55 protein-coding genes and 1 pseudogene (1 of these 56 running past the window's edge) are annotated in these 55,953 nt (G+C 65.3%); 28 read left to right on the top strand and 28 right to left on the bottom strand.

Annotation, left to right across the window (positions count from 1 at the left end):
- Positions 1-428: 428 nt before the first annotated feature.
- The 7 genes from TK49_RS02735 to TK49_RS02705 form a co-directional block, all read right to left on the bottom strand.
- Complete coding sequence (locus TK49_RS02735) at positions 429-1,235, bottom strand: MetQ/NlpA family ABC transporter substrate-binding protein (RefSeq protein ID WP_045785337.1); 807 nt, start codon at positions 1,233-1,235, stop codon at positions 429-431.
- Positions 1,236-1,552: 317 nt separating this feature from the next.
- Positions 1,553-2,725: a chromate transporter gene (locus tag TK49_RS02730; protein ID WP_045785336.1), complete on the bottom strand. Its 1,173-nt coding sequence runs from the start codon at positions 2,723-2,725 to the stop codon at positions 1,553-1,555.
- A gap of 38 nt (positions 2,726-2,763) precedes the next feature.
- Positions 2,764-3,726 carry a chromate resistance protein ChrB domain-containing protein gene (locus tag TK49_RS02725; RefSeq protein ID WP_045787710.1) on the bottom strand — a complete coding sequence of 321 codons (963 nt, stop codon included), beginning with the start codon at positions 3,724-3,726 and terminating at the stop codon, positions 2,764-2,766.
- Positions 3,727-3,780: 54 nt separating this feature from the next.
- Complete coding sequence (locus tag TK49_RS02720) at positions 3,781-4,836, bottom strand: dienelactone hydrolase family protein (RefSeq protein ID WP_045785335.1); 1,056 nt, start codon at positions 4,834-4,836, stop codon at positions 3,781-3,783.
- A gap of 74 nt (positions 4,837-4,910) precedes the next feature.
- On the bottom strand, positions 4,911-6,992 hold the full coding sequence (locus TK49_RS02715) for a TonB-dependent receptor (RefSeq protein WP_240479961.1): 2,082 nt from the start codon (positions 6,990-6,992) through the stop codon (positions 4,911-4,913).
- 712 nt (positions 6,993-7,704) lie between these two features.
- Positions 7,705-9,069 carry an ABC transporter ATP-binding protein gene (locus tag TK49_RS02710; protein WP_045785333.1) on the bottom strand — a complete coding sequence of 455 codons (1,365 nt, stop codon included), beginning with the start codon at positions 9,067-9,069 and terminating at the stop codon, positions 7,705-7,707.
- An 88-nt stretch (positions 9,070-9,157) separates the two neighbouring features.
- A complete protein-coding gene (locus tag TK49_RS02705) occupies positions 9,158-10,927 on the bottom strand; it encodes an ABC transporter permease (protein WP_045785332.1) in 1,770 nt (589 codons plus the stop codon).
- A 283-nt stretch (positions 10,928-11,210) separates the two neighbouring features.
- On the opposite strand from TK49_RS02705, the gene TK49_RS02700 reads away from it, so the two are divergent.
- The gene (locus TK49_RS02700) at positions 11,211-11,498 is read left to right on the top strand and encodes an acylphosphatase (protein WP_045785331.1); all 288 of its coding nucleotides are present in this window, start codon (positions 11,211-11,213) and stop codon (positions 11,496-11,498) included.
- 33 nt (positions 11,499-11,531) lie between these two features.
- Here the strand turns inward: TK49_RS02700 and ppk2 are convergent, their stop codons facing one another.
- The 7 genes from ppk2 to minC form a co-directional block, all read right to left on the bottom strand.
- Positions 11,532-12,434 (bottom strand): polyphosphate kinase 2, encoded by a 903-nt coding sequence (gene ppk2, locus TK49_RS02695; RefSeq protein ID WP_045785330.1) that lies wholly within the window; start codon positions 12,432-12,434, stop codon positions 11,532-11,534.
- Positions 12,435-12,558: 124 nt separating this feature from the next.
- A complete protein-coding gene (locus tag TK49_RS23945; protein ID WP_082076274.1) occupies positions 12,559-13,251 on the bottom strand; it encodes an Imm52 family immunity protein in 693 nt (230 codons plus the stop codon).
- Positions 13,252-13,817: 566 nt separating this feature from the next.
- Entirely contained in the window at positions 13,818-14,675 is an 858-nt protein-coding gene (locus TK49_RS02685) for a 23S rRNA (adenine(2030)-N(6))-methyltransferase RlmJ (protein ID WP_045785328.1), read from the bottom strand.
- 60 nt (positions 14,676-14,735) lie between these two features.
- On the bottom strand, positions 14,736-16,133 hold the full coding sequence (locus TK49_RS02680) for a CoA transferase (protein ID WP_045785327.1): 1,398 nt from the start codon (positions 16,131-16,133) through the stop codon (positions 14,736-14,738).
- Positions 16,134-16,146: 13 nt separating this feature from the next.
- Entirely contained in the window at positions 16,147-16,401 is a 255-nt protein-coding gene (minE, locus tag TK49_RS02675; protein WP_024977189.1) for a cell division topological specificity factor MinE, read from the bottom strand.
- Between the two features lie 14 nt (positions 16,402-16,415).
- Positions 16,416-17,234, bottom strand: a complete 819-nt coding sequence (gene minD / locus TK49_RS02670; protein ID WP_045785326.1) for a septum site-determining protein MinD — start codon at positions 17,232-17,234, stop codon at positions 16,416-16,418.
- A 31-nt stretch (positions 17,235-17,265) separates the two neighbouring features.
- Positions 17,266-18,024 carry a septum site-determining protein MinC gene (gene minC, locus TK49_RS02665; RefSeq protein WP_045785325.1) on the bottom strand — a complete coding sequence of 253 codons (759 nt, stop codon included), beginning with the start codon at positions 18,022-18,024 and terminating at the stop codon, positions 17,266-17,268.
- Positions 18,025-18,333: 309 nt separating this feature from the next.
- Here minC and TK49_RS02660 point away from each other — a divergent pair, with 309 nt between their 5' ends.
- The 6 genes from TK49_RS02660 to TK49_RS02635 all read left to right on the top strand — a co-directional run bounded on the left by TK49_RS02660 (position 18,334) and on the right by TK49_RS02635 (position 25,952).
- Positions 18,334-20,400, top strand: a complete 2,067-nt coding sequence (locus tag TK49_RS02660) for a bifunctional 2',3'-cyclic-nucleotide 2'-phosphodiesterase/3'-nucleotidase (protein ID WP_045787709.1) — start codon at positions 18,334-18,336, stop codon at positions 20,398-20,400.
- Between the two features lie 15 nt (positions 20,401-20,415).
- Positions 20,416-21,219, top strand: a complete 804-nt coding sequence (locus tag TK49_RS02655) for a tetratricopeptide repeat protein (protein ID WP_045785324.1) — start codon at positions 20,416-20,418, stop codon at positions 21,217-21,219.
- A gap of 310 nt (positions 21,220-21,529) precedes the next feature.
- Positions 21,530-22,453, top strand: coding sequence for a fimbrial protein (locus TK49_RS02650; RefSeq protein WP_157773976.1), 924 nt, complete (start codon positions 21,530-21,532; stop codon positions 22,451-22,453).
- 110 nt (positions 22,454-22,563) lie between these two features.
- Positions 22,564-23,577, top strand: a complete 1,014-nt coding sequence (locus TK49_RS02645) for a fimbrial protein (RefSeq protein ID WP_052698584.1) — start codon at positions 22,564-22,566, stop codon at positions 23,575-23,577.
- Between the two features lie 241 nt (positions 23,578-23,818).
- The gene (locus TK49_RS02640; protein WP_082062828.1) at positions 23,819-24,826 is read left to right on the top strand and encodes a fimbrial protein; all 1,008 of its coding nucleotides are present in this window, start codon (positions 23,819-23,821) and stop codon (positions 24,824-24,826) included.
- Positions 24,827-24,935: 109 nt separating this feature from the next.
- Entirely contained in the window at positions 24,936-25,952 is a 1,017-nt protein-coding gene (locus tag TK49_RS02635) for a fimbrial protein (protein WP_052698582.1), read from the top strand.
- Positions 25,953-25,966: 14 nt separating this feature from the next.
- On the opposite strand, the gene TK49_RS02630 is transcribed toward TK49_RS02635, so the two are convergent.
- From TK49_RS02630 to TK49_RS02615, 4 genes are all read right to left on the bottom strand, one after another.
- On the bottom strand, positions 25,967-26,944 hold the full coding sequence (locus tag TK49_RS02630) for a 2-dehydropantoate 2-reductase (RefSeq protein ID WP_045785321.1): 978 nt from the start codon (positions 26,942-26,944) through the stop codon (positions 25,967-25,969).
- Between the two features lie 4 nt (positions 26,945-26,948).
- Positions 26,949-27,773, bottom strand: coding sequence for a class II aldolase/adducin family protein (locus tag TK49_RS02625; protein WP_045785320.1), 825 nt, complete (start codon positions 27,771-27,773; stop codon positions 26,949-26,951).
- A gap of 112 nt (positions 27,774-27,885) precedes the next feature.
- Positions 27,886-28,833 carry a DUF2272 domain-containing protein gene (locus TK49_RS02620; protein ID WP_045785319.1) on the bottom strand — a complete coding sequence of 316 codons (948 nt, stop codon included), beginning with the start codon at positions 28,831-28,833 and terminating at the stop codon, positions 27,886-27,888.
- Between the two features lie 143 nt (positions 28,834-28,976).
- Positions 28,977-29,255 (bottom strand): HU family DNA-binding protein, encoded by a 279-nt coding sequence (locus tag TK49_RS02615; RefSeq protein ID WP_004628548.1) that lies wholly within the window; start codon positions 29,253-29,255, stop codon positions 28,977-28,979.
- A 624-nt stretch (positions 29,256-29,879) separates the two neighbouring features.
- On the opposite strand from TK49_RS02615, the gene TK49_RS02610 reads away from it, so the two are divergent.
- Positions 29,880-30,422, top strand: coding sequence for an SET domain-containing protein (locus TK49_RS02610; protein WP_082062829.1), 543 nt, complete (start codon positions 29,880-29,882; stop codon positions 30,420-30,422).
- A gap of 7 nt (positions 30,423-30,429) precedes the next feature.
- Here the strand turns inward: TK49_RS02610 and TK49_RS02605 are convergent, their stop codons facing one another.
- Both TK49_RS02605 and TK49_RS02600 read right to left on the bottom strand, forming a co-directional pair.
- Complete coding sequence (locus TK49_RS02605) at positions 30,430-32,082, bottom strand: sensor histidine kinase (protein ID WP_045785318.1); 1,653 nt, start codon at positions 32,080-32,082, stop codon at positions 30,430-30,432.
- Between the two features lie 9 nt (positions 32,083-32,091).
- Complete coding sequence (locus TK49_RS02600; RefSeq protein WP_045785317.1) at positions 32,092-32,802, bottom strand: response regulator transcription factor; 711 nt, start codon at positions 32,800-32,802, stop codon at positions 32,092-32,094.
- A gap of 64 nt (positions 32,803-32,866) precedes the next feature.
- Here TK49_RS02600 and TK49_RS02595 point away from each other — a divergent pair, with 64 nt between their 5' ends.
- Positions 32,867-33,094: a DUF3717 domain-containing protein gene (locus TK49_RS02595; protein ID WP_045785316.1), complete on the top strand. Its 228-nt coding sequence runs from the start codon at positions 32,867-32,869 to the stop codon at positions 33,092-33,094.
- An 18-nt stretch (positions 33,095-33,112) separates the two neighbouring features.
- Here TK49_RS02595 and TK49_RS02590 read toward each other — a convergent pair whose 3' ends face one another.
- On the bottom strand, positions 33,113-33,418 hold the full coding sequence (locus tag TK49_RS02590; protein WP_045785315.1) for a 4a-hydroxytetrahydrobiopterin dehydratase: 306 nt from the start codon (positions 33,416-33,418) through the stop codon (positions 33,113-33,115).
- Between the two features lie 107 nt (positions 33,419-33,525).
- Positions 33,526-34,470 (bottom strand): phenylalanine 4-monooxygenase, encoded by a 945-nt coding sequence (gene phhA / locus TK49_RS02585; RefSeq protein WP_045785314.1) that lies wholly within the window; start codon positions 34,468-34,470, stop codon positions 33,526-33,528.
- 139 nt (positions 34,471-34,609) lie between these two features.
- On the opposite strand from phhA, the gene TK49_RS02580 reads away from it, so the two are divergent.
- The 4 genes and pseudogenes from TK49_RS02580 to TK49_RS02565 all read left to right on the top strand — a co-directional run bounded on the left by TK49_RS02580 (position 34,610) and on the right by TK49_RS02565 (position 37,909).
- Positions 34,610-35,086 carry an Lrp/AsnC family transcriptional regulator gene (locus tag TK49_RS02580; protein ID WP_045785313.1) on the top strand — a complete coding sequence of 159 codons (477 nt, stop codon included), beginning with the start codon at positions 34,610-34,612 and terminating at the stop codon, positions 35,084-35,086.
- A 93-nt stretch (positions 35,087-35,179) separates the two neighbouring features.
- Positions 35,180-35,938 (top strand): lysoplasmalogenase, encoded by a 759-nt coding sequence (locus TK49_RS02575; protein ID WP_045785312.1) that lies wholly within the window; start codon positions 35,180-35,182, stop codon positions 35,936-35,938.
- A gap of 35 nt (positions 35,939-35,973) precedes the next feature.
- Positions 35,974-36,975, top strand: a complete 1,002-nt coding sequence (locus TK49_RS02570; RefSeq protein ID WP_045785311.1) for a delta(1)-pyrroline-2-carboxylate reductase family protein — start codon at positions 35,974-35,976, stop codon at positions 36,973-36,975.
- Between the two features lie 206 nt (positions 36,976-37,181).
- Positions 37,182-37,909: pseudogene (locus TK49_RS02565) on the top strand (OmpW/AlkL family protein).
- Positions 37,910-37,975: 66 nt separating this feature from the next.
- Here the strand turns inward: TK49_RS02565 and TK49_RS02560 are convergent.
- The gene (locus tag TK49_RS02560) at positions 37,976-38,176 is read right to left on the bottom strand and encodes a heavy-metal-associated domain-containing protein (RefSeq protein WP_045785310.1); all 201 of its coding nucleotides are present in this window, start codon (positions 38,174-38,176) and stop codon (positions 37,976-37,978) included.
- A gap of 146 nt (positions 38,177-38,322) precedes the next feature.
- Between TK49_RS02560 and TK49_RS02555 the strand changes: the two genes are divergently transcribed.
- The 9 genes from TK49_RS02555 (at position 38,323) to TK49_RS02515 (ending at position 48,722) form a co-directional block, all read left to right on the top strand.
- The gene (locus TK49_RS02555) at positions 38,323-40,533 is read left to right on the top strand and encodes a heavy metal translocating P-type ATPase (RefSeq protein ID WP_045785309.1); all 2,211 of its coding nucleotides are present in this window, start codon (positions 38,323-38,325) and stop codon (positions 40,531-40,533) included.
- On the top strand, positions 40,530-40,991 hold the full coding sequence (gene cueR / locus TK49_RS02550) for a Cu(I)-responsive transcriptional regulator (RefSeq protein WP_045785308.1): 462 nt from the start codon (positions 40,530-40,532) through the stop codon (positions 40,989-40,991). Before TK49_RS02555 ends, cueR begins: the two co-directional genes overlap by 4 nt.
- Positions 40,992-41,056: 65 nt before the next feature.
- Complete coding sequence (locus tag TK49_RS02545; protein ID WP_045785307.1) at positions 41,057-41,926, top strand: alpha/beta hydrolase; 870 nt, start codon at positions 41,057-41,059, stop codon at positions 41,924-41,926.
- A gap of 67 nt (positions 41,927-41,993) precedes the next feature.
- A complete protein-coding gene (locus TK49_RS02540; RefSeq protein ID WP_045785306.1) occupies positions 41,994-43,628 on the top strand; it encodes a GMC family oxidoreductase in 1,635 nt (544 codons plus the stop codon).
- A gap of 237 nt (positions 43,629-43,865) precedes the next feature.
- Positions 43,866-44,636, top strand: a complete 771-nt coding sequence (locus TK49_RS02535; protein WP_045785305.1) for an ABC transporter ATP-binding protein — start codon at positions 43,866-43,868, stop codon at positions 44,634-44,636.
- A 102-nt stretch (positions 44,637-44,738) separates the two neighbouring features.
- Complete coding sequence (locus tag TK49_RS02530; protein WP_045785304.1) at positions 44,739-45,479, top strand: ABC transporter ATP-binding protein; 741 nt, start codon at positions 44,739-44,741, stop codon at positions 45,477-45,479.
- Between the two features lie 74 nt (positions 45,480-45,553).
- Positions 45,554-46,762, top strand: a complete 1,209-nt coding sequence (locus tag TK49_RS02525; protein WP_045785303.1) for an ABC transporter substrate-binding protein — start codon at positions 45,554-45,556, stop codon at positions 46,760-46,762.
- 80 nt (positions 46,763-46,842) lie between these two features.
- Positions 46,843-47,727 carry a branched-chain amino acid ABC transporter permease gene (locus tag TK49_RS02520; protein WP_045785302.1) on the top strand — a complete coding sequence of 295 codons (885 nt, stop codon included), beginning with the start codon at positions 46,843-46,845 and terminating at the stop codon, positions 47,725-47,727.
- An 8-nt stretch (positions 47,728-47,735) separates the two neighbouring features.
- Positions 47,736-48,722, top strand: coding sequence for a branched-chain amino acid ABC transporter permease (locus TK49_RS02515; protein ID WP_045785301.1), 987 nt, complete (start codon positions 47,736-47,738; stop codon positions 48,720-48,722).
- A gap of 235 nt (positions 48,723-48,957) precedes the next feature.
- Here TK49_RS02515 and TK49_RS02510 read toward each other — a convergent pair whose 3' ends face one another.
- The gene (locus TK49_RS02510) at positions 48,958-49,209 is read right to left on the bottom strand and encodes a hypothetical protein (protein WP_045785300.1); all 252 of its coding nucleotides are present in this window, start codon (positions 49,207-49,209) and stop codon (positions 48,958-48,960) included.
- A gap of 119 nt (positions 49,210-49,328) precedes the next feature.
- On the opposite strand from TK49_RS02510, the gene TK49_RS02505 reads away from it, so the two are divergent.
- A complete protein-coding gene (locus tag TK49_RS02505; RefSeq protein ID WP_045785299.1) occupies positions 49,329-49,766 on the top strand; it encodes a hypothetical protein in 438 nt (145 codons plus the stop codon).
- 23 nt (positions 49,767-49,789) lie between these two features.
- Positions 49,790-50,548: a sulfite exporter TauE/SafE family protein gene (locus TK49_RS02500; RefSeq protein ID WP_045785298.1), complete on the top strand. Its 759-nt coding sequence runs from the start codon at positions 49,790-49,792 to the stop codon at positions 50,546-50,548.
- On the opposite strand, the gene TK49_RS02495 is transcribed toward TK49_RS02500, so the two are convergent.
- A complete protein-coding gene (locus TK49_RS02495) occupies positions 50,538-50,915 on the bottom strand; it encodes a cupin domain-containing protein (RefSeq protein WP_045785297.1) in 378 nt (125 codons plus the stop codon). The genes TK49_RS02500 and TK49_RS02495 overlap by 11 nt on opposite strands.
- 169 nt (positions 50,916-51,084) lie before the next feature.
- On the opposite strand from TK49_RS02495, the gene TK49_RS02490 reads away from it, so the two are divergent.
- Complete coding sequence (locus TK49_RS02490; RefSeq protein WP_045785296.1) at positions 51,085-51,636, top strand: phosphonate degradation HD-domain oxygenase; 552 nt, start codon at positions 51,085-51,087, stop codon at positions 51,634-51,636.
- On the opposite strand, the gene TK49_RS02485 is transcribed toward TK49_RS02490, so the two are convergent.
- The gene (locus TK49_RS02485; RefSeq protein WP_045785295.1) at positions 51,622-52,590 is read right to left on the bottom strand and encodes an SDR family oxidoreductase; all 969 of its coding nucleotides are present in this window, start codon (positions 52,588-52,590) and stop codon (positions 51,622-51,624) included. The genes TK49_RS02490 and TK49_RS02485 overlap by 15 nt on opposite strands.
- Before the next feature lie 105 nt (positions 52,591-52,695).
- On the opposite strand from TK49_RS02485, the gene TK49_RS02480 reads away from it, so the two are divergent.
- Entirely contained in the window at positions 52,696-53,592 is an 897-nt protein-coding gene (locus TK49_RS02480) for a LysR family transcriptional regulator (RefSeq protein WP_045785294.1), read from the top strand.
- 12 nt (positions 53,593-53,604) lie between these two features.
- On the opposite strand, the gene TK49_RS02475 is transcribed toward TK49_RS02480, so the two are convergent.
- Both TK49_RS02475 and crgA read right to left on the bottom strand, forming a co-directional pair.
- Entirely contained in the window at positions 53,605-53,820 is a 216-nt protein-coding gene (locus TK49_RS02475; protein ID WP_027678837.1) for a DUF3820 family protein, read from the bottom strand.
- Positions 53,821-53,825: 5 nt separating this feature from the next.
- On the bottom strand, positions 53,826-54,734 hold the full coding sequence (gene crgA / locus TK49_RS02470; protein ID WP_045785293.1) for a LysR family transcriptional regulator CrgA: 909 nt from the start codon (positions 54,732-54,734) through the stop codon (positions 53,826-53,828).
- 108 nt (positions 54,735-54,842) lie between these two features.
- Here crgA and TK49_RS02465 point away from each other — a divergent pair, with 108 nt between their 5' ends.
- Together TK49_RS02465 and TK49_RS02460 are read left to right on the top strand one after the other, a co-directional pair.
- The gene (locus TK49_RS02465) at positions 54,843-55,448 is read left to right on the top strand and encodes a short chain dehydrogenase (protein ID WP_045785292.1); all 606 of its coding nucleotides are present in this window, start codon (positions 54,843-54,845) and stop codon (positions 55,446-55,448) included.
- A gap of 155 nt (positions 55,449-55,603) precedes the next feature.
- On the top strand, positions 55,604-55,953 hold the 5' end (the start) of the coding sequence (locus TK49_RS02460; RefSeq protein WP_045785291.1) for an ABC transporter substrate-binding protein. It continues 799 nt past the right edge of the window; only the first 350 of its 1,149 coding nucleotides appear in the window; the start codon lies at positions 55,604-55,606; its stop codon lies beyond the right edge, outside the window.

Raw genomic sequence — 55,953 nt, 5'->3', positions numbered from 1 at the left:
AGCGCCGACATTGGAAGCGCGGCTCAAAGCACCCGCTTGAACGGTCGTGCGCGTTGCGATCCGGCAACGGTGCGGGCATGGAGTGATGAGAGACAGCGTAGCCGGAACCGGCGAGAAGACAAGGCAGCGGCATCCGCCGCCGCAAAGAAAAAAGCCCGAGCACTAGGTGCTCGGGCCACAATCCACCAAGGAGGGTGGAGGAGACAGTTCCTACTATAGCGAATCGTTTGCTGCGTTGCAATAACGTAGAACTACGTAATGGAGCAAAGCGTTGTCAAGGCGCCACGGAGGGCGGAAACGATCGCAACAGTCACACCATGGCGCAACGCAACAAACAGCGCGGCGGGCCCTGGGAATGCGTTGCCCACCGGCTCGCCACAGCTGAAACAAATCGGGTACGAAGTACTCGCTTACTTTTTCAGCGCCGATCAGAACGCAGGCAGGATCGCGCCCTTGAATTGCGTGTCGATGAACTTGCGCACCTCCTCCGACTGGTACGCATGCACCAGCGTCTTCACCCACGGCTGGTTCTTGTCTTTCTCGCGCACGGCGATCAGGTTGGCGTACGGGCCCTGGCGGTCTTCGAGCGCAATCGCGTCCTTCGCGGGGGTCAGACCGTTCTTGACGGCGTAGTCGGTGTTGATGGAAGCGGCATCGAGGTCATCGAGCGAGCGCGGCAGCTGCGCCGAGTCCAGCTCCACCAGCTTGATCTTCTTCGGGTTCTCGACCACATCGCGCGGCGTGGCGTTGTTGCCGTTGGTGCCGACGCCGGCCTTGAGCTTGATCACGCCGGCCTTCTGCAGCAGGAGCAGCGCCCGATTGCCGTTGGATGGGTCGTTCTGGATGCCGACCTTGGCGCCTTCCCTGAGCTGCGCCAGCGACTTCACCTTCTTCGAGTAGAAGCCCATCGGCGCCACGTAGGTCAGGCCGACGTTGACGATCTTGTAGCCGCGCGCCTTGATCTGGCTGTCGAGGAAGGGCTGGTGCTGGAAGCCGTTGGCGTCAAGGTCGCCGGCGTCGAGGGCAGGGTTGGGCTGGGCGTAGTCGTTGAATTCGATGATCTTGACGTCCAGGCCGTCCTTCTTGGCGACCTTCTGCACGACTTCCCAGATCTGCGCGTCGGGGCCGCTCATGGTGCCGAGCTTGATCTGCTTGGTGTCGGCATGGGCGGCGGCGGCCACGGCGAATGCGACGGCGGGTACGGCCGCGCGGGCGAGACGGGTGAACAGGGACATGGAGAAACCTCGTGGATTTTTCGTGGATGCGGGAATGAAATCCGCCCGCGGGTAGCGGGCGTGTGACGTGATCCTGTCACAGGCGAGGCCGCAATCGAACGATATTTTCGGCATGTGCATATGCCCCGCGATGGTGCAGCGAGCCACCTCGCTGCGGGAGGTGCCGCCACAGGCAGGTCGGCGCGTCGGCGCGCAGACGCGTGGGGCGCCAGCACGGCAACTGGGGACAGGGCATTGTCCGCGCCGGGCACCGGCATTGAGTGCGGGGCGCCGCTCTCTGCCACTCCACGCTTCGCGGGTTACCGCGCGGCCCCGGATCAGCGATGCAGCAGCGGATACAGCGCCAGGCCAAGCAACGCCGCCCCCGCCACGATCACCGGTTCGGGCAGCTTCTTGAACTTCACGAGCAGCAGCACCGTCGCCACGGCCAGCAGCGCCGTCGGGACATCGACGATGGAGCGCTTGGCCAGCACGATGACCGCGCCGGTAATGGCGCCCACGGCGGCCGCCGTCACGCCGTCCACAAACGCGAGGATGGAGGGCAGCTTGCCGTATTTCTTGAAGTACGGCGCCGGGAGGATGGTGAAGAGGTAGCACGGCAGGAACGTGCCGAGCGCGGCCACGCACGCACCGGGCAGGCCCGCCACCAGGTAGCCGATAAAGCCGACGGTGATGACCACCGGGCCGGGCGTGATCATTGCCACGGCCACCGCGTCGACGAACTGCTTTTCATTGAGCCAGTGGTGCTCCGTGACCACGCCGCCGTAGAGGAACGGCACGATGGCCAGCCCCGAGCCGAAGACGAATGCGCCGGCCTTGGCGAAGAACGCGCCCAGCTGCGAGAGCAGCGGCCAGTCCACCGTGCCCAGCAGGCTGCTGGCGGCCGCGACCGGGGCAGCCGCGATGGCGTTCGTGCGGCCCTGGCGCAACCACCGGGGCGGTGTGCGCCAGAACCACACCAGCACACCGGCGGCCAGAAAGAGCCACGCCACTTCGGATTCCGTCACGACCGTCACCGCCGCAAGCAAGAGGTAGATGGCCCACAGCAGCTTGTCTTTGCCGACGCTCTTGGTGGTGAGCTTGTGCGCACTGATGGCGATGATGCCGATCACCGCTGCGCCCACGCCGTAGAACACCGACTGCATCCACGTCAGGCCGCCAAAGCGCGTATAGGCCCACCCCAACGCCACCACCATCAGGAACGACGGCAGCACGAATGCAATGCCGACCAGCGTGGCGCCGACGATGCGGTAGTGCACATAGCCAAGGTAGATGGCCAGTTGCGCGGCCAGCGGCCCCGGTGCGAGCTGGGCCAGCGCGAGGCCTTCCTTGTAGTCCGCTTCGGTAATCCACTGACGGGCATCGACCAGATCGCGGCGCATGTAGCCGGCCAGCGCTACGGGGCCGCCAAAGCCCAATGCGCCAAGCCGGAGGAAATACAGCAGCAGTTGCCGCAGCGTGTAGGTGGGGCGTTCAAGGGCAGTGTTCATGGGTGACCTAAAGGGGTGGCTGCAAGGGGTGACAGCCGTCACGGCTTGCGGCTGCCGGAAAAATGCACATACAACGAATCGAGCACGGTGCCGATCTCTGCAAGCAGGGCATCGTCGTCCGCCACGCGCTTGCGAGCGCCTGCCAGGATGGCTTCGAACCCGCCGGCTTCCGGCGTGGCCGCGCCGCCCACATCGAGCGCATGCACCATGGCGCCCAGGCGCGCGAGGCCGGCATCGTCGTCGAGCCCAAAGCTGGCGACGAGCACCTCGAACGAAACGCGTTCGCCAACATGCGTGAAGGCGGCACCGTCAAAGTCGAAGCCGAGCGCATCGGCGGGGCAATCGGCCGGGCTGTCGAGCCACAGGAAGCGGGCGTGCGGATCGATGAAGCGCTGGATGAGCCAGGCGCTGGCAACGCGGTCCACCCACAGGTGCCGGCGGGTGGCCCACAGGCGGCCCTGATATTGGGTGCGATCGCGGCGGGGGATGCTGCCCGCGGCGGCGCGCGGTTCGCCCGGCGAGTGTGTGGCTTCGACCGCCGCGGCAAAGTCGCGCCATTGCGCATCGGCACGCACGGTCGCTTCATTGGAGAAGAAGTCGATCTTGCGGATGGCCTCGTAGGCGCGGGCATGGCGGCGCAGCAGCCGGTTGCGCTCGGCGGCGGGCAGGTCGGGGAGCGTCTTGCGCGCTTCGGACAGCTCGGCCAGCCACTCGGCGTAGTCGGGTGACCGGTCGAACAGGGCGCGGTAGGCCGCGTCTTCCGCCGCGTCGCCGGCCTGCAGGCGCAGCACCCAGGCCTGGCCGTCTTCCTGCAGCGTCTCGTCTGCCAGGTCGTTGAGCTGGGCGGCATGCTCGGCGCGCGCAGGCAGCAGGTAGACGCCATCGCGCAGCGCCGCACAGCCGATCGCCTTGATGGCGCGCCAGATGCGCATGCGCGCGGTGGCGCGGGCGGTCGGCAGGCTGACGATCAGCAGCAGCCAGGAATCGGGCGAGGCGGTCATGACGGCAGCATAGGCGTACGTCATAACCGCTGCAATCTTGTAGAGGTTCCTACATCAGCGCGGCGGGAGGTTCATGGCGTTGGTCAGGAACGCTCTGACGTCCGCCTCGGCGCGCTCAGCTTGCTGCAGGTTGGCGCCCGTGGAAACGCCCCGCACGGTGCAGCGCTTGTAGTCGGCCTCCATGGCCTGCAGGTTGGGGTATTTCTCGCCGCTCTGCAGCCGGTAGTACGCATCGTGCTGCACGTCGATCAGGGTCTGCGGACAATCGCGCGCCGTGGTGGCACCCGGAAAGTACTTGAAGTACGCACGCGTGCTGTCGAAGTCGTGATACGCGCCGGGGTAGACATGCACATCGACGGTCTGGCCGTCACGCTGCATGACCTCCGCCGCGTTGCGGCAGAGCTGCGCGGGCGTGTAGTCGTCTTTCTCGCCCAGCGCGAGCATCAGCGGGGCGCCGGACAGCGATGGCGGCGGGACCTCCCACCAGAGCGCCGAACACCCGGGGTAGAAGCCGATGAGCGCCGCAAACCGCGTGTCGTCATCGATGACGCCTTTGCGGAACGCGTCGAGTGTCATGTCCAGTGCCACACCGCCGCCGCGCGAAAAACCGATCTGCCCGATGCGCTTCGGGTCGATGCGCGGGTCGGTGCTCAGCAGCTTGAGCGCGAACAGCGCATCGGCGTCATTGGCGGCGGGGTTGAGCTGCGATTGGTTGTCCATCGTGTTGGCAATGCCGCGCGGGCCATACGAATCCACCACGAACGCGGCCATGCCCATCTGGTTGAAGAGCCGCACCCACCGGTCGACATCTTTCTGCTGCGGCCCGGCGGAGCCATGCGAAATCACCATCGCTGGCACCCGGCCCTGGAGGTTCTCGGGCAGATACAGCGTGCCCCAGATGGGCGTGGGCGTCTTGTCGAACTTGCGATGCACCAGCTCCCATTTGCTCTTGGGCGTGGCGCTGTTGAAGTGAATGCGGCCGGTGGGTTGTGCCGAGAGATCGTTGACGATTTGCTGCGCCGATGCGGGCAGTGCCAACGCCACGGCGGCAACGGCGGTAACAACAATGAACAGGTGACGCAACAAGCCGACGGTCGAACGCCTTCTCATGAGAATTCCTGGCGATGAAGTTGAAGCGCTGATTGTGCCGCGGGGAGACGGCAGGCGCAGCCATCTTTGTCGATCTAGAAATTCCACACCACACCGGCGCGCACGGTGCGTGGCTCGGCGGGATGAATGTGGCGGTCATTGATGCCCGTTGCCACGCCATTGGCATCCAGCGGTGACGCCTCGCCCTTGAGCAGGGATGCGTAGTAGTAGTCGATGTCGTTCACTTGCTTGTTGAGCACATTGAGCACCTCGACGAACACGCGCACGTTCTTCTGCAGCCGGTAACCCAGCTTGAGGTTGACCAGGAACGACGATGCCGATCGCACGCTGTTGTCTTCAACGAGCGGGCGCGGGCCGAAGTAGCGCAGCCGTGCGCCAAGCATCCAGCGGTCGTGCACCCACGACACGCCGGCCGAAGCGGTGGTCTGGATGGCCTCGGGGATGGTGTCGCCTGCCGGGTTGCTGTCGCGAAAGCGCGCGCGCGAGAAGGCCGCATCCGCATCCAGAATCAGTTCGGGCAGCGGTGTGTAGTAGGCCGCGAGTTCCACGCCCGTGCGGCGGCTCGGGCGGCTGGGCTCGGTGGTGCCGGTGTCGCCCGAGAAAACAAGTTCAGAGCCGATGTCCAACCGCCACAACGACGCGGAAAGCTGCAGGTTGGGGGCAAGCGCCCGCGTGCGCAGGCCGACCTCGTAGCCGGTGGCGGGGACGAGCACCGACACCTTCTGCACCGGGTCTGCGCTCACCGGATCGACGGTGGTGGTCGCGCCGCGCACGTCATTGCTGTGATAGCCCCGGCCCCAGTTCATGAACACATCGGTACGCGCCGTGGGCGACAGCACGACGCTCAGCTTGGGGCTCACGATGGGGTCCGTTCCATTGCCCGAATTGAGCGGGTTGCTGCTGGCGACGCTGTACCAAAACTGATCGGCCCGCACACCGGCGATGGTGCGCAGCCACGGCAGCCACTGCGTGCTGTTGCGCACGTAGAGCGCGGTGCTGGTTTCGTTCACGGTGTCGCTGCGTACCAGCGCGTACGGTTGCCGCGCCTGCGTGTTGGTCAGGCGGATCGGGTCCAGCCGGTCAAAGCGCGTCTGCGAGCCGACTTCCGTTTCGCTCTCACGCCCGGCAACGCTGCCCAGCCACGTGCGCGATGCATTCACGCCGGTGGTGACGCGGTTCTCGAACTGCTCGAACTGGTCGCCTTGCTCGGGGTTGTTGAGCGCATACGTAAAGTTGGAGAACAGCTGCAGCCGGCTCTTGATGACGTAGGCGTTGGCCTTGAACACCCCATCGGCAAGCGGCCGCAGCCAGTCGGCCGAGAGGCTGTAGCGGGACGCCGCGCCGCCATCGCTCGGGTCGATTGCGCCAAAGCGCGGGATCAGCCCTTCGTTGATGGCGCGCAACGGCACCTGGTCGGTGGATTGCCACGCGTTCTTGTAGGCCATGCCCGTCACGCTGATGCGCTCGCCCCCGCCCAGCGGCACGGTGTAGCGCAGCACGCCATTGAGCTTGTGCACGCCTTCGGGCACGGTCCACGGGCCGTTCTCGCCTAGCCATTCGAAGCCATAGAGCAGCGTGCCGGTGCCGACCGTGCTCGAGTTGGCCAGCAGGCCGCGCCGGTAGTTGTGCTCTCCCAGCTCCAGCTGCGCGATGCCCTGCGGCAGACGGCTCACGTAGTCCATCCGGACTGCACCGGCGGCGGAGAAGTCGCCTTCTTCCGCAAAGCTGGTGCCTTTCTTGTAGGCAATGCCGTCTACCAGTTCAGGGATGACGAAGTTCAGATCGGTGTAGCCCTGGCCGTGCGCGTGCGTACGCATGTTGACCGGCATGCCGGCCACCGTGGTGGCGAGATCCGTTCCGTGATCGAGGTTGAAGCCGCGCAGGAAGTATTGGTTGGCCTTGCCGTCGCCGCTGTGCTGCGTGACGATCAGGCCGGGCACGCTCTCCAGCAATTCCCCCGGCCGCAGCAGGGGGCGATTCTCCAACTGGGCGCGCGGCACATAGCCTTGGTTGGCGGCCTCGCCCGTGGCGGACGCGGCGCCTGCAGAACCACTGACCGTGACGGCCTCAAGCTGAAATTCCGGCTGCTGAAGACCGCCCGCATGAGCGATGCCTGAATGGCCCCATGTCCAGCACAGGCCCCACAGTGCCCCCATCGACCACGCGTAACGCGCCTGCATACCACGGCCCCCTTTTGCCCCGGATGTTGTTTGCGAAGTGTTATGCAAGCCTCATACCACATGTCGGTGGGCGCGGGGCTTAGGGGGCGAGGGCATGGCCGGTAGGGGACAAACGCTGTGCGGTGGCATCGACCTGCGCCTGGTTTCGCCTGCGGATGTCGCTCGGCATGCGCAGCAGCACCATGGCGAAATCCGTTCCGGCCCACGACCGCTCGTAGTGGCCTGATAGCCGGGGAAATCTTGCCCATCAGCGCGTCGGCATCGGCCCAGGTTCGCAGCTGGCTCCGGACGCAGGTCCAATCGCCCTTGTCGGCTGAGGCGTTGAGGTGCGCGATGAAATTGCGCATCGGTTTCACGTCGCGCGCATAGCGGGCCGCGTCGTCATAAAAGCCGGGTGGGTCGATCGTCTGGACAGGTGCGGACTGCATGCACCAGGCCGAAGCCTGCGCCGACGGCCAGCGAAACAGCCAACAACGTTCGAATGTACGCACGACGCATTTCGACCTCCGGGACGGGGCGGCAAAGGACGGCTGGCGAGGGAGGCTGGAGCGATCGGGCTTGCGAGAATGGCCGCCCGCACACGCAAAACGGCGGGGTTCGCGGCAGCGTTGACGGGCGTTGCAAACGGTAGCGACTATGAAAAAGGGCCGCATCGAGCGGCTCTTCTGACGTCAGTGGCAACGTGCTCTTACTGCACGTTATCCCCACCTTCCTGCGCCTCACGCTCTTCGCGTTCCTCGCGCTCTTCACGGGGCAGGGTCAGCATGCCGGTGTTGTAGACGTACTCATACACCTCGCCGTAACGGCCCCATTCGATGCCGATCTTGAGCACGCGCTCGGCTTCTTCGGGCTTGAGGTACGCCTCGAGCTCGCGCAGCACGTGCTCTTCGCGGATCTCGCCGTCTTCGTTGGCTTCCAGTTCGGCGCGGATGTGCGCGGCCAGGGCCACGCGCTCCAGCAGCTTCTGGCCGAACAGCACCTTGCGCTCGGGCGGTTCGGTTTCCATGTAGGTCTTGCCGAACGGCGTGACGATGATGTCGCCGCGCTCGATGGTGGCCAGTTGCAGCAGGGACAGCGCTTCGCACGCGGGCAGCAGGTCGTCGTCGGTCACGCCGGCTTCTTCTGCCAGGTGCGGCAGGTCGGCGCGGCCGTTGAACGGCGCTTCGACCAGCAAGTCCAGAATGGCCTCCATCTGGCCGATCTCGGCGTCGGGCAGGCGGTAGGCAAGCTGCTCGGCGGCGGGCTCGACGCCCAGATGCACGCCCACGCGCTGCGGCGAGGTCATCAGGCCATAGACCTCGTCGATGAGGTTGCGCACGGCGGCGGAATCGCGGTTGCGCGGGCGCGGGAACGGCACGCGCACCTCGGCGCGGATGCGCCCCGGATCGCTCGACAGGATCACGATGCGATCCGCCATCATTACCGCCTCTTCGATGTTGTGCGAAACGATGAGGATGCTCTTGATGTTGGTGCGGCGGTCTTCCCACAGGTCGAGCATTTCGTCGCGCAGGTTCTCGCCGGTCAGCACGTCGAGCGCGGAGAACGCTTCGTCCATGAGCAGGAGGTCAGGCTCGGTGACGAGCGCGCGCGCAATGCCCACCCGCTGGCGCATGCCGCCCGAGAGTTCGCGGGGCAGGGCGCTGTTGAAGCCGGACAGGCCGATCAGGTCGATGGCCTGTTCGGCGCGCTCTTCGCGCTCGGCCTTGGGCACGCCTTGCGCTTCGAGGCCCAGCTCCACGTTCTGCTGCACCGTCAGCCACGGAAACAGCGCGAAGGACTGGAACACCATCGCAATGCCCTGCACGGGGCCGGTGTACTCGCGCCCGCGAAACAGTACCTGGCCGCGATCGGCGCGCACGAGGCCCGCCATGATGCGAAGCAACGTCGATTTGCCCGAGCCCGATTTGCCCAGCATGGCGACGATCTCGCCCTGGCGCAGGTTGAGGTCCACGCCTTCGAGCACGGCGCGGTCGGTGTGGTCTGCGGTGCGGAAAATCTTCGAGACGCCGCGCAGCTCGATGACGCTTTCGCTGTTCGTGCCGGTGGTTGCCATGTTGGTGCTCTCTGCTATCTGTGCTTGGTAAGGTCGCCTGGGAACGTGCTCAAGATCCGTAGCGAGCGCCACGATCCTGAGCGTGTTCTTAGAGGCGGGTGCGCTCTTGAGCGATGTCGTACAGGCGGTTCCACAGCAGCCGGTTGAAACCGACCACGAAGAGGCTCATCACCCCAATGCCCAATGCAATGCGGGGGAAGTCGCCCTTGGCCGTCATCTCGGCGATGTAGCTGCCCAGGCCCGTGGCCGTGAGGGTGCGGTCGCCCCACGAAACGTATTCGGAGACGATGCTGGCGTTCCACGAGCCGCCCGCGGCCGTCACCAGGCCGGTGAGCAGGTTCGGGAACACCGCCGGGATCAGGAACCGCTTCCACATCAGCCAGCCGCGCAGGCCGAAGTTGCGGGCGGCGAGCTTGAGCTCGGTCGGGATGCTCGACGCGCCGGCGATCACGTTGAACAGGATGTACCACTGCGTGCCGAAGATCATCAGCGGGGACAGCCAGATCTCGGGATTCAGCGCAAAGCGCGCGATCAGCATCACCGCCAGCGGGAACATCAGGTTGGCCGGGAAGGCCGCCAGGAACTGCGCGACGGGCTGCGCGATGCGCGCGACGTTCGGGTTCAGGCCGATGCGGATGCCGATCGGCACCCACACCAGCGCCGCCAGGGCGATCAGCACGATCACCCGCACCATCGTCAGGAAGCCCAGCCAGAAGACGTGGCCCACTTCGGCCCAGCCGACTTCGGAGCGCACGAACTGCAGCACGTGCGCCACCGCCGCCAGCGCGGCAATGACGATGATGACGTCGGCCAGCCGGTGCGACCACGGAAAGCGCACGAAGCTGCTGCCGGCGCTGGCGGTCGGGCGCGTGCGGTCGGCGCCCCAGGCGAGCGTACGCTCGGCCAGCGCGGCGCCGCGTTCGAGCATCGCCTTGACCCACTCGGAGCGGCGCAGCAGATCCAGCAGCCACGATTGCGGCTCGCGCTCGGAAGACATCGCATCGAAGCGGAAGCGGTCTGCCCAGGCAATCAGCGGGCGGAACAGCAGCTGGTCATACAGGATGATGCCGATCAGCATGGCGACGATCGCCCAGCCGATGGCCGGCAGGTTCTGCTGCTGGATCGCCAGCGAGATGTACGAGCCGATGCCCGGCAGCTTGATGTCGTGGCCCGACACCGAAATCGCTTCCGACGCCACCACGAAGAACCAGCCGCCCGACATCGACATCATCATGTTCCACAGCAGCCCCGGCATGGCGAACGGTACCTCCAGGCGCCAGAAGCGCTGCCACTTGGACAGGCGGAACACCGTGGCCGCCTCTTCGAGATCGGTGGGGATGGTACGGAACGACTGGTACAGCGAGAACGCCATGTTCCACGCCTGCGACGTGAAGATGGCGAAGATGGCCGCGCATTCCACGCCCACCAGGTTGCCCGGGAACAGCGCAATGAAGCCCGTGACGGTAATCGACAGGAAGCCGAGCACCGGGATCGACTGCAGGATGTCGAGCGCCGGCACCATGACCTTCTCGGCCGTGCGGTTCTTCGACGCGATGGCCGCAAACGCAAACGAGAACGCCAGCGACGCACCCAGCGCCAGCAGCATCCGGATGCTGGTGCGCAGCAGGTAGTAGGGCAGTTGCGCCACGTCCAGGCTCACGTCGAGCGGCTCGCCGGGCGTGTACGGCACGTTCATCTGCCGGGCCGCATAGGCCACGAGCACGATGGCGGCCAGGATGATCGGCAGCAATGCCAGGTCGAACCGGTTGGGCGGCGCGGTCAGCAGGCTGCCGAAATTGACGCCCAGGTTGGTACCGAAGCGGCCCCGGATGGTGGTTTCGTTGTCGTTTTGCTGCATCGTGGATGACCGGGACGAGGATCGCGGGCCAAAAACCCAATAGCGGCGCGCGGGCCGGAAGTTGGCGCAGTACGTGGTGAGCGCGGTAGACCGCAGCGCTTTCACAAGCGTTGCTTGGCACCCGGCGGCAAGCCGCCTAGTTTACCTTGCGTAACGTCGGACCCCGGCGCGCGGTTGTCAGTCTGACGACGTCACATTCCAGAAATGTGACAGAGATGCGACAACCCGGCCTTGTCATGCTCCGCCCAACACATCGCCTGCGTTTTTGCCCCGGAGAGCCTCCATGTCCGCCATTGCGCAAGTGATCGTTACCGTACAGGGCCGCGTCCAGGGCGTCGGCTATCGCGCGGCCTGCGCCGAGCGGGCCCGCGCGCTCGGCCTGCGCGGCTGGGTGCGCAACCGCCGAGACGGGACGGTCGAGGCATTCCTGGCGGGCCCCGCGCCGAACGTGCTCCGCATGCGCGAATGGATGTGGGAAGGGCCCGACGCCGCGCAGGTCACGCAAGTCGAGGTGGCCAGCGCCCATGGCGAAACCCTGCCGCCCGGCTTCGAGGTGCGTCCGACCCTATGAGCGGCGCCGGCCGCGGGGCAGGCCGGCGGCGGGTCAGTAGACGTTCGGAACGATCATCTCTTCCGGCACGGGGTGGCGGATGTATTCCGCGTGATACACCCGCTCGGGCAGCACCACCGCCGGATGCGGCACGGGGTGATACGGCACCTGGCCCAGCAGATGGTGGATGCAGTTCAGGCGCGCGCGCTTCTTGTCGTCGGCCAGCACCACCCACCACGGCGATTCCGGAATGTGCGAGCGCTCGAGCATCGCCTCCTTGGCCTGTGTATAGGCTTCCCAGCGGCGGCGGCTCTCCAGGTCCATCGGGCTCAGCTTCCACTGCTTGAGCGGATCGTCGATGCGGCTCTGGAACCGCACTTCCTGCTCTTCATCCGTAACGGAGAACCAGTACTTGACGATCTGGATGCCGGAGCGCACGAGCATCTTTTCGAACTCCGGCACCGAGCGGAAGAACTCTTCGTATTCCTCGTCGGTGCAGAAGCCCATCACGCGTTCGACGCCGGCGCGGTTGTACCAGCTGCGATCGAACAGGACGATCTCGCCGGCGGCGGGCAGATGCGCTACGTAGCGCTGGAAATACCACTGCGTGCGTTCGCGGTTGGTGGGCGCCGGCAGCGCGGCCACGCGGCACACGCGCGGGTTCAGCCGCTGCGTGATGCGCTTGATGGCGCCGCCCTTGCCGGCGGCGTCGCGGCCCTCGAAGATCACGACGAGCCGGTGGCCGGTCTCGATCACCCAGTCCTGCAGCTTGACGAGTTCGCCCTGCAGGCGGAACAGCTCGCGGAAGTACATGCGCCGCGTTTCGCGCGCTTCCTCGCTGATGCCCTCGCCGCCGCCGAGCAGGTGGTCGTCGATTTCCATCTCCAGCTCCTCGTCCAGCGTGTCGAGGAGGTCTTCCTGCAGGCGCGCCTGCCGCGCTGCGTCGCGTTCGCTCATGGTGTGTTGCTCCTGCCGATCTTGCCGAGAGTGCCGAGAGGGGCGCTGCGCACGGACCGCGCAGTACAAGTCTAAGCCCGACTAGGTAGCACGGGCATGTGGCAGGGGAGTGACATGTGGGCTCTCAGCCAGCTGGAGGTGGCAGCCAGTTCGCATCCCGCAGCCGCTGCTTTACGGCTTCACTTGTGGCTCGATGCGCAGGAATCGTGCGGTCGTACAGTTCGCGCGTCGTAACGATGTATGTGCCCAGCGAATCAATCGCATGAACCTCAACAGGCGCCGGCAACGAGGGCACGCTCTCCTTTGGCTTGTTGCCATAGACGAACCAATATACCGGCGGCACCGAAAAATCGGTGTCGTTAATGTCGGTGTGGTCGATCCAGGCCCAATCCGGCTTCCAGCACTTCACGGAGGCGACGAACAGTCGTTCAAGCGTGGAGGCGTTGAGGATTGTTTCGGCGATTGGGCCTTTGTTGGGGAAATCGACTTCCGCATTGTTAGAAGCATCTTCGCCGGCACGTCCCAGCCCGGCATGAATTGCTGCACAATTATTTTTCGAACTGAATAAAAGTGCGCTGAAACCAACCTCCGGATAAGTTCTATCCAGTGGAACGCCTTTTCTATCTCCATTTACCGTAGAAATTACTTTTTTATTAATCTCAGATATGTCATCTGGAAATTCAAAGAACCTCGATCGATAGTCGTCGTAATACCAGGTAAATTCCGGAAGAATTTCCCGCACAATCCCAACAAAATCTTTTATCTGAGCGGCACACTCTCCAGCGCTTTGCAGGCGCGCCCCCCAGATACAGCTCACTCTGTAATTTTTTGAATTTCATTTCATCGTTCATCGCTCGTTAGAATGATCCATTTGAACCACTGTTCTTATTTAATGCATCTTCCACGTCTTTGTCGGGTGCTACCGGATCCAACGTTAGGTCTTATGCAGCCGGCTTTCCGTCAAACGTTGTCAATTCACGCGGAAATGCGCGCGTCACAGCGCGCCGCCACCGGCAGATGCAAACGCGGCCACACGTGGCGATAGGGCGTTTGGGTTCTCCCGTTCGCCAATGGTGAGGTCGTTCTCTCCACGCGGGTCTTCTCCAGCGAGTTTGCGCGACGTGTCAGTTGAGAGATTCGCGAGGTGGCAGCCAGACGCAGCAGGCGGCAAAACGGAAGGGCGCTGGATGGTGCGGTTGCGTGGGGAGATTCACGCGACGCAAACCACGCGGACGGTGCGCTCCAGTGGTGTGCGGGGTCACGCAGGCGGCCCCGCGCATCGCCCTGGGTGGCGGTGGATTTGGAGAACTGCGCTGGCGTCGTACCAGCGCAGACGGCGCTTGACGATGGCTAGGGACGCGGGGCGTCACACCGCCCAAAGGCTTAACTGGATTCGCCTTCCAGCATGAACTTGGCGCCGTCGTCCTGGCCGAGCAGGCGCACCAGCGTGGGCAGGGCTTCCTGCAGTTGCGCCTTGAGCGTCCACGGCGGGTTGACGATGAACATGCCGCTGCCGTGCAGGCCCAGGCCGCCTTCGACGGGGCGCCTGACGGTGAGCGTGACGTGCAGCCAGTCCGTGAGTCGCAACTGCTTCAGGCGCGCCGGAAACTGCGCCGCTTCACGCCGCTGCACCTGCGGATACCAGATCGCATACATGCCGGTGGCAAAGCGCTGCAGGCTGTCCTGCACGGCCTGCACGGTGCGGGCGTAGTCGTGCTTGTCTTCGAAGGACGGGTCGATCAGCACCAGCGCGCGGCGCGGCGGCGGCGGCAGGATCGCCTTGATGCCGGCAAAGCCGTCGCCGTCGTACAGCATGACCTTGCGGCCTGCACCGCGGAAGTTGTTGGACAGCACCTTGATTTCGGAGCTGTGCAGCTCGAACAGGCGCAGGCGATCGGCGTCGCGCAGCATCTGCCACGCCAGCCACGGCGATCCGGGGTAGTGCCGGAGTTCGCCGTTCGGGTTCAGTTCGCGCACCTGATCGAGGTACGCATCGAGCAACGGCGGCAGCGTTTCACCGCCTTCGGCCGCGCGCCACAAGGGGCCGATGCCGGTATCGAATTCGGCCTTCTTCTGCGCCCATTCGTGATCCAGCGCGTAGAGGCCGGCACCAGCATGCGTGTCGATGTACCAGAACGGCTTGTCCTTCTGCGTGAGGTAATCGAGCATCTGCACAAGCACAGCGTGCTTGAGGACATCGGCGTGATTGCCGGCGTGGAAGGCGTGGCGGTAACTGAGCATCGGCGGGCCATGTGCGCCCGGAGTATCAGGCGCGGGCAGGGAAAACGGTAGGCGCGAATCCTACCACCGCGCCGGGTGCGTCCCCAGCGGGACGCTGGGCAGCGCCCAGTGCGGCGGCGTGTCGGAAAGCTGCCCCGCGTGGCGCAACGCCGTGAGGGCGCCGAAGCCGGACGGCGTCGTCTCGAGGTACGCGCCGATGTCTTCGTAGCGCGGGTCGGCCGCGTCAAAGCCGTTGGAGACGCGGCCGAAGCCGCGCAGCCAGTGCGCCGTCTGCGCGAGCGACACGCGCACGTGCCAGCTCCCCCCTTCGGTCATGCGGCGCGCGAGCGCTGCCATCGCGCCGGCGGCCATCAGATAGCCGGCGCCGTGGTCCAGTGCCTGCGCGGGCAATGCACGCGGCCTGGCGTCGCCCGCCGCCTGGGCTTCCGCCCAGTTGAAACCGCTGGCGGTCTGCACGAGCGAGTCGAAGCCTCGGCGATTGGCCCACGGGCCGTCATAGCCGTATGCACACAGGCTGACGTAGACGATGCCGGGGCGCAGTGCGGCAACCTGCTCGGGACCAAACTGCAGCGCCGCCAGGCCGCCCGGTCGATAGCCCTGCACGAAGATATCGGCGTCGCGCAGCAGCGTGCGGAGTTGCTGGGCAGCGGCTGCATCGCGCAAATCGAGTTGCGCGGAGCGCTTGCCGCGCCCGGTGTCGATCACCAGCGGAGGGATGGCGGGCAGATGCGGCCCCGTGACGAGCAGCACATCGGCCCCATGCGCGGCGAGCGTCCGCCCGCAGACGGGCCCGGCAATCACGCGCGTGAGATCGAGCACGCGCACGCCCGAGAGCGGTCGGCCCTGGGCATGTGCGGGCAATGGCTGCGGTGGCGCATCGCCGATGCGCTCGATTGTCATCAGCGGCTGGCTGGCGACGGCGATGCCTTGCGGGTGCGCGTCCCACTCTTCAAACGTACGCGCCGCGGTGACGACCATGCCCGCCTGCGCCGCCGCGTCTTCAAACGCTTCGGCCTTCCATTGGCTCAATGCAGCGGCCACGGCGTCGCGGTCATACGCGCAGCCGAGCAGCTTGAGCACGCCGTCACGGTGATGTGGGAAGTTGGTATGCAGGCGCACCCAGCGCCCGTCGCCGCAGCGGTAGAGTCCGGCGATCTTGTCCCATGGCTCGGGCGGCAATTGGCCGTCGACGCGGAAGTAGCGCTCGGAGCGGAACTCCAGCGCGGCGTGGTGCATGTCGACCGACACCGTCTGCTCGCGCCCGGTGCGCAGCGTATCGACGTGCGCGGCGGCCAGGGCGGCGGCCGCGATGGTGCTCTGCGCGAGCGTGCCGACCGCAAAGGATGAGGGGAGCGCGGGCTCGGCGCCCGTCAGGCTGACCCGCGACAACGCCTGCGCCGGCTGACCGAGCGCCGCCCACAGCTGGGCAAGCGCATCGGCGGCTGTCACGGGTTGCACGGTGTCCTGAAGATCAGGCCTGCGGAATCTCGATCTTCACCTCGAGCACTTCCAGGTTGTCCTGGCGCTCGAGGTTGACCTTGATGTCGTCGTTGCCGATCTTCACGTACTTCGAGATCACGGCCACCAGCTCGCGTTGCAAGGCGGGCAGGTAGTCGGCGGGCGCACCGCTGGCGGTGCGTTCGTGGGCGAGGATGATCTGCAGGCGTTCCTTGGCGACGGTTGCAGTCTTCTTCTTCTCGCCCAGCAGGAAAGACAGAATCGACATGGATGTGCGTCTCCTTATTTTCCGCCGCCGAACAGGCGCTGCAGGAAGCCCGGCTTGTTGTATTCGACGTAGCGCAGCTCCTTCTCCTTGCCGAGGAAGCGGTCGATCACATCGTGATAGGCGTTGGCGACGTCCGTGCCTTCGAGGTGGATGGCAGGCAGGCCCTGGTTGGACGCCTGCAGCACGGCCTCCGATTCCGGAATCACGCCGATCAGCTTGATGCGCAGGATTTCCTGGATGTCGGTGAGCGACAGCATCTCGCCTTCGGACACGCGCTTCGGGTTGTAGCGCGTGAGCAGCAGGTGTTCCTTGATCGGCTCCTTGCCTTCCACCGCGCGGCGCGACTTGGACGACAGGATGCCCAGGATGCGGTCGGAGTCGCGCACCGAAGAGACTTCCGGGTTCGTCACCACGATGGCCTCGTCGGCAAAGTACATCGCCATCAGCGCGCCCGACTCGATACCGGCCGGCGAATCGCAGACGATGTATTCGAAGCCCATTTCCTTCAGGCCTTCGATCACCTTCTCGACGCCTTCACGCGTGAGCGCATCCTTGTCGCGCGTCTGCGAGGCGGGAAGGATGAAGAGGTTTTCGCACTTCTTGTCCTTGATGAGGGCCTGGTTCAGGTTGGCCTCACCGTGGATCACGTTGATCAGGTCATACACCACGCGGCGCTCGCAGCCCATGATGAGGTCGAGGTTGCGCAGGCCGACGTCGAAGTCGATGACGGCGGTCTTGTGGCCGCGCAGCGCAAGGCCGGCAGAAAATGCCGCACTGGTGGTCGTCTTGCCGACGCCGCCCTTGCCGGAGGTGACTACGATGATCTTGGTCATGGCTCGTATATCTGTAAGTTAAATCGCTCGGTTACTTCATCCGCAACGGTTCGAAAACCAGCGTGTTGTCCGCGAGCCGGACCTGCGCAGGCTTGCTGGCATAGGCGTCGGGCCACGGGGTTTCGCCGGTGCGGTAGATGCCGGCGATGGAAATCAGTTGGGGCTCCAGGCACGTGCAGAAGATGCGCGCGTCCAGATTGCCCTTCACGCCCGCCAGCGCACGGCCGCGCAGCGTGGCATACACGTAGATGTTGCCCTCGGCGATCACCTCGGCGCCGTCGCTCACCAGATCCAGCACGACGAGGTCGCCGCGCGCATAGATGCGCTGGCCGGAGCGCAGCGGGCGGTCGACGATCATGGTGCCGGGCTGCATGGCCACGGCTTCGGCGGGTGGTGCAGAAGGGGCGGGCGCGGCGGTATCGGACGCCTGGGCGTGCTCGGGGTCCTTGGCGTCTTTCTCGCCGCGCGGGCGACGGCCGTGGCTGTCGAGCAGCGGCAGGCCAAAACCCTGTGCCCACTCGGCCTGCTCGGGACTGGCCACCACGCCGATCGCGCGGGCGTGCAACCCTGCCAGGGTCTCGACCAGACGGTCGATGGGCAGGCGCTCGTCTTCGGCAAGGCGGCGCACGTCGATGGCGATCACGTCGTTGGAGAAGAACTCCGGCGTGTCGGCAAAGCGTCGCGTGAGTTCGGCGGCCAGGGCGTCCATGTCGGCGGTGCGCGGCGACAGCAGCAGGGCATCGACGGTGCCGCTGCGGATCTCGAACAGCGGCGCTTTCTTTTGAGACATAGAACGGCTACGCGGAAAAATGGGCTCATTCTAACGTTGTTGACGAAACGTCCAGGATTTTTTGCCCCCGCCGATCCCCCGTCTGGCCGAGAGCGCCGGCCGGTGCCCTTTTCGGCCAGGCCGCCCCGCGCGCAAATGTCATCCGATGGTCACGGCACCGTCATGCGCGCTTCCGATACTCCCCGCTTCTGAGCCCCGGCCCAGCCCGCAGTTCTTTCGTGCTGCGCAAACGATCGCGCACACGCTCGGCAGTTCGTAGTCCGCAGTTTGCCGTTCGCAGACCACAAGAAGATCTTCAGGGAGAAGTTCATGCGAGTCCGACCGTTGTGTTCGGCGGCGTTGCCGCTTGCCGCGTTTTTGTCGCTGTCACTGGCTGCCTGCGGCGGCAGTGACGATAGCCCGTCCAGCGGGGCTAGCACGCCGGCCGCGACGGCCGCACCCGCCGGCACCAAGGCCACGCTGGCCGTGCTGGAGACCACCGACTTGCACACCAACGTGCTGTCGTACGACTACTTCAAGCTGGCCGCCGACAATTCGTTCGGCTTCGAACGTGTTTCCACCCTCATCAACCAGGCGCGTGCTCAATTCCCCAACACGCTGCTGCTGGACAACGGCGACACCATCCAGGGCACCGCGCTGTCGGACTACCAGGCCATGGTCAGCCCCGTCACGTGCGACCAGACGCTGGCGATCTACAAGGTGATGAACGCGGCCAAGTACGACGGCGGCGGCATCGGCAACCACGAGTTCAACTACGGCCTGCCGTATCTGTCGCAGGTCACGGGCAACACGTTCAACGTGGACGGCCTGCCCGATCCGGCATTGCAGAAGAAATGCGCGGGCCCGGCCTTCCCGCAGGTGCTGGCCAACGTGATGAGCGCGAAGACCAACGCGCCGCTGTTCCAGCCGTACACGATCATCACCAAGACAGTCACGGCCACGGCGCCGGACGGCAGCACGGTCAGCGCGCCGGTCAAGGTCGGCATCATCAGCTTTACGCCGCCCACCATCACGAGCTGGGACAAGCGCTGGCTCGACGGCAAGGTCTACACCGTCGGCATCAAGGAAACGGCGGCCAAGTACATCCCGGAAATGCGTGCGAAGGGCGCTGACCTCGTGGTGGCGATTTCGCACGGCGGGCTCGACAACTCGACGTATTCGCCGACGATGGAAAACGGCAGCTGGTGGCTCTCCACCGTGCCGGGCATCGATGCCATGCTGATCGGCCACTCGCACCAGCTCTTCCCCGATGCCAACAGCACGGTGAGCCAGTTCAACCTGCCCGGCGTGGACAAGGTCAAGGGCACGGTCAACGGCGTGCCGACCGTGATGGCGAACTACTGGGGCAAGCACCTGGGCGTCATCAAGCTCGGCCTGACGTTTGACGGCAAGACCTGGAACGTGGACAAGACGCAGACCACGGTCGAAGCGCGCTCGATCCAGAACGCCGACAAGACGTATGTGGCCGCCGACCCCACGGTCTCCGCCGCCATCGCCGCCGAGCACCAGGCGACGATCAACTACGTGAAGACGCCGGTGGGCAGCACGGACTTCCACATGAGCACGTTCTTTGCCGACGTGGGCGACCCGGGCGCGATCGAGATCGTCAACCAGGCGCAGGCCGATTACGTGTCGAACTACATCCAGGCGAACCTGCCGCAGTATGCGTCGCTGCCGGTGCTGTCGGTGAGCGCGCCGTTCAAGAGCGGCTTTGGTGGCGCGACCGATTTCACCGATGTGGCGGCCGGCCCGCTGGCGATCAACAACGCGGCCGACCTGTACCTGTATCCGAACACGGTCTACGCCGTGAAGGTGAGCGGTGCCGACATCAAGAACTGGCTCGAAACCGCCGCAAAACGCTTCAACACCATCGACCCCAACAGCGCGACGGTGCAGAAGCTGGTGAGCACGTTCCCGGGTTACAACTTCGACATGTTCACCACGCCGGACCTGACGTATGAAATCGACGTGACGCAGCCCGTGGGCAGCCGCATCAAGAACCTGCAGTACAAGGGCGCGGCCATCGACCCGGCCGGCCAGTTCATCGTCGCCACCAACAACTACCGCGCCAGCGGCGGCGGCAACTTCCCGGGCCTGGACGGCAGCAAGACAATCTATGCGTCGCCGGATGCCAACCGCGATGTGCTGATCAGCTACATCAAGAAGATCGGCAGCGTGAAGCGCGCCACCAATGGCTCGCAGCGCAGCTGGCGCTTCACGAAGCTGGCGAGCTCGGTGGCGCAGGTGCAGTTCACGTCGGCACCCAACCGGATTGCCGATGCCACGGCTGCGGGCATCACGAACGTCACGCAGGTGGCGGCCGATGACGGCTCGGGCAAGGGCCTGGCGGTGTACCAGATCGACCTGACGCAGTAAGCAGGAGCCCCGGCCATGCCTTCTCTTCGTTCTGCGTGGGCCGGTGCGCCGGCCATCGGGTCGCCGAGGCAATCGGTGCCGATGCTGACGGTGGCTGCCGCGCTGGCGGTGATCGTGGCCGCGGGCGGCTGGCTGTCGCACACGCGCCGCCCGCCCGACGTCGATGCTGCGCAGCTCGAAGCGTGGCGCGCGATGGTCGTGCAGGCAATGGCGCCCGAGGCGCTGCAGCGGTTGCGTCAACAGGCACGCAGCGGCTCGGTGCCGGCGCAATCGGCGTTGGGCGAAGCACTCCTCAACGCGCACGACGGCACCCTGCGCAACGAAGGCATGCGCTGGCTCGAGGCTGCCGCGCCGAGCGACATGCGCGCGCAACTGTCGCTCGGCAAGGCGCTGTTGCTCGGCACGGGCGGCGTGGCGCGCGACTATCCGCGTGCGCTGCAGTTACTGCGCCAGTCCGCGGACAAAGGCGATGCGGCGGCCGCGTATTACCTGGGCCTGATGCACCGCAGTGGTTACGGCACGCCCGTCGACCCCGCACAGGCCGCGCGCTGGTTCGATCGCGCGGCGCACCAGGGCGTTCCATCGGCCATGTTCATGCTGGCCAATGCGTATCGCGAAGGCGAGGGCGTGCCGCGTGACGAAGCGCGCGCCCTGGCGCTGTACCAGGAGGCGGCCGAACACGAATTGCCCGAAGCGGTGCAGGCGCTGGCAATGGCCTACCAGAACGGCGAGCTCGGCCTCAAACGGGACGACGCTGCTTACCACCAGCAGTGGATCGAAACGGCGCATGCGCTGAAGCATCCGGCGCTCGCGCCGTAAGCGCTACCGTCCTCCGCCTTCCTGTTCCTCCCGGCTCGACACGATCCTCGCTGGCATGGCGATGGATCGTGTTCGTCCTATTACGACGTGTTTGCACGACGCTGGACAGCCGGTGGTAACGCAGCGCCACGTCTGCATCTCAGGAGGCTGCAGAATGAGACGATTCCTAATCACAGAGTTTGACGCATGTGTTTTTATGTTGCCCCGATGATAACCAGGGAGCAAAAACATGCGCGTATGGTGCGCAAGACTCGCAGCGGGTCTGCTGTGCATTGGGGCAAAGAGTGCCTTTGCCTACAGCTGCGAAACGGTGACCAGCGACACACTGCTTCAACCCAAGGCCATGGCAGTCCAGCGCGATTTGCCTGTGGGTTCCGTCATTGCTGAAGTTGTGTCGGACGTCAAAAGCACCTTCAGATGCACGAATAGCGAGCCCCGATTGAGCTTTCAGGAGACCGGCGTCAAAGCCTTTGGCACCTACGTGGGCGACTTCGATGGTAAGCGCGTCTACAGCACCAATATTGAAGGCATTGGCTACGCCGTTGCCGGAACGCCAACCAGTCAGTGTGTCGGTAAGACTTACTGGGTCGACGGAATTGAAACAACCAACGTCGACCACAACGTCTATTGCAAAGTGAACGGCATGTTCGGCGTTCAGCCGATGACAGCCAAAGCGACCATCCGCTTTTACAAGACGGCCGCGACAACGGGTACGGGCACCATTACAGCCAGGCAGGTGGGTTCTTTCATTTTGAAGAACAATCTAAGTACGTGGTTCCAACCTGAAGCGAAGATTAGCATCAGCGCGTTTGACGTCAGCTCGGTGTCTTGCACGCTGGGCAGCACCGCGATCAACGTGAAGATGGGCGACGTGCCGGTTGGCGCATTCAAGGGTGTGGGTACCTGGCCCGACAGCGCCCGGACGAAGGCGTTCGACATTCCGCTCACGTGTTCCCAGGGTGCCAGCATCAACCTGAAGCTCGATGGCACGGTGTATGACGCGACGAAGGGCATGTTGAAACTGGACGAAGCTACGAACCCAGCAAAGGGCGTCGCCATTCAATTGCTGTATGACGACCAGCCCGTCGAGCTGGCGAAAAGCTTCAAATGGCAGACCGCCAGTGAAGACGGCACGTACGCCATTCCGCTCAAGGCCCGCTACGTACAGACGGACAGCAGCATCACGCCCGGCGCTGCCAACGGCAGTGCGACTTTTACGCTCACGTATCAGTAAAGCCGCTTCGCCGCGTACGTGAAAGCGCGCGGTATCAGATTAGTCCTAGCAAAAACCGACAGTGGGTGTGTTCAGATGACGCTTTTCAAAAAAACTGGAGGTATCTGGACATGCGTGCGATGTACGTCGGGTTTGCGACGGGGCTCATGTTGATCGCGACACAGGAGGCATTTGCTTACATCTGCTATACAGAGAATAACGGCATCACGGTTCAACCGAACGACTTGACCATTCCGCGTGATCTGCCCGTGGGCTCGGTCATTGCCGAGGTGGCAACGGGGGTGGTGTCGACCTTCAGGTGCAAGAACACGGAGCCCCGGATCCTTACGCAGCAGGTCGGCATCAGGGCGGTTGGGACACACGTTGCAGACTTCGATGGCAAGCGCATCTACAAGACGAACGTTGAGGGAATCGGTTATGCGGTTGGCATAAAGTCAGCACCGGATAGCGGATGGGGACCATGCGCCAACATAACGCACTGGATTGACGGATCCAACCCGGAGACCCCGAACCAGTACATTTACTGCACAGCGAACGGAGGACCGTTCAGCGCGCTTCCAAGACAAGGCCAAGCGCTGATCCGCTTCTACAAGACAGCCGAAAGCACCGGCGCTGGGTCGGTGCCGATAATGCAGGCGGGTGGTTTCATCCTGCGAAACCAAGACTTCTGGCCATATGAGTTCCCCATCTATATCGGCACATTCAAGGTCGGTGCCATGTCATGCACGGTGAAGAACACGTTGATTCCGGTGAAACTCGGCGATGTGCCCGTCAGTGAGTTCAAAGGGCCGGGGACTTCGCCGCCCTCGAGGACGCAGGCCTTCAGCATTCCGCTGAACTGCGCAAAAGGTACAAGCATCAACGTGCAACTGGACGGGGCGGCACATGACGCCACGCAGGGCATGCTGAAGGTCAACGAGGGTTCAACGGCAGCCACCGGCGTGGCCATCCAGTTGCTCTACGACGACAAGCCGGTCCAGCTCGCCAAGCGGTTCCTGTGGCAGGTCACCGATGCAGAGGGCAACTACTCGATTCCCCTGAAGGCGCGCTACGTGCAGATCGCTGGCAGCGTTAGGGCGGGCGTCGCCAACGGCAGTGCGACGTTCACGCTGACATACCGGTAGTTCGCACTTGCGGTCTCGATAAAGCCTGCCACCCCCTGCTCGCGCCGCCGTTCCAGGCGGCGGCGCGTCCCTTCGCAACGCTCTCCCGCTCACAGCCGGTCACCCCGATGTACCGGAGGTGACACTTCACGTGAAGCGGAGTGCTCCGCTTCCTTTGCGTCGGCCAGAATGAGACGATTCCTAATCACGGCGTTTGACGCATGTGTTTTTATGTTGCCCGACGATAACAACGGAGCACGACATGCGCGTATGGACTGCGAGCCTCGCGGCAGGCCTGACGTTGATAGCCGCAAAAGGGGCGTGCGCTTACACCTGCCAGACGGTGACGAGCGACATCATCATTCAACCCAAGGCCCTGGCTGTCCAGCGCGACTTGCCGGTGGGGTCGCTGATTAGCGAGGTGGTGTCTGATGTGGTGACCACCTTCCATTGTTCCAATGAGGCGCCAGCTTTGAAGTTTCAGCAAGCAGGCATCAAGGGATACGGTGAGTACGCAGGCAACTTCAATGGGAAACGCGTGTGGAAGACCAACATCGAAGGCATTGGCTATGCCGTTGGAATCACGCCGATGAACGGGTGCGCTACAGGTGCAACGTTCTATGTAACGGGGGGTAATCCAGACAACATCGACCAGAACCTGTACTGCTCAAACAACGGCATTCTCCCATCGCAGCCTATGAAGGCCAAAGCCGTGATCAAGTTCTTCAAGACAGCACGCAACACCGGTGTGGGCTCGGTTGATGCGAAGCAGGTGGGTTCCTTCATCCTGGAAAACAACCGCAGTACGTGGGTCTCCCCGGAACCCAAGATCAGTATTGCTTCGTTTAGCGTGAGCACGCTGTCTTGCACGCTGGGTAGCACCGCGATCAATGTGAAGATGGGCGACGTGCCGGTTGGCGCATTCAAGGGTGTGGGTACCTGGCCCGACAGCGCCCGGACGAAGGCGTTCGACATTCCGCTCACCTGTTCCAAGGGTGCCAGCATCAACCTGAAGCTCGACGGCACAGCGTATGACGCGAAGAACGGCATGTTGAAGCTGGAAGAAGGTAGCGACACAGCGAAGGGCGTCGCCATTCAATTGCTGTATGACGACCAGCCCGTCGAGCTGGCGAAAAGCTTCAAGTGGCAGACGGCCAGCGAAGACGGCACGTACGCCATTCCGCTCAAGGCCCGCTACGTACAGACGGACAGCAGCATCACGCCCGGCGCTGCGAATGGCAGTGCGACCTTTACGCTCACGTATCAGTAAAGCCCCTTCGCGTGGTGCATTGGAACGCGCGCTATCAGATTCGTCCTAGCTAAAAGCTACAGTCGGTGTGTTCAGATGCCTCTTTTCAGAAAAGAGGAGGTATCTGGACATGCGTGCGACGTACGTCGGGTTTGCGACGGGGCTCATGTTGATCCCGGCACAGGGAGCATTTGCTTACACCTGCGAGACCGTGACGAGCAGCACCACGGTTCAACCGAAAGACTTGACCATTCAGCGTGATCTGCCCGTGGGCTCGGTCATTGCCGAGGTGGCATCGGATCTGGTGAGCACCTTCAAGTGCTCCAATACGGAGCCCAGGCTGCCTTGGCAGGAGGTCGGCATCAAGGCGTACGGGACATACGTTGCAGACTTCGATGGCAAGCGCATCTACAAGACGAACGTTGAAGGCATCGGTTATGCGGTTGGCATAACGGCAGGGTCGGATGACAAATGGGAGAAATGCGCTAACTTGACGCGCTGGGTTAACGGATCCGAGACAGATAATCCGAACCACTACATGTACTGCTCAGTGAACGGAATGTTCAGCGCGCTCCCACGACAAGGCAAAGCGCTGATCCGCTTCTACAAGACGGCCCAAAGCATCAGCGCTGGGTGGGTTTCGGGAAGACAGGTGGGTTCTTTCATCCTGCGAAACAACAAGACCTTGTGGCACACACCTGAGTCCACCATCAATATCGGCTCATTCAAGGTCGATGTCATGTCATGCACGGTGAGCAACACGTTGATTCCGGTGAAACTCGGCGACGTGCCCATCAGTGCGTTCAAAGGCCCGGGCACTTCGCCGCCTTCGAGGACGAAGGCCTTCAGCATTCCGCTGAACTGCGCAAAAGGCACAAGCATCAACCTGCAACTGGACGGGGCGGCACATGACGCCGCGCAGGGCATGCTGAAACTGGACGCTGGCTCGACCAGTGCCACGGGGGTGGCCATCCAGCTGCTCTACGACGACAAACCGATCGAACTGGCCAAACGCTTCAAATGGCAGGTGGCTGATGCGGATGGGGATTATGCGATTCCGCTGAAGGCGCGCTACGTGCAAACCGCCAACAGCGTTACGACGGGCATCGCCAACGGCAGCGCGACCTTCACGCTCACGTATCAGTAACGCGGCCTGGCCGCTCAATAGAGCCCACGGGTCTGGGCATGCAGTCGCACCAGGCCCAGCAACGCATCAATCTGCGGCGTCGGCACGCCGACGTGCTGACCGATCTCCCGCACCGATGCCACCAGTGCATCGATCTCCAGCGGGCCGCGCCCGGCTTCCGCATCCTGCAGCATCGACGTCTTGAACGCGCCAAGCTGCCGCGTGACGGCGCTGCGTTCTTCACCGCTCTGTTCGATCGGGCAGCCGATGCGCGCGCCGATCGCTTTCGCTTCTTCCATGATGGCGAGGCAAAACGCGCTGACCTGCGGGTCGTCGAGAATGCGGTCACACGTCGCGCCGGTCAGCACCGACACCGGGTTCATCGTCATGTTGCCCCACAGCTTGAACCAGATGTCGCGCTGGATGGCTTCGCTGCGTTCGATCTGCAAACCGGCGCGTTCAAGCAGCGCCCCGATTGCATCGAGGCGCGGTGAGGTGCCGCCCGCAGGTTCGCCGATGATCAATCGCTTGCCGAACCCGTGGCGCACGTGGCCAGGCGCAGCGGTCGAGCAGGTCAGATGCACCACGCAGCCGAGCACGCTCTTCGTTGGAATGGCCTGCGCGATGCGGCCGTGCGGATCCACCGATTGCAGGCGCAGACCTTCCAGCGGGCCAGGTCGATCAAAGAACCACCACGGCACGCCGTTCATCGCCACCACCACGGAAGTCTCCGGGCCGATGAGCGGGCCGATGGTTTGCGCCACGCTTTCCATGGCCGGCGCCTTCACGGCCACGACCACGACATCCTGCACACCGAGCGCATGCGCATCGTCACTCGCGTGCACCGGCACAGATCGCGTGTTGCCGTCTTCGGTCAGTCGCAGCCCTTCGGCCTGCAGTGCTTGAAGCGTCGCGCCCCGTGCCAACACGTTGACGGGTTGATCAGCCAGCGCGAGCTTCGCGCCAAGATAGCCGCCGACCGCGCCGGCGCCCACGATGCAAATGCGTGTCATGTGATCAGGTTCGGTAGGAAGGGTCGATGCGGTCGATGGTGCGGGTGAGCGCGGCAAACACATCTTCGCCAGCGCCAAAATTCGGGTTGAACTGCAACGAATCGCGCGTGCAGTTGCGCGCAATCGCTTCGGGAATCTCCAGCACTGGGCCCATCGACGTGGAAGCCAGCTGGATCTCGCACGCGCGGTTGAGCAGCCACAACACCGCAAAGGCCCGCGCAATCGAATCGCCCCAGGCCAGCAACCCGTGGTTGCGCAGAATGACGGCAGGCTTGTCGCCGATGTTCTTGACCAGGCGCGGCCCTTCATCGGCATGCACGGTAATGCCTTCAAAGTCGTGATACGCGACCTTGCCGTGCAGCTGCGCCGCATAGAAATTGCTGATCGACAGACCATCGCGCGCGCAGGCCACGGCCATGCCGGCGGTCGTGTGGGTGTGCATCACGCAATGCGCGCCCGGAATACCGGCGTGAATGGCGGCATGCACGGTAAAACCGGCGGGGTTGACGGGCCAGTCCGGCTGACCCGGCGCGCGCTGCGCATTGCCCTGCAGGTCGATCTTCACGAGGTTCGACGCGCAAACCTCAGCATAGGTCAGGCCGAACGGGTTGATGAGGAAATGCGGGCCGCCATCGTCGGCGCGGCCATCTTCGGGTGACAGGCGCAGCGTGATGTGGTTGTAGATCAGCTCGGTCCAGCCGAGCTGCGCAAAGATGCGGTAGCACGCCGCCAGCTTCACGCGCGCGGCCCATTCATGTGGGCTGCACCAGTCCGGACGATGGGCCTGGATGCTCGATCCGGCGTCGGGTGAAAGCGAAAGCACCGTCATGACCTGTCTCCTGATCGCAGGGGCCATGCGCCGGTCGGGTTGCCGGCGCTTAAGTGATTCACATGTTAATGAATTTGCGCCGGGCGTCAAACAACGTTACATCTGCCGTCTGCTAGGGCAACTGGTTGCGCAGGATCACCAACCACTGCATGACCGAATTCGTGTACGGATCGAGCTGGTTGGCGTCATTCAACTCGGTGATGCTCATCGACGCGGATTGCTGCACGTTGCCGCCAATCGATTTCACTTCATGGCGCACCGGGTCCACCTCAACGACGAGGTCGCAGTGCATGGGCGTTCTGCCGGCCTGGATCTCGGCCGGGTCCGTCATGAAGCGATCGGCGCCGCGTGCGGTGCAGATGAGGTCGCCCGGGCGCGGCACGGCCGGCGTGCGTTCGAGCACGAAGGCGGGATGCTTGAGCAGGTGGTCGCGCGCATCGGTCACGTATTCCGCATGCGTGGCGCCCGTCAGGAATTGGTCGTTCTGCAGGCCGGCCTTGCGCATGATCCACGAGATGAACACCGCAGACCACGCCCAGCCGCCTGTCGTGAGCTGCTGGCACGTCGGCGTCTTGCCGACGATGGCCCAGTAGCGCTTGGCCAGCACGCAGCCGCGCGCGGTGGCTTCACCGCCCGTGCCGTCGGGATAGCGCAGGCAAGGGGCAGGAGCAGGAGCAGCGGGCGTCGCAACCGCTTTGGGCAGCGGCATGTCGGCACCACCTTCTTCGTCCACCGGGGCAGGGGTGGGGTCGTCAGCCGTCAGCCAGCGGCCCTGGGGCTGATCGGGAAAGCCGCCGCCGGTCACGCAATACGTATCGTCACGACCCACCCGCACGACCTGACGGCCCCACCGGTCCCATTCGGTGAGGGCGATCTCGATCATCTTCTCGCGCGGCGTGGCGCCCGGCCGCGTCTGCACGACTTCGTTGTCGGGCAGCGGTTCGGCCTGCGGACGCGCGGGCGGCGTGGTGCAGCCGGCGAACCAAAGGACCGGTGCGATCAGGACGATCGGCAGGGCAATACGCAAAACGAGCGAATTGCGCAGAAGAGGGCGGGGCATGAAAGAGGAGGGAAGGGATGGCCTGACGGGGAGGCAGGCCTTCCGACGTGGTACGCCAATGCTGCGGTCGATTCACGCATGCAATGGCATGCCACGTCGTGGGCGCAGCAGACAGGGCTGGCTACGCCAGGATCGTCATTGCGTCAGGCGTTGACGGCGTCCTTGAACTTCTGGCCAGCCTTGAACTTGACGGTCTTGGCAGCTTCGACCTTGATTTCTTCGCCGGTGCGCGGATTGCGGGCCATGCGCTCGGCACGTTCACCTTGGCTGAAGGTACCAAAGCCGATGAGGCTGACCGCATCGCCCTTGCCAACGGATTCCATGATGGCCTGCAGGGTCACGTTCAGTGCCTGCTCGGCCTTGGCCTTGGTCAGACCGTCTACGCCGCTGGCGATGGCGTCGATCAGTTCGGTTTTCGTCATTGCTTGACTCCCTTCAAGAGTAGATAACACACACATCAGAGCCTCCGGGGGGCGGCTCCAAGGGCGACATGATACCGGCATGCGATTGGCGCCGGCACGTGAGCTTTGTAACGACGTATCGCGAGCGGGTTCCGTAAACCCGCATCGGGCTTGCATTGCGAGGCGGTCCCATCACATCGGCAGGCTGTTGAAGGCATCGGCTTGTGCCTGATGTGTTCGCTCGTCGATAGGATCGACGCAAGTCGATCGATGGGTTTACCTTTTTCTTTATGTATACAGATAGTAGTAGTAAATAAAGCCGCGCCCTTTCTGTGGATAACTCGGAAAATCGCTTCCGGTTCAAGCACTTGTTGAAAGCAAAACCGCTGGTACAGCGTGTGCCCCGGCGTGGATGGATCGCTGGTTTGCATCCACGCTCCATCGGCAGCTGCGTCACTTGTGCCCACACCATCGACAGGGCAGCCACAGACAGCCAACAGGCTTTGCCGGTAGTTATCCACAGCCGCAGGCCCGGTTATCCACATCGAGCGGCGACACAGGGCGGCGGCACGTGTCGGGTTGCCATGCTTTTGGTGTAGGCTCTCGGCTTCGTTGATCGACGTTTCCGTTCTTCCCCGCACCTCCATGACACGCACGTCTGCTGATGCCATGCCGGCTCCGGCTGAGTCTCCGTCCGCGCCGCAAGCCCCGGCCAAACTGCGCCGCCGCGACCGCATCGAGGTGCGCCAATCGGGCGTGCACGGGCGCGGCGTCTATGCCGTGGCGCCCATCGCCAAGGGCAAGAAGATCATCGAATACAAGGGCGAGCACATCTCGTGGAAAGAGGCGCTGCGCCGCCATCCGCATGACCCGTCCGACCCGAACCACACGTTCTACTTCAGCCTCGAAGACGGCAGCGTGATCGACGCCAAGTACGGCGGCAACCGCGCACGCTGGATCAACCACGCGTGCAAGCCGAACTGCGAGGCGCGCGAGAAGGACGGCCGCGTGTTCATTCATGCGCTGCGCGACATCGAACCCGGCGAGGAGCTGTTCTACGACTACGGCCTCGTCATCGAAGGCCGCCAGACCAAGGCGCTGAAGGAACAGTTCGCCTGCCGCTGCGGCGCCAAGAACTGCCGCGGCACGATGCTGGCGCCGCCCGAGAAGAAGAAAAAGAAGAAGTGAGCCGCGCCTAGCCCGGTTCGCCGGCCAGCGGCACGCGCAGCACGATGCGCATCACGCGGGAGCCGTCGCGGGCTGCGGCGTCTTCAATGGCAACATGGCCGCCGTGCAGGCGCACGATGTCGTGCACGATGGCCAGGCCCAGGCCGCTGCCGTGTGGCTGCCCGGGGCGGTGATCCGCGTCGCCACGGAAGAAGCGCTGGAACACCTCGCCGCGCCGCTCCGGCGGAATGCCCGGCCCGTTGTCTTCCACGCTGACCACACCCCACCAGCGCGAGGACGCATCCGCTTCCATGCCCGCGCGCAAGGTGATGCGCCCGCCGGTCGGCACGTACTTGATAGCGTTGTCGATGAGGTTGTTGATCGCTTCGCGCAGCAGCACCGCGTTGGCCAGCACGGGGGCCTGCAATGAACCTGGCGACGTGGCTTCCTCTGGCCAGGCCTCGAAGCCCAGGTCGAGCCCGCGCGCAAGCGCGCGCGGCACCCACTCGGCACCGGCATCGAACGCAAGCGATACGAGATCCACGCGCACCGGCGGCCCCAGTTGCTCGAGCGTCATGCCGGGCTCGGCCCGTGCCAGCGTCAGCAGCTGGTTCGACAGCCGGATGGCCCGGTTGGCACCCGATTGCAGTTCGAGCAGGGCAGGGCGCGCGTCTTCCAGCGTCGTGGCCTGCACGGCGTGATCGGCGTGCAGCTTCAACGCGGTGAGCGGCGTGCGCAACTGATGGGCCGCATCGGCGATGAAGGTGCGCTGCGCTTCGAGTGCATCGCGCAGGCGCGCCAGCAAGGCATTCATGGCGTTGATGAGCGGCTGCAGCTCGGCCGGCACGCGCTCCGCCGATTCGGCGGGAAGGGGCCTGACGGACTGCGCGCTTTGCCGGTTGAGCGTATCGGCCAGCGTCTGCAGCGGCTGCAGTTCTTCCTTGAGCACGAGCGAGAGGATCAGCCCGCCCACGGCCAGCAGCACGATCAGCGGAATCGATACCGATAGCAGCACTTCCTTGGCCGCCGCATCACGGTGGTCCAGCAGTTCGGCCACTTCCACGACGATGCTGTTGTCGGGCTGCATCGCATCGGGCGGCTTGGACGGATTGAACGCGGGCGCCGTCTGGGCCTGCGTGGGCGCCAGCGCGGGCCGCGTGACGTCGTCTTCCGGATCGGGCGGCGCCGGCTGGCGCGGCGAAACCGGCTTTGGCACATCGGCGGTCACACCCGGCACGGGCAGGCGCACGGCGCGCACTTGCTTGCCGTCGATCCAGCTGTAGAACACGCGCGCCTCGCCAATGCGCACCTGTCCCGAGCCGTAGCCGAGCGCCGTGTCGCGCCCGATCAGCGTGCCGGCGGGGCCGGCAATGCGCCAGAAGATGCGGTCTTCTCCGCTGTTCTGCACCAGCGTCTGCGCGGTAAGGGCGATGTCGTACAGCCTGGCCGGCGGCACGTGCGGCCCGGCCAGGCGCATTTGCTCGGCCAGCGTATTGGCCACGCCCACCAGCGCCCGATCGAATACCTGCGCGGTGTAATGCGCCGCCAGCCAGTACGAGAGCGCACCCGTGCCGACCACGAGGCCGAACAGCGGCGTCGCCAGCGCCCGCAGCAGATGCAGCCGGAGGCTGAGTGCGCCGTGGGCGGGCGCAGGCGCGGCAGGCCGGTGGCGTTTGAACATGATGCGGCGCTACGCCGGAGCGCGTGCCTGCAGCAGATAGCCAAAACCGCGCACGGTGACGATCTCGGCTTCGGAGTGTTCGATCTTGCGGCGCACGCGATGCACATAGACTTCGATGGCCGTATCGCCCACTACATCGTGGCTCGCCTCGCCGATGGCGTGACCAAAGCTGGCCAGATGCTCCTGCAGCTGCACCTTGCTGACCACGCGGCCCTGACGCAGCATCAGCAGTTCCAGCACGGCAAACTCTCGCGGCGACAGCTCCAGCGGCGCCGCATCGACAAAGATGCGCCGCTCCACGCCGCTCAGGCGCAGTCGCCCGACCAGGATGTCCGGCCGCGCCGCGGGCTCGGAAGGATCGCCGCGGCGGCGCAGCAGCGCACCGACACGCGCCACGAGCTCGGGCATTTCGAAGGGCTTGAGGAGGTAATCGTCGGCGCCGGCATTCAGGCCGTTGACCTTATCGGAAAGGCCGTCGCGGGCGGTGAGGATCAGCACCGGCGTGGCGCGGTCGCGCGCGCGGAACTGCGACAACAGCGTCATGCCGTCGATGCCCGGCAAGCCGAGATCCAGGATCACCAGGTCGTGCGTCTGCCGGGCCAGCTGCTCGGCGGCGAAGACACCGTCATGCACGGCATGCACGCGGTGTCCGGCCTGCGTCAGTCCGGCATGGATGCCGCTGGCAATGGCGCGGTCGTCTTCAATCAGCAGGATGCGCATGGGGCGGTCCGCAAAGCGCGGCGGAAAAGGAATCGGTGCGGTTTGGCAGCGCTACAATGCGCGGATGACCGAAGCCCTGCTCACCATCACCGACCTGGAGGCCGCCATCAATTACTGGCGTGCCCGTTCGCCCGCCCAGGGCGAGGAACTGCGGCTGTGTGCCGAGGCGTCGGCGTTGGCCAAGCCGTATGCGCTGATGATTGTACAAGGCGCCACCCGCATCGCCCCGGAGCAATTGGGCGACAAGGCGCGGGCGGCGTATGAAGCGTGGCGCGCGGCCACGCAGGGCTGAGCGCCAGCAGCAGCGGCGTTACTTCGCGCCGGTTGTCCTGGCGGCCTGCTCGATGAAGCGGGCGAGATCGGCGTCACGGTGCGTGAGGCCGTTTGCGTCGTGCGTCGACAGGGTGATGTCGACTCGATTCCACACGTTGAACCACTCCGGGTGGTGATTCATCTGCTCGGCCTTGATCGCCACGCGCGTCATGAAGCCGAACGCGGCGTTGAAGTCGGCAAAGGTGAAGGTTTTCTGGATGGCGTCGCGGTCCTTCTGCAGCTGCCATCCGGGCAGCTCGGCAAACAGGGCCTTGCGTTGGTCGTCGTTGAGCGTGGGCATCATGATGGGTCACGGAAATCGGTCGAGAATGCGCGCAGTATAGTCAGCGCCCAGAACGTGTTGTGCCCGGAAGCATGCATGCGAAGTCCAGCTTCCGGGCACCACGCGCTCTAAATGTCTGCCGTATCGGCCCAGCCTTCACGGTTGCCTACGTTCAGCACGAGATCGCCGTCGACCACATCGCCGGCGCCGAAAGTCGGCAGCGCGGCGAGTTCTTCATACAGCGGCGTGAAATCGGGGCGCGTGGCGTCAAACAGCTGCTCGAAACTGTCGATCACGAAGTACGTTTTCTGGAACGTGTCGATGCGATAGCGCGTGCGCATGATGCGGCGCACGTCGAAGCCGATGCGGTTCGGGCTGGCTGAATCGAGCGCATACACCGATTCGCTCTTGCTCGACACGATGCCCGCACCGTAGATGCGCAGGCCGGCCGGCGTGCGGATCAGCCCGAATTCCACCGTGTACCAGTACAGGCGCGCCAGCATGTCGAGCTGGCCGAGGCGCGCCGCCTTCAGGCCGCCCTTGCCGTAGGCCTCCATGTAGTCGGCGAAGATCGGGTTGATCAGCAGCGGCACGTGGCCAAAGATGTCGTGGAAGCAGTCGGGCTCTTGCAGGTAATCGAGCTGGTCGGGCCGGCGCATCCACCAGCTGGCCGGGAAGCGCCGGTTGGCGAGGTGATCGAAAAAGACTTCGTCCGGCACCAGGCCCGGCACCGCGACGATCCGCCAGCCGGTCGCGCGCAGGAGCGTTTCGTTGAGTTCGTCGAACGACGGCACGCGGTCGCGGCTCATGCCCAGCGTCGACAGGCCCTGCAGGAATTCATCGCACACGCGGCCCGGCAGCAGCGCCTCCTGGCGGTCGTACAGCGTGCGCCATGTCGCATGGTCGGCGGCGGTGTAGCGGTGTACCGGCTGATCGATCGTGAAGTCGGCGCGCAGCGTCTGGCCGTCGAGGCCTTGCGCAAACTGTTCGCGCAGCTTGTCGGTCAGGGTGCCGTTGAAGCCGGCGGGGGCCGCGGTCTGGGTCGAGTCGGGGGCGGTGGTGGCGGGGGCCATTCGGGTGTCTCGCTCTCGTGTTATTCAAGTCCGGCCAGTGTAGGGGTGCGGCCCTGCGGATTGTCCGCAAAACTCGCGCCTCTGAGCCGCGGCATGCGGAAATCGTGCAGAATGGCGTGCATCTACGCAGGAGATATGCATGATTTCGCTCGATACCTTCGATCTAGCCCTGCTGGCGGCGCTGCAGCGCGATGGCCGTGCGACGCATCAGCAGCTTTCGGAGCAGGTGCACCTCTCGGCCAGCCAGGTGGGGCGGCGTCTGGCGCGGCTGGAGTCCGAAGGCGTGATCGAAGGCTACCGGGTGGTGCTGTCGCCGACCGGCCTGGGGCTCGGCGTGACGGTATTCGCCAGCATCAAGCTCGCGCATCATGGCGACGCGATCGTCGAGCGTTTCCGCGAAGAGATCATGCTGCTCGACGCGGTGCAGGAGTGCTATTCCGTGGCCGGCGATGCCGACTACATGCTGCGCGTGGTGGTGCCCGACCTGCCGGCGCTATCGGAGTTCGTCATGCGCAAGCTGATGCGGGTGCCGGGCGTGGACAATGTGCGTTCCAATATCGTACTGACAGCTTTGAAGCGGGACGGCGCGCTGCCGCTATCCCACCTCGGTGGGTAACCGTGCGCCTTGCGCCAGGGTGCGCGGCGTGTCACGCTGCAAGCCGATCACACCCAGTTTCAATGAATCGCCTTTCCCGGGCGGGAGACCATGATGGTTGAAGGACACACCACGCATCCGGCGCATCTGCCGGCACGTCGTGCGGGCGGCTACGGCATGCCGGCACGCGTTCGTGCGTGGTGGGTGGCGGCCGCCGTGGCGGGGGTCACCTATGGCGGCATGTTGACCATGGTGGCCGTCGACGTGCCGCCGGGTACGCCGCTGGTCGGCCGCATCGTCGCGCAGCCGCTGTGGAAGATGCTCATGGCGATGCTGCTGGCGCGTGCGGCGTCGCTGCATGAGATTCCGCGCGAGCGCCGCTGGCTCGTCGGCGCGATGCTGTTTTCGGCGCTGGGCGACCTGTGCCTGGCATTGCCGGACTGGAAGCCGTCGTTCATTGCCGGCCTCGGCTGCTTCCTCGTCGCCCATCTGTGCTATCTGCGCGTGCTGTGGCAGTTGCGAGGCGCGTCGTCGCCGGTGCGCCTGCTGGCGGTGGGCGCGATGATCGGCGTGGCCATCGGCATGCTGCTGTGGTACTGGCCGGGCCTGGGCGGTTTGAAAGGCCCCGTCATCGTTTACATGGTCGTGCTCTCGTCAATGGTGTGTGCCGCGCTGCTGGCGCGCCTGCCCGGGCCGCTGACCGCCTGGGGCGCCATCGCCTTTGCCGCCTCCGACGCCATGATCGGGATCAGCGTGTTCGTGTTTCCCTTTACGGACCATGAGCTGGCGATCTGGTGGAGCTATGCCGCCGCGCAGCTGCTGATCAGCGGCGGCCTGCTCACGCGCCGCACACCGCCCGCGCGCCGGGCATAAGCTCGATCGCCGTGTCCTTCGCTGTGGGAGCCCCGATGCTGCAGACCCTCGACGCCAGCGCGACGGCAGCGTGCCTGCCGTACGCCGCGCTTGCCGACGCCATCGCCCAGGTATTGCGCGACGCGCGCGCCGGCCGGGCCCAGGCGCCCGCCCGACTGGTGATGCCCTTGCCCGGGCCCGGCAGCTTGCTGCTGATGCCCGCGTCCAATGCCGACATGGCCATCACCAAGATGATCACGGTGCACCCGCATAACCCGTCGCGCGGTTTGCCGGCCATCCACGGCGAGGTCGTCGTCATGGACGCGCAGACCGGCGTGCGGCGCCTGCTGCTCGATGGGCCGACCGTCACGGCGCACCGCACGGCAGCGGTCTCGCTGCTGGCCGCGCGCCTGCTGGCCCCGGAGCCAGCGGGCGACCTGCTGCTGGTAGGCGCCGGGGCCCAGGCGCGTGCACATCTGCAAGCCTTCCACCTGGGCCTTGGCACGCGGCGCGTGACCATCATTGCCCGCAATGCCGCCAGCGCCGAGGGCTTGGCCGCGCATGCACGTGCCCTCGGGATGGACGCCACCGCGCTGGCCGGCGGGGATGCGGCCGGGGTGGCGCAGGCCGCGCGCGCCGTGTTGCCGCATGTGTCGCTCGTGGTCACGGCCACGCCGTCGTCGCAACCCGTGCTGCCGGACTGGGCGGAGCCCGGCGACGGGCACGGCCGGACGTGGCGGCCGCAACACTTCATCGCGGCAGTCGGTGCGTTCCGGCCCGACATGGCCGAACTGCCGCCGCGGCTGTGCGTGCATGCCGCCGCGGTCGACCGGCTGTACGCCGACACGCTTGTCGACCTGGAAGTCGAGGCGGGCGACCTGCTGCAGGCAGGTGTGCCGTGGTCGCGTGTACGTCCGTTACAACAGTGCGTCGACGTGACACCCGACACGCTCGCGCAGGCCGCGCCGGTGTCGCCCGTGGTGTTTAAGAGCGTCGGCAGCGCCTTGTGGGATCTAGCGGCGTGCGTGCTCGCGCTGTCGCAGTCCAGGCCTGTTTAAAAAGCGCGTTCGGGCCGAGGAGGCCCGCCATCAGCAGGTCTCGACCCGCGCTTGTAACAGGAAACCTCTAGAAAAAGCATTCTAGCCACGGCAATCAAACGAGATAATGACCATCCCTTCCGCCTGGGAGGAGACTGAGAACGCACCGGCACACGCCGCTGTACGGCACGTTTGCCCGGATGCGTCTGACACTGGAGCACATACAGATGGCCTATAAAAAAGCACTGGCGGCCGCCGCCGGATGATCCTCGCCACCGCCGCGCACGCACAGGCTGCCGGCAGCAACATCGTCAGCCTGGGCTGGTTCCGCGTGATGCCGAACAGCTCGAGCGACCCGCTGTTCGTCAACAGCGTGGGCGGCGTTCCCGTCAACCAATCGCAGCCCAACACCGGCGCCAAGATCAAGGACGCCGATACCGTTGGCCTCGCGTTCACGCACTTCTTTACCGACAACTTCGCCATGGAACTGGTGGGCGGCATCCCGCCGCGCCACAAGATCGAAGGCACGGGTTCCTTCTCGCGCTACGGCGAAATCGGTTCGGCCAAGCAATGGAGCCCGGCCGTGCTGGCCAAGTGGTACTTCTTCGGCGCCGACAGCAAGTTCCGCCCGTACGTCGGTGCCGGCCTGAACTACACGTGGTTCTCCGACGAGAAGATCACCAACAGCGCCTTCCAGAACCAGGTGCTGGGCCGCGGCACGCCGGGCAGCACGAGCAGCGTGTCGACCGACAGCTCGCTGAACCCGGTGCTGAACGTGGGCGCCACGTACGCCATCACCAAGGACTGGTTCGTGGGCCTGTCGGTGTCGTACCTGCCGCTGAAGACGACGGCCAAGATCGATACGAAGCTGATCAACGGCACGCATATCCAGAGCGAAGCCAAGATCAAGATCAACCCGGTCGTGACCTTCCTGAACGTGGGCTACCGCTTCTGAGCGGCGGCCGCGTTCAACAAAGAAGGCGTGCCATGGCGGCACGCCTTTTTTTGTGCGCTGCGCTGCTCAGGCAACGGCTTTGACCGGGTAGCCGGCCTGCTCGATGGCGGCCTTGAGCGCGTCGACGCTCGCGCCGCTCGTGACGGCCACGCTCTGGCGGGACAGATCGACCTGCACATTGGCGCCGGCATCCACCTGCTGTACCGCACGCGTGACGGCCGATACGCAATGGCCGCAGCTCATACCTTCAACGGAAAACGTCGTCATGGTTCGCTCCTGGAAAGGAAGGAAGAAATCCTGCAGCGGAGTATGAACCTTCCTACCGTGGGAACCGCAAGCGTAGAATGACCGCTTGACCTTGCCAAGATGGGAAGGTCTAGGCTGATGCCATCTTCCTTCGACAGCACGTTTCCATGACCACCAGCCTTGCCCATCCGGCTTCACTCGATCTCGAAATCGGCGGGATGACCTGCGCCGCCTGTGCCGGCCGTGTCGAACGCGCCTTGCGCGCCGTGCCCGGCGTGACGGAGGCCAGCGTCAACCTCGCAACCGAACGCGCGCGCGTGCACGGCGCCGCGGCGAGCGATGCACTTGTGGCGGCCGTTTCGGCTGCTGGCTATGAAGCGCGCGTCGCATCCGACGAAGCGGCAGCGCGTGCCGCCGCCGAGCCGGATTTCTGGGACGGTGCCGGCCCCGTGTGGATTGCCGCTGCGTTGTCGCTGCCGCTGGTGCTGCCGATGATCGCCGGCTGGTTCGGCAGCGAGTGGATGCTGCCCCCCTGGGGGCAGTGGCTGCTGGCGACGCCGGTGCAGTTCGTGATCGGCGCGCGCTTTTACAAGGCCGGCTGGAAGGCCGTGCGCGCGGGTGCGGGCAACATGGATGTGCTCGTCGCGCTCGGGACGTCGGCTGCATACGGCCTGTCGCTGTGGCTGTGGTGGCGTGCGGGCGAAGACCACCTGCCGCATCTGTACTTTGAAAGCGGGGCCGTCGTCATCACGCTGGTGCGCCTGGGCAAGTGGCTCGAGGTGCGGGCCAAGCGGCAGACGGCGCAGGCGATTCGCGCGCTGCAGGCGCTGCGCCCCGATACCGCTCGCGTGCGCACTGCCGACGGCACGCTGCGCGACACGCCCGTCGCCCAGGTGCGAGTGGGCGATGTGGTGTCCGTGCGTGCCGGCGAGCGCATCCCCGTGGATGCGGTGGTGCTGGAAGGCGACAGCCACGTCGATGAATCCATGCTGACCGGCGAAAGCCTGCCCGTGCCCAAGCGCGAAGGCGACCGCGTGACCGCCGGTGCCATCGCCACCGACGGCGTGCTGCTCGTGCGCACCACGGCCATCGGCGCAGACACGATGCTCTCGCGCATCATCCGCCTCGTAGAAGATGCGCAGGCCGCCAAGCCGCCGATCCAGCAACTGGTCGACCGCGTGAGCGCCATCTTTGTGCCGGCGGTGCTGGTGGCGGCGTTGCTGACGCTGGCGGGTTGGTTCATCGCTGGGGCGGGGTGGGAGACGGCCATCGTCAACGCCGTGGCGGTTCTGGTGATCGCTTGCCCGTGCGCGCTCGGCCTTGCTACGCCGTCCGCCATCATGGCCGGCACGGGTGCGGGCGCGCGGCGCGGCATTCTCATTGCGGACGCGCAGGCGCTGGAGCGCGCGCAACAAGTCGATTTCGTCGTCTTCGACAAGACGGGCACGCTTACCGTGGGCCGGCCGCGCGTCACGGCGGTGGAAGCCGCGCCGGGCGTCGATGCCGCGACGCTGCTGGACGAGCTCGCCGCGCTGCAGGCCGAAAACACGCATCCGCTGGCCCACGCCACGCGCGAATACGCCGAGCAACAAGGCCGCGCCATCACGCCGGCGCAATCGCCCGAAGTGCTGGCCGGACGCGGCACGCGCGGCATCGTGAATGGCGCGTCGCTGCAACTCGGCAACGCGCGGTGGATGGATGAACTGGGGCTCGATCGCCGCGCATTGCAAGCGCGCGCCGATGCGCTGGAGGCGCAAGGCAACACCGTCTCGTGGCTTGCGCAGCGTGATGAAGGCGGCCTGCAGTTGCGCGGCCTGATTGGTTTTGGCGATGCGCTCAAGCCCGGCGCGAAGGAGGCTGTGTCCGCGCTGCAGGCGCGTGGCGTGCGCACCGCGCTCGTGACCGGCGACAACGCCGGCGCGGCACGCAGCGTGGCACACGCGCTCGGCATCGACGAAGTGGCCGCGCAGGTGTTGCCGCAAGACAAGGCCGCGCGTGTCACGGCATGGCAGAAGGCCGGCCACGTGGTCGCGATGGTCGGCGACGGCATCAACGATGCGCCCGCGCTGGCCGCGGCCGATGTCGGCATCGCCATGGCCACCGGCACCGATGTGGCGATGCAGGCCGCCGGCATCACGCTCATGCGCGGCGAGCCGCGTCTGGTGAGCGACGCGCTGGACCTCTCGCGCCGCACGGTCGCCAAGATCCGCCAGAACCTGTTCTGGGCGTTCGTCTACAACGTGGTCGGCATTCCGCTGGCCGCGTTCGGCCTGCTCAGCCCAACATTTGCCGGGGCGGCCATGGCGTTCTCGAGCGTGAGCGTCGTCACCAATGCGCTGATGCTGCGCCGCTGGCCATCCACCGGAGACCGTGCATGACCCGCACCGATCTCAATGCAACCCAGGGCCCCGTCAACATCGGCGAGGCCGCCAAGGCCAGCGGCGTATCGGCCAAGATGATCCGCTATTACGAGAGCATCGGCCTGCTGCCGCCAAGCCCGCGCACGGAGGGCAACTACCGGATGTATGACGCGCGCGCCCTGCATGTGCTGCGGTTCATCCATCGTTCGCGCTCGCTGGGGTTCTCGCTCGAAGAGATTCGCACGCTGCTCTCGCTCTGGAATGACCGCGAGCGCGCCAGCGCCGACGTCAAGGCCATCACGCTGCGCCATGTGGCCGACCTGGACGCGCGCATCCGCGAGCTGCAAGGCATGCGCGATACGCTCATGACGCTGGCGAATGCGTGCCACGGCGACGACCGGCCCGATTGCCCCATCCTGCAGGGCGTGGCCGGCGAGAGCGCAGACACCGGCGGCCAGGGCGGCTGCTGCCACTGACGGTTCGGCCCGTTGCAGCGCGCGGCGTCTATGCCACAATCTGGCAACCAAAGGAGGAGACGCCGATGACGCAAGCCCCCGCTCAGGCCGCACCCGATCAGGCGCAGGAGGCCCGCCAGCGCATGAAGGACGGCACTGAACTGCTGGTCCGCACGTGGTCGCCCGACACCCAGGCGGGCGAACCGCGCGGCACCGTCATCCTCGTGCACGGCATGGCCGAACACAGTGGGCGCTACGTCCATGTGGCCAAGGTGCTGACCGACCTGGGCCTGCGCGTGCGAGCTTTCGACCTGCGCGGCCACGGCCGCAGCGGCGGCCCGCGCATGGCGCTCGACGCGCCGGACAACTACCTGACCGACCTGGCGGAAATCGTCGACGCCGCCGTCGCCGAATGGCACGAGATGCCGTTCGTGCTTGGGCACAGCATGGGCGGGCTGATCGTCGCGCGCTTCACCACTGCGCGCGTCCGGCCCGTGCGCGGCGTGCTGCTGTCATCGCCCGCGCTGCGCGTGAAATTGCCGCCAGGAACGGGCATCGTGCGGGGGATCCTCTCCGCCATCGCGCCGCGGCTGCCGGTGCCCAATCCCGTTGATCCGGCCAAGCTTTCCCATGATCCGAGCGTGGCAGCCGCCTATCGCGCTGACCCGCTCGTGCAGGGCACGATCAGTGCTTCCGTGCTGGAGTTCATGCTCAATGCCATCACCCAGACGCAACAGGACGCCCCGCGCCTCGAAGCGCCGATGCTGCTGATGGCAGGCGGCGCCGATTCGATTGTCGATCCGTCCGGCAGTCGCGATTTCTATGCGAATGCGCCGGAAGACTTGCGGACCTTGGCGTGGTTCGACAACGGGTATCACGAGATCTTCAACGAAGCCGAGCCGCTGCGCAGTGAGGTGTTTGGAAAGATGACGGAGTGGCTGGCTTCGCGGATTTGATTTGTAGTGAATTGGTCGCACCACAAGAATAAAAACCAATAACACCAAGGAAAAGAAGCACGGAGACATGGAAACGTACGACTACATCATCATCGGCGCAGGCTCCGCAGGCTGCGTCCTGGCCAACCGCCTCACACGCGATCCCGACGTCTCCGTGCTCCTGCTGGAGGCAGGCGGCAAGGACGACTACCACTGGATCCACATCCCCGTCGGCTATCTGTATTGCATCGGCAACCCGCGCACGGACTGGCTCTACCGCACTCGCGAAGAGCCCGGCCTGAACGGCCGCTCGCTCGGCTACCCGCGCGGCCGGGTGCTCGGCGGCTGCTCGTCGATCAACGGCATGATCTACATGCGCGGCCAGCGCGAAGACTACGACGGCTGGGCCGACATCACGGGCGATGCCTCCTGGAAGTGGGATGCGGTGCTGCCGCTGTTCAAGGCGAGCGAGAACCACCACGGCGGGGCCAACGCGTGGCACGGCGCCGACGGCGAATGGCGGGTCGAGCCGCAGCGCCTGCACTGGCAGATTCTTGAAACCTTCATCGAAGCCGCCGTGCAGGCCGGCATTCCGCGCACCAGCGACTTCAACCGCGGCGACAACTTCGGCGTCGGATACTTCGAGGTCAACCAGAAGCGGGGCATCCGCTGGAACACGGCCAAGGGCTTCCTGCGCCCCGCATCGCAGAGGCCGAACCTGACCATCATGACGGGCGCGCAGGTGCGTGCGCTGACCTTCAGCGGCAAGCGCTGCACGGGCGTGACGTATCGCGGGGCCGGGGTCGATTACTCGGTCGCGGCGCGCGAGGAGGTGATCCTCTCGGCGGGGGCGATCAACTCGCCGCAACTGCTCGAGCTGGCGGGGATCGGCCAGCCGGAGCGGCTGCAGGCGCTGGGCATTCCGGTGCGGCAGGCGCTGCCGGGCGTGGGCGAGAACCTGCAGGACCATCTGCAGTTGCGCAGCGTGGTCAAGGTGCACGGCGTGCCGACGCTGAACACGCGGGCCTCGAACTGGTGGGGCAAGGCGATGATCGGCATGCAGTACGCCTTCAACCAGAGCGGGCCGATGAGCATGGCGCCGTCGCAGTTGGGCGTGTTCGCGCGCTCGAATCCGCAGGTGTCGCGGCCCGATGTGGAGTACCACGTGCAGCCGCTCTCGCTCGACAAGTTCGGCGACCCGCTGCACGCGTTCAACGCGTTTACCGCCAGCGTGTGCAACCTGCGCCCGACCTCGCGCGGCACGGTGCACATCACCTCGGCCGACCCGTTTGCCGCGCCGACGATCGCGCCGAACTACCTGTCGACCGACGAAGACCGCAAGGTCGCGGCCGATTCCTTGCGGCTCACGCGCCGCATCGTCGCCCAGCCCGCCCTGGCGCAATACCGGCCCGAAGAGTACCTGCCCGGCGCCGCCTTCCAGACCGACGAACAACTCGCCCGCGCCGCCGGCGAGATCGGCACGACCATCTTCCACCCGGTCGGCACGTGCCGCATGGGGCGCGCCGACGACGTGAACGCGGTGGTCGATGCCCAGCTGCGCGTGCGCGGTATCGAAGGGCTGCGCGTGGTGGATGCGTCCATCATGCCGACCATCACCTCCGGCAACACCAACTCGCCGACGATCATGATCGCGGAGAAGGCCAGCGAGATGATCCGGGCGGCGCGCAAGGCGCGTGCGCGCGGCGAGGCGGTCGCGGTTTGAGGGGCGGCCGACATGGGCGTGACACACCGCCAATGTCCCATGAATAGGGCAATCGGTATTGCTCCGATACGTAACTCTACGTAAGCCCCATCAGCGAGCTGCAAACCCAATGCCGGTGCGGGTTTTGGGCTGTAAGCGATGTGCAATCCGCCTCGGTACAAACCCCGATGTTTTGCAACGCAACAGCCGTTGACAATCATCCGCACCAAAAAAAGAGGCGGGAGACTAGAGGGAATCATGGCGCAGGACATCATTCTCGAAACGCGCGGGCTGACCAAGGCCTTCAAGGGCTTTACCGCCGTGTCCGACGTCAACCTGCGCGTGCAGCGCGGGTCGATCCACGCCCTCATCGGCCCCAACGGGGCAGGCAAGACGACGTGCTTCAACCTGCTGACCAAGTTTCTGGTGCCCACGCGGGGCACGATCCTGTTCAACGGCGTCGACATCACCTCGGAGAAGCCGGCGCAGATTGCACGCCGGGGCGTGATCCGCTCGTTCCAGATTTCCGCCGTGTTTCCGCATCTGAGCGTGCTGGAAAACGTTCGCGTCGGCCTGCAGCGCCAGCTGGGCACGGCGTACGCGTTCTGGCGCAGTGAGCAGTCGCTCAATGTCCTGAATGAACGCGCGATGGAGCTGCTCGATCAGGTGGGCCTGACGCAGTTCGCGCACACCGTGACGGTGGAGCTGCCCTACGGCCGCAAGCGCGCGCTGGAGATTGCCACCACGCTGGCGATGGAGCCCGAGCTGATGCTGCTCGACGAGCCCACGCAGGGCATGGGCCACGAAGACGTGGACCGCGTGACGGAGCTGATCAAGCGCGTGGCCGCGGGCCGCACGATCCTGATGGTCGAACACAACATGAACGTGGTGTCGTCCATCGCCGACAAGATCACGGTGCTGCAGCGCGGCCAGATCCTGGCCGAGGGCCCGTATGAAGACGTCTCGAAGAACCCGCAGGTGATGGAGGCCTACATGGGCACCGCCGATGCGGCGCTGGAAGGCCACTGAGCCCGTCAAGGCCATGGAAGCAGTCGGCCGGCGCAGGCCGGTCACCGATGCAGCGGCTGGCTGCATCACCGAACGCTAGACCCGAACACACGAGAACACTGCATGAGCACGCCCGCGCTCCAGATCAAGGACCTGCACGCCTGGTACGGCGAATCGCACATCCTGCATGGTGTCGACCTGACCGTGAACCGCGGCGAGGTGGTCACGCTGCTCGGCCGCAACGGCGCGGGCCGCACCACCACGCTGCGCGCCATCATGGGCCTGGTGGGCACGCGCAAGGGCTCCATCGTCGTGCACGACGCAAGCGGCCAGGGCGTGGAAACGATCGACCTGCCGACGCACAAGATCGCCCACTGCGGCATCGGCTACTGCCCCGAGGAACGGGGCATCTTCTCCAGCCTCTCGTGCGAAGAGAACCTGATGCTGCCGCCGGTGCTGAAGGGGCAGGTGGCCAGGTCCGGCAATGCCGGCATGAGCATCGACGAGATCTACGAGATGTTTCCCAACCTGAAGGAGCGCCGCCAGAGCCAGGGCACGCGCCTGTCGGGCGGCGAGCAGCAGATGCTGGCGGTCGGGCGCATCCTGCGCACGGGCGCGAACCTGCTGCTGCTCGACGAGATTTCCGAGGGCCTTGCGCCGGTGATCGTGCAGGCGCTGGCCCGCATGATCCTGATGCTCAAGAAGCGCGGCTACACGGTGGTGATGGTGGAGCAGAACTTCCGCTTTGCCGCGCCGCTGGCAGATCGCTTTTATGTGATGGAACACGGCCGCATCGTCGAGCGTTTCGAGGCGGCGCAACTGCAGGACAAGATGCCGGTGCTGCACGAACTGCTCGGCGTGTAAGACGTTTTCCCGATCGACTTGCAAGACCATGCGCCAGCGTGATCCGCGGCGCGCACGACACAGGAGACAAGACCATGACACTCAAGAAGCTGGCTGGTGCATTGATGGCGGTAGGGCTGGGCGCGGCTGCATTCGGCGCGCATGCGCAGGTGAGCGGCGACAAGGTGAAGATCGGCTACATCACCGATCTCTCGGGCCTGTATGCCGACATCGACGGGCAGGGCGGTGTCGAGGCGGTCAAGATGGCGATCGAGGATGCGGGCGGCAAGGTGCTCGGCAAGCCGATCGAACTGGTGACGGCCGATCACCAGAACAAGGCTGACATCGCGGCGTCCAAGGCGCGCGAGTGGATGGACCAGCAGGGTATCGACATGCTGCTGGGTGGCACCAACTCCGCCACGTCGCTGGCGATGAGCAAGGTGGCGGCCGAGAAGAAGAAGGTGTTCATCGGCATCGGCGCCGGCACGGCCCGCCTGACCAACGAGGAATGCACGCCGTACACGATTCACTATGCGTATGACACGGTGGCCCTGGCCAAGGGCACCGGCAGCGCGGTGGTCAAGCAGGGTGGTAAGTCGTGGTTCTTCCTGACCGCCGATTACGCCTTCGGCCACTCGCTGGAGAACGACACCGCTGCCGTGGTCAAGGCCAACGGCGGCACGGTGGTGGGCTCAGTCAAACACCCGCTGTCGGCGTCGGACTTCTCGTCGTACCTGCTGCAGGCGCAGTCGTCCAAGGCGCAGATCCTGGGCCTGGCCAACGCCGGCGGCGACACGATCAACTCGATCAAGGCGGCCAAGGAATTCGGCATCACCAAGTCGATGAAGATCGCCGGCCTGCTGATGTTCATCAACGACGTGCATAGCCTCGGTCTGCAGACGGCCGAAGGCCTGTTGATGACCGACAGCTGGTACTGGGACACCAACGACGCCACGCGCAAGTTCGCCAACCGCTACTTCATGAAGATGAAGAAGATGCCGAGCAGCCTGCAGGCGGCGGATTACTCGGCGGTGTCGAACTACATCAAGGCGGTGGCCGCGGCCGGCACGGACGATCCGGACAAGGTCATCGCGCAGCTGAAGAAGACGAAGCTGGACGACTTCTACGCCAAGGGCATGATCCGCGCCGACGGCCGCTATGTGCACGACATGTACCTGATGCAGGTGAAGACGCCGGCCGAATCGAAGAAGCCATGGGATTACCTGAAGGTGGTGGCGACCATCCCGGGCGACCAGGCCTTCACCACGCCGGCCGAGTCGAAGTGCTCGCTGATGAAGAAGTAAGCGCGTAAGCAATCGGGTGCCGCCGTCCGCGCGGATGGCGGTGCCCTCAACGTTGTGTTGGTGTTCTTTCCCTGACCGCGATGGAAATCTTTGGCGTTCCGCTACCGGCCATGCTCAGCCAGCTGCTGCTGGGTCTGGTCAACGGTTCCTTCTATGCGATGTTGAGCCTGGGCCTTGCGGTCATCTTCGGGCTGCTCAACGTCATCAATTTTGCGCACGGGGCGCTCTTCATGCTGGGTGCGGTGCTCACGTGGATGGGCTTCTCGTACCTGGGCGTGCCGTACTGGGCGATGCTCGTGCTGTCGCCGCTGGTGATCGGGCTGCTGGGCGTGGTGATCGAGCGCACGCTCCTGCGCCACATCTACAAGCTGGACCACCTGTACGGCCTGCTGCTCACGCTGGGCGTGACGCTCGTTATCGAAGGCGTGTTCCGCGCCATCTACGGCGTCTCGGGCCTCCCGTACAGCACGCCCGACCTGCTGCAGGGCGCCACGGACCTCGGCTTCATGGTGCTGCCGAACTACCGGGCCTGGGTGGTGCTGGCCTCGCTGGTGGTGTGCTTCGCCACGTGGTTCATGATCGAGAAGACGAAGCTCGGCGCGTATCTGCGTGCCGGCACCGAGAACCCGAAGCTCGTCGAAGCGTTTGGCGTGAACGTGCCGCTGATGGTCACGCTCACCTACGGCTTCGGCGTGGCGCTGGCGGCGTTTGCGGGCGTGCTGGCGGCACCCGTCATCCAGATCTCGCCGCTGATGGGCCAGAGCATGATCATCACCGTGTTTGCGGTGGTGGTGATCGGCGGCATGGGGTCGATCATGGGCTCGATCGTCACCGGCCTCGGGCTGGGCGTGATCGAGGGGCTGACCAAGGTGTTCTATCCGCAGGCGTCGTCCACGGTGGTGTTCGTGATCATGGTGCTGGTGCTGCTGGTGCGGCCGGCGGGCCTGTTCGGTAAAGAGAAATAAGCGGCGCTATGCAAAACACCTCTTCCCTCAAATATGTGTTGTACGGCCTGCTGCTGGTCGCGCTGATTGCCGCGCCGCTGGTGGGGGCGTATCCGGTCTTCGTCGCCAAGCTGCTGTGCTTTGCGCTGTTTGCCTCCGCCTTCAATCTGCTGCTCGGCTACACGGGGCTGCTGTCGTTCGGGCATGCGGCGTTCTTTGGCGGCGCGGGCTACGTGGCCGGCTACCTGATGCGCGATCTGCATGTCACGCCGGAGCTCGGCCTGCTGGCCGGCACGGCGGCGGGTGCGCTCATCGGCCTGGTAGTGGGTCTGCTCGCCATCCGGCGCCAGGGCATCTACTTCGCGATGATCACGCTGGCGCTGGCGCAGATGCTGTACTTCTTCTGCCTGCAGGCGCCGTTCACCGGCGGCGAAGACGGCCTGCAAGGCGTGCCGCGCGGCAAGCTGTTCGGCGCGCTCGACCTGTCGTCGGACATGACGCTGTACTACGTGGTGCTGGTGATCGTGGCAGCGGCGTTCCTGCTGATCGTGCGCACGATCCACTCGCCGTTCGGACAGATTCTGAAGGCCATCAAGGAGAACGAGCCGCGCGCCACGTCCCTCGGCTACGACACCGATCGCTTCAAGCTGCTCGCCTTCGTGCTGTCGGCGGCGCTCACGGGCCTCGCGGGCTCGCTCAAGACGCTGGTGCTGGGCTTCGAGACGCTGACCGACGTGCACTGGTCGATGTCCGGCTCGGTGATCCTGATGACGCTGGTGGGCGGCCTCGGTATTCTGTCGGGCCCGCTGCTTGGCGCGGCGCTGGTGATCGCGCTGGAAAACAAGCTCGGCGACATCGGCAGCTTCCTGGCCGGCGCCACGGGCATCGACGGCTTCAACGTGCTCGGTGAATCCGTGACGACGGTGACGGGCGCGATCTTCGTGATCTGCGTGCTGACCTTCCGCCGGGGCATCATGGGGGAGATCGCCGCCCGGGTGCCGTGGCTGCGGCGTTGACGCCACAATAGGCGAAGATGCCGGTAAATTTCACCCGAACGGCTGATCTTGGTGCCTGATGCACCGTAAGGGTTTGCTCTAGTTGCTGCATTGCGGTGCATCTTTTACAGTCGCGTTACGGTTTTCGCACGAGATAAATGAGGCGGGAGCGAGGAGACGACAGCACACACCGCACGAAACGGTGGAGATGCTAAATAAAACAGAGGCCCTGCCGGGTGATCCCCGGCAGGGCCTTTTAGTTTGTGCGCTCGCCTTTCGCGAGGGCGCCGGCCAGCAGCGCACGGCCCCGGGCGCTGACCGTCACCAACTGCAGCCCCGGCGCGGAGTCGGGTACGCAGTCCACCAGCCCGTCGATGCAGGCATCCTCCCAGATCGACAAACGCGGGCACGACGTCCGCCACGTTTCCAGCACTTCAGCATAGGGCCGCGGCCGCTCGGCCAGCGACTGCAGCAATTGCAGGGTGAGGGCGTGTGTCGGATCGGCCATGGCGGGCTCCGTGGGGTGACGCATCCATTCTGGTTCGCGCCAATTCGCAAGAGAAATGCATTCGGTGTCGACGCCTATGCGCGCGCTGCATGACAATGGCGCCTTCGCCTGAGCCGCCCATGACGTTCTCCACTCGCCTTGCCACGCCCGAAGACCGGCCGCGCCTGCTGGCCGCCGTCGCGTCGACCGCCTCGCCGCTGCAGGCCGCGCATGCCGTCGATACGCTGCTCGCCCATCCGAGCGTGCATCCGTGCTTCCTCGTTGAAATGGGTGAAGAGCTGGCCGGGGTGGCACCCATCACGCTCGTGCCGCATCTGGCGCTCGGCGGTTTGGTGGCGTGGTTGCCCGTCGGCGTGATGGTGCTTTCCGGTGACACGGCCACGCGCGATGCGGCCCTGGCGGCCGTCAATGAGTACGCCAGGGCACATGGCATACTCCACGTCCTGTTGCCGCCCGCGGCGCTTTCGGCTGAAGACGCCGCAGCGCTCGGCTTTGCGCCCGACGCATCGGGCTGCTGGCGGCGCAGCGCACGCCCCTCGCCCAAGTCGCTGGGCTAATCCTTCCCGTTTCATTTCTCCTGATGGAATTCGCTTTGCTCGCCGTGGCCGGCTTTCTGGCTGGCCTGATCGATGCCGTGGCCGGTGGCGGCGGCCTGGTGCAGATCCCCGCGCTGTTCTCGGCGTATCCGAACGTCGCGCCCGCCACGCTCATCGGCACCAACAAGGTCGCCTCGATGTCGGGCACGGCGACGGCGGCGGTGCGCTACGGCCGCACAGTGCGCATTTACTGGGGCGCGACGGCGCCGGCGGTGGTCACGGCGTTTGTGTTCTCGCTGCTCGGCGCGTGGGCGCTCACGCATATTCCGGCCGAGCCGCTGCGCCGTGCGCTGCCATTCGTGCTGGCGGTGCTGCTCGTCTACACGGTGGCCAAGAAGAACCTGGGCGCCGATCACGCCCCGAGCCTCAAGGGCTGGCGCGAGCGCGCGGCGGCATTGCTGGCCGGCGCGGCCATCGGTTTCTACGACGGCGTGTTTGGCCCGGGCACCGGCAGCTTTCTGATGATCGTGTTCGTGCGTGTGTTCGGCTACGACTTCCTGCACGCATCGGCGTCCACCAAGATCGTCAACCTGGCGACCAACGTGGCGGCCTTGCTGCTGCTGGCCGCCAAGGGCCATGTGTGGTGGCAGCTCGGCATCGTGATGGCGGTGGCCAACGTGGCCGGCAACCAGGTGGGCAGTCACCTCGCGCTGCGGCACGGCAGCCGCTTCGTGCGCAAGGTGTTCATCGTGGTGGTGCTGGCGTTGATTATGAAGACGGCTTACGACGCCTTCATCCGTTGAGTTGCTTCTCGAGCGCCACGCTGCGCTCGGTAACGACATCGCCCGTGTGCTGCGTGGTTACGGTTTCGATCAGCATGATTCCGCATTCTTCGTCGGCCACCGGAAAGTGACGCACGCCGCGCGGCACGACGCAGAATTCGCCGGGGCCGAGGTGCACATCGGCGCGGTCTTCGAAAGCGATTTTCAAGTGGCCGTAGACCACGAAGAACAGCTCGTCTTCATTCGGGTGGTCATGCCAGACGAACTCACCTTTGAGCTTGGCGACCTTGATGTATTGGTCGTTGACCTGGCCGACGACGCGCGGGGACCAATAGTGCGTGACCTGTTCCAGCGCCTGCGTGACCTGTACGGCGTGTCCTGCGAGCATGATGCGCTCCGATGTGTGGGAAGGCACTGAAGATAAGGGCGGGCGCCGTGCATTCCCAACCAAACTTTCTAATCGCGCCGATCACGCGGGCTAATGCGCGGTGCGTTGTCACCGTGTTGCCGCACGGGCGCGCTACGCTGCAGGGTTCCGCTTTTACCCACGCAGCATCATGGCCCTGAGTCTCGACGCCATCCGCACGCTGTTCGACCGCCACGGCAACATTGCCTACAGCGGCGAGCCCGTCACGCAACGCGAACATGCCCTGCAGACGGCGGCGTTGGCGGAGGCGGCCGGCGCGTCGGATGCGCTGATCACGGCGGCGCTGCTGCACGACCTCGGCCATTTGCTGAACCCGCAGGGCGAGACGCCGACCGCCCGCGGCATCGACGATCAGCACCAGTACTTTGCGCTGCCGTTTCTGCGTGCGACGTTTCCCGATGCCGTGCTGGAGCCGATCCGCCTGCATGTGGATGCCAAGCGCTGCCTGTGCGCGATGGATGCGCATTACTACGCGCGCCTCTCAGCCGATTCCGTACGGAGCCTGGCATTGCAGGGTGGTGTGTTTTCGGCGCAGGAAGCCGAGGCCTTCATGCAGCGTCCGTACGCTGCCGATGCGCTGCAGCTGCGCCAGTGGGACGACCTCGCCAAGGTGGCCGGGCAGCGCACGCCTGATCTTGCGCACTTCCTGGCGACGGCGGCGCGGGTTTCAGCGGCAGCCTAGGCTGCGCAGCGTCGCGCCAACGGCTTCGTCCCACGGCGTATGCGGTTCGGCGCCCAGCGTCTGCACGAGCTTGGCGTTGTCCATGCGCACCGGGTGCTGCCACAGGTAACGCATTTCGCGCATCTCACGCAGCATCTCGGAAAACGGCGACAGCACCGGCAGGGCCCACCACGGGAACGCGCGCGTCTTGACCGGCCGGCCCACGACGCGCCCGATGGACGCGGCCATCTGCGTGCCGTCGGCATCCCAGTGGCCGCGCATGTGATAGACCGCGAAGTCGGGCAGACGGTCGCCTAGCTCGACCAGGCGCAGCATCGTCTCGGCCACGTCGGGCAGATAGGCCCACTGGTGGCCGATGCCGGCCGCGCCCGGATAGGTGATGGTGCGGACGGACTTGCCCGGCTTGACCAGCGCGCCGGCAAACCACGTGTTGCCCGTGTGTGACCCGAAGAAATCGCCCGCGCGCACGATCAGGCTGCGCACGCCCTCCGCGCTTGCGGCCTGCATGCGGCGCTCCAGCTCTGCGCGGATCTTGCCCTTGCGGGTGAGCGGTGCCTGCGCAGTCGTTTCGCGCAGCAGGGGAAACGTGTCCGGCGCAAAGTTGTACACCGTGCCCGGCAGCACGATGCGCGCCCCTGAAGCGCGGGCGGCGGCGATGGTGTTGTCGATCATCGGCAGCACCAGCCCGGCCCAGTTCTGGTAGCCCGGCGGGTTGACGGCGTGGATGATCAGTTCCGCGCCTTGCGCCGCGCCAACCACGTCTTCGCGCACCATCGCGTCGCCGCGAATCCACTCGAACGCGGCGTTGCGGTTGGTCAGCGCCTCCGGATTGCGCTGCAGCGCCCGCACATGCCAGCCGCGTGCCACCAGCCGACGGGCCACTTCACCGCCGATGCCGCCGGTGGCGCCCAGTACCAATGCGATGCGTTTTGCCTGTTGGTTTGCCTGTTCCATGACCGTGCTCCTGAAGTGTGGGAGAGCGTTGCGATGGACGCATTCTGGGCGCGACTGTGCTTCAATGGAATTGTTGATGATGAGCGTGCAGCTATACGAATTTGTATGAGCAGAACTGAGCCCGGCTGGGAGTTGTATCGGACTTTTCTTGCCGTCGTGCGAGAAGGATCGCTGTCCGGCGCCGCCCGCGCGCTGGGGCTGACGCAGCCCACGGCGGGGCGGCATGTCGATGCGCTCGAACGGGCGCTGGGCATGTCGCTCTTCATCCGAACGCAGCAGGGGCTGAGCCCCACAGAAGCGGCGCTATCGCTGCGGCCGTTTGCGGAATCGCTCGAAGCCACGAGCGCCGCCTTGCTGCGCGCCGCGTCCAGCCAGGGCGAGGGCGTGCGCGGCACCGTGCGCATCACCGCCAGCGAGGTCGTGGCGGTGGAGGTGCTGCCGCCCATCCTCGCCGATCTGCACGCCGCCTATCCGGAGCTGACGCTCGAGCTGGTGCCCTCGAACCGGTTGGAAGACCTGCTGCGCCGCGAGGCGGACATCGCCGTGCGCATGCAGCCACCGAGCCAAGGCGTGCTCGTCGCGCGGCACTTGGGGGAGATTGAATTGGGGCTGTTTGCGCACCGGCGCTATCTGGCACAGCGCGGCACGCCAACCACGGTGGAAGAACTCGCTGGCCACACGTTGATCGGCTACGACAAGGAGAACGCATTCCTGCGCAGCGTGCGAGCGCAGTTCCCGTGGATCCAACGCAACCGCTTCGCACTGCGCACCGACAGTGACCTGGCGGCGATTGCTGCGCTGCGCGCCGGCTTTGGCATCGGCTTCTGCCAAGTGGGCCTGGTGGGGCACAACGCAGATCTGGTTCGGCTGTTCGGCAATCAGGTTTCCATCACGCTCGACACCTGGCTCGCCATGCACGAAGACCTGCGTGACAGCCCGCGCTGCCGCGTCGTGTTTGACGCGTTGGCGACGGGGCTGCTGCGTTACATCAACGGCGATTGATCGAGCGCGTTGTCAGCGGCCCTGGCGCAGTGGGTCGAGCAGACCCTTCAGGCCGTTGTGATCCAGCTCCTGCATCAACGCGAGCAAGCGGCCGATCTGCCCCGGCGGAAAGCCCTCGCGCGCAAACCAGTTGAGGTAATGGCCCGGCAGGTCGGCAATCAGGCGGCCCTTGTACTTGCCGAAGGGCATTTGCGTGGTGACGAGGCGTTGGAGGTCTTCGGGGTTCATGGGCGCTATTGTGCCCCCGACGCGGGGACGAACTTAGGCACCTGCTCCAGCAAATGCCCCACAAAACCGGAGAGCTTCGGCAGCGGCCGCCGATCCTGCCGATACACGACATGAATCGGCCGCGGCTCGGGCGCATACGCTTGCAGCACGCGCACGAGTCGGCCGCTGGCCAGGTCTTCGGCGACGAGCACTTCGGGCTGCAGCAGCAGGCCCGCACCGGCAACCGCGGCCGCGCGCAAGCCATGGCCGTCGTTGCAGGTGAAGGCCGGGTCGTCGCGCCAGGGCGTGGCGCCGCTCCAGCCGGCAAGCTGCCACGCATTGCGGTTGTTCCACACCATGTGCGACAGGCAGCGATGCTGCGGCAGGTCGGCCGGCGTTTCCGGTCGGCCGTACCGCGCCAGATACTCCGGCGACGCGCAGATGACCATGCGATACACGCACAGCGGCTTGGCAACCAGATCGGCATCGCCCAGCGGGCCGATGCGGATGGCGAGATCGAACCCTTCGTCGACGAGATCGACCATGCCGTTGCTGAGGTTCAACTCCACGCGCACCTGCGGATGCGCCTGCTGGAAGGTCGCGGCCAGTGGCGCGATCACGCACGCGCCGAACGTGGTCGGCGCGCTCACGCGCAGCGTGCCCGAAGGCGACGCGCGCAGCCGTTCGACGGACGTTTCCGCCCAGCGCACCTGTTCCAGCACACGCTTGGCATCTTCGTAGAACACGCGGCCGGCGTCGGTCAGGCTTTGGCGGCGCGTGCTGCGCTGGAGCAGGCGGGCGCCCAGTTGCGTCTCCAGAGCGCTCACATATTTGCCGACCATCACCGCGGACATTTCAAGCCGCGCCGCGGCCTCGGTGAAGTTGCCGCTTTCCACCACCGCGACGAAGGTCTCCATGGTGCGCAGCTTGTCCATATTCCGAACTTGTAATTAGGAATGGCTGAAGTTATCACGGCTTTATCGCTTGTGCGGTTCGGCAAAGAATAGGCGCCATTCCAACCCGGATTTGCGAAGGAGCAGAACATGAAGATCGTCGTGATTGGCGCCAGCGGCACACTGGGCCGCGCCGTGGTGGCGGAGCTGGAGCAGGGCGGTACGCATGAGGTCATCCGCGTCGGCCGCACGCAGGGCGAGCATCAAGTCGACATCACGAATGCCGACAGCGTGGCTGCGCTGTTCGACAGGCTCGGCCGTGTCGATGCCATCGTCTCCACCGCGGGCAACCTGTTCTTCGGGCCGCTGACCAAGATGACGGCCGCGGATTTCAACGTTGGCCTGCAGGACAAGCTGCTCGGCCAGGTGCGCCTGGCGCTGGTCGGTCAGCATTATCTGAACGACGGCGGCTCGATCACGCTGACGACCGGCATCGTGGGGCAGGAGCCGATCGCACAAGGCGCCAACGCCACTGCGGTGAACGCGGGCGTGGAGGGCTTTGTGCGCGCCGCCGCGTGCGAGCTGCCGCGCGGCATCCGCATCAACGCGGTGAGCCCGACGGTGCTGACCGAATCCATGGAGGCATATGGCCCGTTCTTCCCGGGTTTCGAGCCGGTCTCGGCAGCGCGCGCGGCGTTGGCGTATCGGCGCAGCGTGGAGGGCGTGCAGAGCGGCCGGGTGTACCGCGTGGGCTGAGTCCGCCCAGGTCGTGAACACGTTAAGTTTCGGGGTATCTCCCCCTTGCCCGCGTGGCGTGACTCCTTCTAGACTCGTTCATCCCCGACCCATCGGTCGGTCAATCGCAGATTCAGGGCGGGCGCAGACCCGCTCGACCTATCTCAGGAGACGGCATGAAGGTATCGCGCGCATCCCGCATTGCACTCGCCGCGACGGCGCTGTTGGCCGGTACGGCATTCGCCCAGGTGAAGGTCGGCATCACGGTGTCGGCCACCGGGCCGGCGGCGTCGCTGGGGATTCCCGAGAAGAACACCGTGGCGCTGCTGCCCAAGGAAATCGCCGGCAAGAAGGTCGAGTACATCGTGCTCGACGATGCGTCTGACACGACCACCGCCGTCAAGAACACACGCAAGCTCATCACCGAAGACAAGGTCGACCTGGTGATCGGTTCGACTGTCACGCCCAACTCGCTGGCGATGGTCGACGTGGTGGCCGAGAACGAAACGCCGATGATCACGCTGGC

Origin of the sequence: Ralstonia mannitolilytica, assembly GCF_000954135.1 — a bacterium.
Taxonomy (GTDB): Bacteria; Pseudomonadota; Gammaproteobacteria; order Burkholderiales; family Burkholderiaceae; genus Ralstonia; species Ralstonia mannitolilytica.
This window is presented reverse-complemented; position numbering and strand designations above follow the sequence as displayed.

Excerpts from the sequence above, each read along its gene's own strand:
- ppk2 (WP_045785330.1), bottom strand. The coding sequence starts at position 12,434 with ATGAGCGAACGCGACGCAGCGCGGCAGGCGCGCCTGCAGGAAGACCTC.
- TK49_RS02625 (WP_045785320.1), bottom strand. The coding sequence starts at position 27,773 with ATGACGGTGCTTTCGCTTTCACCCGACGCCGGATCGAGCATCCAGGCC.
- TK49_RS02560 (WP_045785310.1), bottom strand. The coding sequence starts at position 38,176 with ATGACGACGTTTTCCGTTGAAGGTATGAGCTGCGGCCATTGCGTATCG.
- TK49_RS02545 (WP_045785307.1), top strand. The coding sequence starts at position 41,057 with ATGACGCAAGCCCCCGCTCAGGCCGCACCCGATCAGGCGCAGGAGGCC.
- TK49_RS02605 (WP_045785318.1), bottom strand. The coding sequence starts at position 32,082 with ATGTTCAAACGCCACCGGCCTGCCGCGCCTGCGCCCGCCCACGGCGCA.
- TK49_RS02535 (WP_045785305.1), top strand. The coding sequence starts at position 43,866 with ATGGCGCAGGACATCATTCTCGAAACGCGCGGGCTGACCAAGGCCTTC.
- TK49_RS02600 (WP_045785317.1), bottom strand. The coding sequence starts at position 32,802 with ATGCGCATCCTGCTGATTGAAGACGACCGCGCCATTGCCAGCGGCATC.
- TK49_RS02520 (WP_045785302.1), top strand. The coding sequence starts at position 46,843 with ATGGAAATCTTTGGCGTTCCGCTACCGGCCATGCTCAGCCAGCTGCTG.
- TK49_RS02570 (WP_045785311.1), top strand. The coding sequence starts at position 35,974 with ATGCTGCAGACCCTCGACGCCAGCGCGACGGCAGCGTGCCTGCCGTAC.
- TK49_RS02555 (WP_045785309.1), top strand. The coding sequence starts at position 38,323 with ATGACCACCAGCCTTGCCCATCCGGCTTCACTCGATCTCGAAATCGGC.
- TK49_RS02595 (WP_045785316.1), top strand. The coding sequence starts at position 32,867 with ATGACCGAAGCCCTGCTCACCATCACCGACCTGGAGGCCGCCATCAAT.
- TK49_RS02655 (WP_045785324.1), top strand. The coding sequence starts at position 20,416 with ATGCCTTCTCTTCGTTCTGCGTGGGCCGGTGCGCCGGCCATCGGGTCG.
- TK49_RS02660 (WP_045787709.1), top strand. The coding sequence starts at position 18,334 with ATGCGAGTCCGACCGTTGTGTTCGGCGGCGTTGCCGCTTGCCGCGTTT.
- TK49_RS02490 (WP_045785296.1), top strand. The coding sequence starts at position 51,085 with ATGGCCCTGAGTCTCGACGCCATCCGCACGCTGTTCGACCGCCACGGC.
- TK49_RS02730 (WP_045785336.1), bottom strand. The coding sequence starts at position 2,725 with ATGAACACTGCCCTTGAACGCCCCACCTACACGCTGCGGCAACTGCTG.
- TK49_RS02725 (WP_045787710.1), bottom strand. The coding sequence starts at position 3,726 with ATGACCGCCTCGCCCGATTCCTGGCTGCTGCTGATCGTCAGCCTGCCG.
- TK49_RS02505 (WP_045785299.1), top strand. The coding sequence starts at position 49,329 with ATGACGTTCTCCACTCGCCTTGCCACGCCCGAAGACCGGCCGCGCCTG.
- TK49_RS02635 (WP_052698582.1), top strand. The coding sequence starts at position 24,936 with ATGCGTGCGACGTACGTCGGGTTTGCGACGGGGCTCATGTTGATCCCG.
- TK49_RS02715 (WP_240479961.1), bottom strand. The coding sequence starts at position 6,992 with ATGGGGGCACTGTGGGGCCTGTGCTGGACATGGGGCCATTCAGGCATC.
- TK49_RS02465 (WP_045785292.1), top strand. The coding sequence starts at position 54,843 with ATGAAGATCGTCGTGATTGGCGCCAGCGGCACACTGGGCCGCGCCGTG.
- crgA (WP_045785293.1), bottom strand. The coding sequence starts at position 54,734 with ATGGACAAGCTGCGCACCATGGAGACCTTCGTCGCGGTGGTGGAAAGC.
- TK49_RS02485 (WP_045785295.1), bottom strand. The coding sequence starts at position 52,590 with ATGGAACAGGCAAACCAACAGGCAAAACGCATCGCATTGGTACTGGGC.
- TK49_RS02500 (WP_045785298.1), top strand. The coding sequence starts at position 49,790 with ATGGAATTCGCTTTGCTCGCCGTGGCCGGCTTTCTGGCTGGCCTGATC.
- minC (WP_045785325.1), bottom strand. The coding sequence starts at position 18,024 with ATGTCTCAAAAGAAAGCGCCGCTGTTCGAGATCCGCAGCGGCACCGTC.
- minE (WP_024977189.1), bottom strand. The coding sequence starts at position 16,401 with ATGTCGATTCTGTCTTTCCTGCTGGGCGAGAAGAAGAAGACTGCAACC.
- TK49_RS02530 (WP_045785304.1), top strand. The coding sequence starts at position 44,739 with ATGAGCACGCCCGCGCTCCAGATCAAGGACCTGCACGCCTGGTACGGC.
- TK49_RS02615 (WP_004628548.1), bottom strand. The coding sequence starts at position 29,255 with ATGACGAAAACCGAACTGATCGACGCCATCGCCAGCGGCGTAGACGGT.
- TK49_RS02515 (WP_045785301.1), top strand. The coding sequence starts at position 47,736 with ATGCAAAACACCTCTTCCCTCAAATATGTGTTGTACGGCCTGCTGCTG.
- TK49_RS02475 (WP_027678837.1), bottom strand. The coding sequence starts at position 53,820 with ATGAACCCCGAAGACCTCCAACGCCTCGTCACCACGCAAATGCCCTTC.
- phhA (WP_045785314.1), bottom strand. The coding sequence starts at position 34,470 with ATGGCCCCCGCCACCACCGCCCCCGACTCGACCCAGACCGCGGCCCCC.
- TK49_RS02510 (WP_045785300.1), bottom strand. The coding sequence starts at position 49,209 with ATGGCCGATCCGACACACGCCCTCACCCTGCAATTGCTGCAGTCGCTG.
- TK49_RS02720 (WP_045785335.1), bottom strand. The coding sequence starts at position 4,836 with ATGAGAAGGCGTTCGACCGTCGGCTTGTTGCGTCACCTGTTCATTGTT.
- TK49_RS02540 (WP_045785306.1), top strand. The coding sequence starts at position 41,994 with ATGGAAACGTACGACTACATCATCATCGGCGCAGGCTCCGCAGGCTGC.
- TK49_RS02575 (WP_045785312.1), top strand. The coding sequence starts at position 35,180 with ATGGTTGAAGGACACACCACGCATCCGGCGCATCTGCCGGCACGTCGT.
- TK49_RS02685 (WP_045785328.1), bottom strand. The coding sequence starts at position 14,675 with ATGCTCAGTTACCGCCACGCCTTCCACGCCGGCAATCACGCCGATGTC.
- TK49_RS02495 (WP_045785297.1), bottom strand. The coding sequence starts at position 50,915 with ATGCTCGCAGGACACGCCGTACAGGTCACGCAGGCGCTGGAACAGGTC.
- TK49_RS02580 (WP_045785313.1), top strand. The coding sequence starts at position 34,610 with ATGATTTCGCTCGATACCTTCGATCTAGCCCTGCTGGCGGCGCTGCAG.
- TK49_RS02630 (WP_045785321.1), bottom strand. The coding sequence starts at position 26,944 with ATGACACGCATTTGCATCGTGGGCGCCGGCGCGGTCGGCGGCTATCTT.
- TK49_RS02620 (WP_045785319.1), bottom strand. The coding sequence starts at position 28,833 with ATGCCCCGCCCTCTTCTGCGCAATTCGCTCGTTTTGCGTATTGCCCTG.
- TK49_RS02590 (WP_045785315.1), bottom strand. The coding sequence starts at position 33,418 with ATGATGCCCACGCTCAACGACGACCAACGCAAGGCCCTGTTTGCCGAG.
- cueR (WP_045785308.1), top strand. The coding sequence starts at position 40,530 with ATGACCCGCACCGATCTCAATGCAACCCAGGGCCCCGTCAACATCGGC.
- TK49_RS02610 (WP_082062829.1), top strand. The coding sequence starts at position 29,880 with ATGACACGCACGTCTGCTGATGCCATGCCGGCTCCGGCTGAGTCTCCG.
- TK49_RS02735 (WP_045785337.1), bottom strand. The coding sequence starts at position 1,235 with ATGTCCCTGTTCACCCGTCTCGCCCGCGCGGCCGTACCCGCCGTCGCA.
- TK49_RS02525 (WP_045785303.1), top strand. The coding sequence starts at position 45,554 with ATGACACTCAAGAAGCTGGCTGGTGCATTGATGGCGGTAGGGCTGGGC.
- TK49_RS02700 (WP_045785331.1), top strand. The coding sequence starts at position 11,211 with ATGTCCGCCATTGCGCAAGTGATCGTTACCGTACAGGGCCGCGTCCAG.
- TK49_RS02645 (WP_052698584.1), top strand. The coding sequence starts at position 22,564 with ATGCGTGCGATGTACGTCGGGTTTGCGACGGGGCTCATGTTGATCGCG.
- TK49_RS02705 (WP_045785332.1), bottom strand. The coding sequence starts at position 10,927 with ATGCAGCAAAACGACAACGAAACCACCATCCGGGGCCGCTTCGGTACC.
- TK49_RS02480 (WP_045785294.1), top strand. The coding sequence starts at position 52,696 with ATGAGCAGAACTGAGCCCGGCTGGGAGTTGTATCGGACTTTTCTTGCC.
- minD (WP_045785326.1), bottom strand. The coding sequence starts at position 17,234 with ATGACCAAGATCATCGTAGTCACCTCCGGCAAGGGCGGCGTCGGCAAG.
- TK49_RS02710 (WP_045785333.1), bottom strand. The coding sequence starts at position 9,069 with ATGGCAACCACCGGCACGAACAGCGAAAGCGTCATCGAGCTGCGCGGC.
- TK49_RS02640 (WP_082062828.1), top strand. The coding sequence starts at position 23,819 with ATGCGCGTATGGACTGCGAGCCTCGCGGCAGGCCTGACGTTGATAGCC.